Annotated in this window: 55 protein-coding genes, 4 tRNA genes, 1 other RNA gene, 3 pseudogenes, 1 riboswitch and 1 other annotated feature (1 of these 65 running past the window's edge); of the genes and pseudogenes, 10 read left to right on the plus strand and 53 right to left on the minus strand. The window is 35.0% G+C overall.

Annotated elements, in window-relative coordinates:
* From ACYQ3D_RS10645 to ACYQ3D_RS10690, 10 genes are all read right to left on the minus strand, one after another.
* Positions 1 to 284: hypothetical protein (locus tag ACYQ3D_RS10645; RefSeq protein ID WP_459838354.1), on the minus strand; the 284-nt coding region annotated here is incomplete at its 3' end.
* 79 nt (positions 285 to 363) lie between these two features.
* Complete coding sequence (locus tag ACYQ3D_RS10650; RefSeq protein WP_459838355.1) at positions 364 to 630, minus strand: hypothetical protein; 267 nt, start codon at positions 628 to 630, stop codon at positions 364 to 366.
* A 125-nt stretch (positions 631 to 755) separates the two neighbouring features.
* The gene (locus ACYQ3D_RS10655) at positions 756 to 998 is read right to left on the minus strand and encodes a hypothetical protein (RefSeq protein WP_459838357.1); all 243 of its coding nucleotides are present in this window, start codon (positions 996 to 998) and stop codon (positions 756 to 758) included.
* A 67-nt stretch (positions 999 to 1,065) separates the two neighbouring features.
* On the minus strand, positions 1,066 to 1,380 hold the full coding sequence (locus tag ACYQ3D_RS10660) for a hypothetical protein (protein WP_459838358.1): 315 nt from the start codon (positions 1,378 to 1,380) through the stop codon (positions 1,066 to 1,068).
* A 107-nt stretch (positions 1,381 to 1,487) separates the two neighbouring features.
* Positions 1,488 to 2,135 (minus strand): CAP domain-containing protein, encoded by a 648-nt coding sequence (locus tag ACYQ3D_RS10665; protein ID WP_459838359.1) that lies wholly within the window; start codon positions 2,133 to 2,135, stop codon positions 1,488 to 1,490.
* A 93-nt stretch (positions 2,136 to 2,228) separates the two neighbouring features.
* Positions 2,229 to 3,233: a chymotrypsin family serine protease gene (locus tag ACYQ3D_RS10670; RefSeq protein WP_459838360.1), complete on the minus strand. Its 1,005-nt coding sequence runs from the start codon at positions 3,231 to 3,233 to the stop codon at positions 2,229 to 2,231.
* Positions 3,234 to 3,616: 383 nt separating this feature from the next.
* Positions 3,617 to 3,886 (minus strand): Veg family protein, encoded by a 270-nt coding sequence (locus ACYQ3D_RS10675; RefSeq protein WP_459838361.1) that lies wholly within the window; start codon positions 3,884 to 3,886, stop codon positions 3,617 to 3,619.
* A gap of 108 nt (positions 3,887 to 3,994) precedes the next feature.
* Entirely contained in the window at positions 3,995 to 4,852 is an 858-nt protein-coding gene (rsmA, locus tag ACYQ3D_RS10680; RefSeq protein ID WP_459838362.1) for a 16S rRNA (adenine(1518)-N(6)/adenine(1519)-N(6))-dimethyltransferase RsmA, read from the minus strand.
* A complete protein-coding gene (gene rnmV / locus ACYQ3D_RS10685; protein WP_459838363.1) occupies positions 4,839 to 5,396 on the minus strand; it encodes a ribonuclease M5 in 558 nt (185 codons plus the stop codon). The genes rsmA and rnmV overlap by 14 nt, the downstream gene beginning before the upstream one ends.
* On the minus strand, positions 5,389 to 6,408 hold the full coding sequence (locus tag ACYQ3D_RS10690) for a LacI family DNA-binding transcriptional regulator (RefSeq protein WP_459838364.1): 1,020 nt from the start codon (positions 6,406 to 6,408) through the stop codon (positions 5,389 to 5,391). Before ACYQ3D_RS10690 ends, rnmV begins: the two co-directional genes overlap by 8 nt.
* A 324-nt stretch (positions 6,409 to 6,732) precedes the next feature.
* Between ACYQ3D_RS10690 and ACYQ3D_RS10695 the strand changes: the two genes are divergently transcribed.
* From ACYQ3D_RS10695 to lplA, 4 genes are all read left to right on the plus strand, one after another.
* Positions 6,733 to 7,161: a MarR family winged helix-turn-helix transcriptional regulator gene (locus ACYQ3D_RS10695; RefSeq protein ID WP_459838365.1), complete on the plus strand. Its 429-nt coding sequence runs from the start codon at positions 6,733 to 6,735 to the stop codon at positions 7,159 to 7,161.
* Between the two features lie 94 nt (positions 7,162 to 7,255).
* Entirely contained in the window at positions 7,256 to 7,609 is a 354-nt protein-coding gene (locus tag ACYQ3D_RS10700; RefSeq protein ID WP_459838366.1) for a carboxymuconolactone decarboxylase family protein, read from the plus strand.
* Positions 7,610 to 7,671: 62 nt separating this feature from the next.
* A complete protein-coding gene (gene lpdA / locus ACYQ3D_RS10705; RefSeq protein ID WP_459838367.1) occupies positions 7,672 to 9,396 on the plus strand; it encodes a dihydrolipoyl dehydrogenase in 1,725 nt (574 codons plus the stop codon).
* Positions 9,386 to 10,384 carry a lipoate--protein ligase gene (gene lplA / locus ACYQ3D_RS10710; protein WP_459838368.1) on the plus strand — a complete coding sequence of 333 codons (999 nt, stop codon included), beginning with the start codon at positions 9,386 to 9,388 and terminating at the stop codon, positions 10,382 to 10,384. The genes lpdA and lplA overlap by 11 nt, the downstream gene beginning before the upstream one ends.
* A gap of 41 nt (positions 10,385 to 10,425) precedes the next feature.
* Here the strand turns inward: lplA and ACYQ3D_RS10715 are convergent, their stop codons facing one another.
* From ACYQ3D_RS10715 to ACYQ3D_RS10735, 5 genes are all read right to left on the minus strand, one after another.
* Positions 10,426 to 11,004: a TatD family nuclease-associated radical SAM protein gene (locus ACYQ3D_RS10715; RefSeq protein WP_459838369.1), complete on the minus strand. Its 579-nt coding sequence runs from the start codon at positions 11,002 to 11,004 to the stop codon at positions 10,426 to 10,428.
* Positions 11,005 to 11,078: 74 nt separating this feature from the next.
* Positions 11,079 to 11,834, minus strand: a complete 756-nt coding sequence (locus ACYQ3D_RS10720) for a TatD family hydrolase (protein ID WP_459838370.1) — start codon at positions 11,832 to 11,834, stop codon at positions 11,079 to 11,081.
* Position 11,835: 1 nt separating this feature from the next.
* Positions 11,836 to 13,776 (minus strand): methionine--tRNA ligase, encoded by a 1,941-nt coding sequence (gene metG, locus ACYQ3D_RS10725; protein ID WP_459838371.1) that lies wholly within the window; start codon positions 13,774 to 13,776, stop codon positions 11,836 to 11,838.
* 214 nt (positions 13,777 to 13,990) lie between these two features.
* Positions 13,991 to 14,203: a binding site (T-box leader), on the minus strand.
* 318 nt (positions 14,204 to 14,521) lie between these two features.
* The gene (locus ACYQ3D_RS10730) at positions 14,522 to 16,366 is read right to left on the minus strand and encodes an ATP-binding protein (protein WP_459838372.1); all 1,845 of its coding nucleotides are present in this window, start codon (positions 16,364 to 16,366) and stop codon (positions 14,522 to 14,524) included.
* Positions 16,367 to 16,551: 185 nt separating this feature from the next.
* Positions 16,552 to 17,556 carry a DNA double-strand break repair nuclease NurA gene (locus tag ACYQ3D_RS10735; protein ID WP_459838373.1) on the minus strand — a complete coding sequence of 335 codons (1,005 nt, stop codon included), beginning with the start codon at positions 17,554 to 17,556 and terminating at the stop codon, positions 16,552 to 16,554.
* 268 nt (positions 17,557 to 17,824) lie between these two features.
* On the opposite strand from ACYQ3D_RS10735, the gene ACYQ3D_RS10740 reads away from it, so the two are divergent.
* Positions 17,825 to 18,076, plus strand: coding sequence for an AbrB/MazE/SpoVT family DNA-binding domain-containing protein (locus tag ACYQ3D_RS10740; protein ID WP_459838374.1), 252 nt, complete (start codon positions 17,825 to 17,827; stop codon positions 18,074 to 18,076).
* A 41-nt stretch (positions 18,077 to 18,117) separates the two neighbouring features.
* Here ACYQ3D_RS10740 and rsmI read toward each other — a convergent pair whose 3' ends face one another.
* The 9 genes and pseudogenes from rsmI to ACYQ3D_RS10785 all read right to left on the minus strand — a co-directional run bounded on the left by rsmI (position 18,118) and on the right by ACYQ3D_RS10785 (position 24,597).
* Entirely contained in the window at positions 18,118 to 18,963 is an 846-nt protein-coding gene (gene rsmI, locus ACYQ3D_RS10745; RefSeq protein WP_459838375.1) for a 16S rRNA (cytidine(1402)-2'-O)-methyltransferase, read from the minus strand.
* Entirely contained in the window at positions 18,956 to 19,210 is a 255-nt protein-coding gene (locus ACYQ3D_RS10750; protein WP_459838413.1) for a GIY-YIG nuclease family protein, read from the minus strand. The genes rsmI and ACYQ3D_RS10750 overlap by 8 nt, the downstream gene beginning before the upstream one ends.
* Positions 19,211 to 19,282: 72 nt before the next feature.
* Entirely contained in the window at positions 19,283 to 20,047 is a 765-nt protein-coding gene (locus ACYQ3D_RS10755) for a tRNA1(Val) (adenine(37)-N6)-methyltransferase (protein ID WP_459838376.1), read from the minus strand.
* Positions 20,040 to 20,390: an initiation control protein YabA gene (locus ACYQ3D_RS10760; RefSeq protein WP_459838377.1), complete on the minus strand. Its 351-nt coding sequence runs from the start codon at positions 20,388 to 20,390 to the stop codon at positions 20,040 to 20,042. Before ACYQ3D_RS10760 ends, ACYQ3D_RS10755 begins: the two co-directional genes overlap by 8 nt.
* A 21-nt stretch (positions 20,391 to 20,411) precedes the next feature.
* Positions 20,412 to 21,227 (minus strand): PSP1 domain-containing protein, encoded by an 816-nt coding sequence (locus ACYQ3D_RS10765; RefSeq protein WP_459838378.1) that lies wholly within the window; start codon positions 21,225 to 21,227, stop codon positions 20,412 to 20,414.
* A complete protein-coding gene (gene holB, locus ACYQ3D_RS10770) occupies positions 21,218 to 22,210 on the minus strand; it encodes a DNA polymerase III subunit delta' (protein ID WP_459838379.1) in 993 nt (330 codons plus the stop codon). Before holB ends, ACYQ3D_RS10765 begins: the two co-directional genes overlap by 10 nt.
* Positions 22,211 to 22,233: 23 nt before the next feature.
* A complete protein-coding gene (locus tag ACYQ3D_RS10775) occupies positions 22,234 to 22,677 on the minus strand; it encodes a YaaR family protein (RefSeq protein ID WP_459838380.1) in 444 nt (147 codons plus the stop codon).
* Positions 22,678 to 22,872: 195 nt separating this feature from the next.
* On the minus strand, positions 22,873 to 23,550 hold the full coding sequence (locus ACYQ3D_RS10780; RefSeq protein ID WP_459838382.1) for a dTMP kinase: 678 nt from the start codon (positions 23,548 to 23,550) through the stop codon (positions 22,873 to 22,875).
* Between the two features lie 100 nt (positions 23,551 to 23,650).
* Positions 23,651 to 24,597, minus strand: a pseudogene (locus ACYQ3D_RS10785) (transposase).
* Positions 24,598 to 24,919: 322 nt separating this feature from the next.
* On the opposite strand from ACYQ3D_RS10785, the pseudogene ACYQ3D_RS10790 reads away from it, so the two are divergent.
* Positions 24,920 to 25,289, plus strand: a pseudogene (locus ACYQ3D_RS10790) (transposase); the annotation flags it as partial.
* On the opposite strand, the gene ACYQ3D_RS10795 reads toward ACYQ3D_RS10790, so the two are convergent.
* The 7 genes from ACYQ3D_RS10795 to ACYQ3D_RS10825 all read right to left on the minus strand — a co-directional run bounded on the left by ACYQ3D_RS10795 (position 25,262) and on the right by ACYQ3D_RS10825 (position 33,147).
* Entirely contained in the window at positions 25,262 to 25,546 is a 285-nt protein-coding gene (locus tag ACYQ3D_RS10795; RefSeq protein WP_459838383.1) for a PAS domain-containing protein, read from the minus strand. The pseudogene ACYQ3D_RS10790 and the gene ACYQ3D_RS10795 sit on opposite strands and share 28 nt — an antisense overlap.
* Before the next feature lie 496 nt (positions 25,547 to 26,042).
* Positions 26,043 to 27,344: a GntP family permease gene (locus ACYQ3D_RS10800; RefSeq protein WP_459838384.1), complete on the minus strand. Its 1,302-nt coding sequence runs from the start codon at positions 27,342 to 27,344 to the stop codon at positions 26,043 to 26,045.
* Between the two features lie 27 nt (positions 27,345 to 27,371).
* On the minus strand, positions 27,372 to 28,937 hold the full coding sequence (locus ACYQ3D_RS10805) for an acyl CoA:acetate/3-ketoacid CoA transferase (protein WP_459838385.1): 1,566 nt from the start codon (positions 28,935 to 28,937) through the stop codon (positions 27,372 to 27,374).
* A gap of 138 nt (positions 28,938 to 29,075) precedes the next feature.
* Positions 29,076 to 29,849 carry an enoyl-CoA hydratase-related protein gene (locus ACYQ3D_RS10810; RefSeq protein ID WP_459838386.1) on the minus strand — a complete coding sequence of 258 codons (774 nt, stop codon included), beginning with the start codon at positions 29,847 to 29,849 and terminating at the stop codon, positions 29,076 to 29,078.
* A gap of 133 nt (positions 29,850 to 29,982) precedes the next feature.
* Positions 29,983 to 31,170 (minus strand): FAD-binding protein, encoded by a 1,188-nt coding sequence (locus ACYQ3D_RS10815; RefSeq protein ID WP_459838387.1) that lies wholly within the window; start codon positions 31,168 to 31,170, stop codon positions 29,983 to 29,985.
* Between the two features lie 30 nt (positions 31,171 to 31,200).
* A complete protein-coding gene (locus ACYQ3D_RS10820; RefSeq protein WP_459838388.1) occupies positions 31,201 to 31,986 on the minus strand; it encodes an electron transfer flavoprotein subunit beta/FixA family protein in 786 nt (261 codons plus the stop codon).
* A 21-nt stretch (positions 31,987 to 32,007) separates the two neighbouring features.
* A complete protein-coding gene (locus ACYQ3D_RS10825; protein WP_459838389.1) occupies positions 32,008 to 33,147 on the minus strand; it encodes an acyl-CoA dehydrogenase in 1,140 nt (379 codons plus the stop codon).
* A gap of 334 nt (positions 33,148 to 33,481) precedes the next feature.
* Between ACYQ3D_RS10825 and ACYQ3D_RS10830 the strand changes: the two genes are divergently transcribed.
* Both ACYQ3D_RS10830 and ACYQ3D_RS10835 read left to right on the plus strand, forming a co-directional pair.
* On the plus strand, positions 33,482 to 36,694 hold the full coding sequence (locus ACYQ3D_RS10830; protein ID WP_459838390.1) for a BTAD domain-containing putative transcriptional regulator: 3,213 nt from the start codon (positions 33,482 to 33,484) through the stop codon (positions 36,692 to 36,694).
* A 33-nt stretch (positions 36,695 to 36,727) separates the two neighbouring features.
* Positions 36,728 to 36,970 (plus strand): C-GCAxxG-C-C family protein, encoded by a 243-nt coding sequence (locus tag ACYQ3D_RS10835; protein WP_459838391.1) that lies wholly within the window; start codon positions 36,728 to 36,730, stop codon positions 36,968 to 36,970.
* Between the two features lie 438 nt (positions 36,971 to 37,408).
* On the opposite strand, the gene ACYQ3D_RS10840 is transcribed toward ACYQ3D_RS10835, so the two are convergent.
* The 18 genes and pseudogenes from ACYQ3D_RS10840 to ACYQ3D_RS10925 all read right to left on the minus strand — a co-directional run bounded on the left by ACYQ3D_RS10840 (position 37,409) and on the right by ACYQ3D_RS10925 (position 52,102).
* Positions 37,409 to 37,582, minus strand: coding sequence for a zinc ribbon domain-containing protein (locus ACYQ3D_RS10840; protein ID WP_459838414.1), 174 nt, complete (start codon positions 37,580 to 37,582; stop codon positions 37,409 to 37,411).
* 71 nt (positions 37,583 to 37,653) lie between these two features.
* Positions 37,654 to 37,980: pseudogene (locus tag ACYQ3D_RS10845) on the minus strand (transposase); the annotation flags it as partial.
* 101 nt (positions 37,981 to 38,081) lie between these two features.
* Complete coding sequence (gene guaB / locus ACYQ3D_RS10850) at positions 38,082 to 39,545, minus strand: IMP dehydrogenase (protein WP_459838392.1); 1,464 nt, start codon at positions 39,543 to 39,545, stop codon at positions 38,082 to 38,084.
* 134 nt (positions 39,546 to 39,679) lie between these two features.
* Positions 39,680 to 39,781: riboswitch (purine riboswitch) on the minus strand.
* Positions 39,782 to 39,886: 105 nt separating this feature from the next.
* Positions 39,887 to 40,807: a thiamine pyrophosphate-dependent enzyme gene (locus ACYQ3D_RS10855; RefSeq protein ID WP_459838393.1), complete on the minus strand. Its 921-nt coding sequence runs from the start codon at positions 40,805 to 40,807 to the stop codon at positions 39,887 to 39,889.
* 12 nt (positions 40,808 to 40,819) lie between these two features.
* Positions 40,820 to 42,001 carry a transketolase C-terminal domain-containing protein gene (locus tag ACYQ3D_RS10860; protein ID WP_459838394.1) on the minus strand — a complete coding sequence of 394 codons (1,182 nt, stop codon included), beginning with the start codon at positions 41,999 to 42,001 and terminating at the stop codon, positions 40,820 to 40,822.
* A gap of 23 nt (positions 42,002 to 42,024) precedes the next feature.
* Entirely contained in the window at positions 42,025 to 42,306 is a 282-nt protein-coding gene (gene porD, locus ACYQ3D_RS10865; protein ID WP_459838395.1) for a pyruvate synthase subunit PorD, read from the minus strand.
* Positions 42,306 to 42,878, minus strand: coding sequence for a 2-oxoacid:acceptor oxidoreductase family protein (locus tag ACYQ3D_RS10870; protein ID WP_459838396.1), 573 nt, complete (start codon positions 42,876 to 42,878; stop codon positions 42,306 to 42,308). Before ACYQ3D_RS10870 ends, porD begins: the two co-directional genes overlap by 1 nt.
* 397 nt (positions 42,879 to 43,275) lie before the next feature.
* Positions 43,276 to 43,506, minus strand: coding sequence for a DUF2508 family protein (locus ACYQ3D_RS10875; RefSeq protein WP_459838397.1), 231 nt, complete (start codon positions 43,504 to 43,506; stop codon positions 43,276 to 43,278).
* A 524-nt stretch (positions 43,507 to 44,030) separates the two neighbouring features.
* Entirely contained in the window at positions 44,031 to 47,603 is a 3,573-nt protein-coding gene (gene nifJ, locus ACYQ3D_RS10880) for a pyruvate:ferredoxin (flavodoxin) oxidoreductase (RefSeq protein ID WP_459838398.1), read from the minus strand.
* Positions 47,604 to 47,734: 131 nt separating this feature from the next.
* Positions 47,735 to 48,340: a recombination mediator RecR gene (gene recR, locus ACYQ3D_RS10885; protein WP_459838399.1), complete on the minus strand. Its 606-nt coding sequence runs from the start codon at positions 48,338 to 48,340 to the stop codon at positions 47,735 to 47,737.
* 12 nt (positions 48,341 to 48,352) lie between these two features.
* Positions 48,353 to 48,661, minus strand: coding sequence for a YbaB/EbfC family nucleoid-associated protein (locus ACYQ3D_RS10890; RefSeq protein ID WP_459838400.1), 309 nt, complete (start codon positions 48,659 to 48,661; stop codon positions 48,353 to 48,355).
* Between the two features lie 23 nt (positions 48,662 to 48,684).
* Positions 48,685 to 50,400 carry a DNA polymerase III subunit gamma/tau gene (gene dnaX, locus ACYQ3D_RS10895; protein ID WP_459838401.1) on the minus strand — a complete coding sequence of 572 codons (1,716 nt, stop codon included), beginning with the start codon at positions 50,398 to 50,400 and terminating at the stop codon, positions 48,685 to 48,687.
* A 179-nt stretch (positions 50,401 to 50,579) separates the two neighbouring features.
* Positions 50,580 to 50,842, minus strand: an RNA gene (gene ffs, locus ACYQ3D_RS10900) — signal recognition particle sRNA large type.
* 149 nt (positions 50,843 to 50,991) lie between these two features.
* Positions 50,992 to 51,082, minus strand: a tRNA-Ser gene (locus tag ACYQ3D_RS10905).
* 87 nt (positions 51,083 to 51,169) lie between these two features.
* The gene (gene tadA, locus ACYQ3D_RS10910) at positions 51,170 to 51,619 is read right to left on the minus strand and encodes a tRNA adenosine(34) deaminase TadA (RefSeq protein WP_459838402.1); all 450 of its coding nucleotides are present in this window, start codon (positions 51,617 to 51,619) and stop codon (positions 51,170 to 51,172) included.
* A 23-nt stretch (positions 51,620 to 51,642) separates the two neighbouring features.
* Positions 51,643 to 51,719, minus strand: a tRNA-Arg gene (locus tag ACYQ3D_RS10915).
* A gap of 4 nt (positions 51,720 to 51,723) precedes the next feature.
* Positions 51,724 to 51,818: transfer RNA gene (locus ACYQ3D_RS10920), tRNA-Ser, on the minus strand.
* Between the two features lie 193 nt (positions 51,819 to 52,011).
* A tRNA-Ser gene (locus tag ACYQ3D_RS10925) sits at positions 52,012 to 52,102 on the minus strand.
* Positions 52,103 to 52,411: 309 nt separating this feature from the next.
* Here ACYQ3D_RS10925 and ACYQ3D_RS10930 point away from each other — a divergent pair.
* Complete coding sequence (locus ACYQ3D_RS10930; RefSeq protein WP_459838403.1) at positions 52,412 to 53,479, plus strand: ParM/StbA family protein; 1,068 nt, start codon at positions 52,412 to 52,414, stop codon at positions 53,477 to 53,479.
* Positions 53,480 to 53,484: 5 nt separating this feature from the next.
* Positions 53,485 to 53,832 (plus strand): hypothetical protein, encoded by a 348-nt coding sequence (locus tag ACYQ3D_RS10935; RefSeq protein ID WP_459838404.1) that lies wholly within the window; start codon positions 53,485 to 53,487, stop codon positions 53,830 to 53,832.
* Between the two features lie 816 nt (positions 53,833 to 54,648).
* Here the strand turns inward: ACYQ3D_RS10935 and ACYQ3D_RS10940 are convergent.
* The 4 genes from ACYQ3D_RS10940 to ACYQ3D_RS10955 all read right to left on the minus strand — a co-directional run.
* Positions 54,649 to 55,290: a redox-sensing transcriptional repressor Rex gene (locus tag ACYQ3D_RS10940; protein ID WP_459838405.1), complete on the minus strand. Its 642-nt coding sequence runs from the start codon at positions 55,288 to 55,290 to the stop codon at positions 54,649 to 54,651.
* A gap of 18 nt (positions 55,291 to 55,308) precedes the next feature.
* A complete protein-coding gene (locus tag ACYQ3D_RS10945) occupies positions 55,309 to 56,820 on the minus strand; it encodes a 4Fe-4S dicluster domain-containing protein (RefSeq protein ID WP_459838406.1) in 1,512 nt (503 codons plus the stop codon).
* 61 nt (positions 56,821 to 56,881) lie between these two features.
* Positions 56,882 to 57,118 (minus strand): NAD(P)H-dependent oxidoreductase subunit E, encoded by a 237-nt coding sequence (locus tag ACYQ3D_RS10950; RefSeq protein ID WP_459838407.1) that lies wholly within the window; start codon positions 57,116 to 57,118, stop codon positions 56,882 to 56,884.
* A 16-nt stretch (positions 57,119 to 57,134) separates the two neighbouring features.
* Positions 57,135 to 57,671: the 3' end of a SpoIIE family protein phosphatase gene (locus tag ACYQ3D_RS10955; protein ID WP_459838415.1), read on the minus strand. It continues 618 nt past the right edge of the window; only the last 537 of its 1,155 coding nucleotides appear in the window; the start codon falls outside the window, past its right edge; the stop codon is at positions 57,135 to 57,137.

Below are 57,671 nucleotides of genomic sequence, written 5' to 3' on the forward strand. Positions count from 1 at the left end.
CCGCATTCATCTTCTTCACAATCATCTCTTCTACCGCATTCATCTTCTTCACAATCATCTCTATCGCAAATAGTAATAGCACAAATACAATCAAGCGAAATATAATTCCTCTGACAATCACCATCAGAATCCACTAGTATAACAAAAGAATCACTAATATCACAAATACAGCCCGTCTGTTTGCAACATTTTTCTCCTGATTGGATAATAATAGTTATCTCTTCACAATCTGTCTCTAACTTTCTTAATAATTCTTTTAGTTCTTTTTTACATATTTCTCTCAAATCTATCTCCTCCCTCCTTTCTCTTATATAGTAGAAGGGAAGGACTAAACCCTTCCCCCAAAATCAATCTTTAATTTATCTAACAACTACCCCTCTTACCATCAACACAATTCTTGACTGCACAGATACAATCAAGTAAGATAAAGGTTCGTTGGCAAGCATCATCTGTATCAAATATAGTTACAAAGCAATCATCTACATCACAAATACAGCCTGTTCGAGCACAACACTCATCACCTGTTTGAATAAAGATAGTTACCTCTTCACATTCAGTTTCCAATCTTTTTAATAACTTTTTTAACTCATCTCTACAACGATCACTCCGACGTCCTTGCGCTTCAGCCATCTCTAGCCCCCCCTTCCTTAGTTATTCACTATATAATATGACGAATAACTAAGATTCGTTAATAAATATCTACAGTACTAAAAGGACTGTTTAATTACAAGGCTCATTTAATATTAACTAGCCTATCAGCAGCGATTTCTCTGATCAACACAATTCTTAACTGCACAGATAGTATCAAGTAAGATAAAGGTTCGTTGACAAGCATCATCTGTATCGAATAAAGTTACAAAGCAATCATCTACATCACAAATACAGCCTGTTCGGGCACAACACTCACTACCTGTCTGGATGAAAATAGTTACCTCTTCACATTCATCCTTAAAATCTTCTAATAAGTCTCTTAAATCATCTTTACAACAGTCTCTCATCACTACCCCTCCTTTCCTATTACTATATATTATGAAGAAAGATAGGAAACGTGTTATTTTTTACATGTCATGCTTCTTCAACACAATTTTTGACAGCACAAATACAATCAAGTAAAATAAAGATCCGCTGGCAACTATCTTCTCTCTTAGCTAAGGTAACAAAACAATCATCTACTGCACAAATACAACCTGTTCTTTTACAACATTGACTACCAGTCTGAATAAAGATAGTTACTTCTTCACAATTAGTCTTTAATTCCTTTAATAATGCCTTTAATTCTTGGCTACACGAGCAATTACTACTCTCACCTGTTACGCTATCATCAACTTCAACCTCTATAGGTTCAATATCTGTAGTTGCAACTTCTTCATTATCAGCCATTCTATCCCCTCCTTTCGCTATATAATATGTTGTTACCAACATCTTGTTACCTAAAAATAAAAGAGGGATTTGGTTTTCTACCAAATCCCTCTTTATAAATTATTATTTTACTTTTCTAAATCAGCAAACTCCTGACTATACATTTTATCATAGGATCCACCAGAGATAATTCCAATCCCAACGTGAGTGAAATCAGGATGAAGAATATTCTCTCGGTGGTCCTGGCTCTCCATTAAATTCTGATGGGCCAACTCCACATTAGCTGCTCCAGCTAAATTTTCTCCAGCTAAATAATAATTAATAGCCAACTCATCCATCATATCAAAGGGCGAACCATAATTAGGAGATTGGTGAGCAAAATAATCCTCCTCGATAAGATCCCGACTTTTGGCCCGGGCTATCTTAACTAGCCTATAATCAATCTGTAAGGGCTCTAATCCAGCCTCAGCCCTAGCTTGATTAATAAGGTTCAACATTTCTTTTTCAGCAGCTGATAAGGAATTAACTTCCCTTGCTGTCCAATCTTCTTCAATAGTAACTTCTACTTCTTCAGCTTGATTATCTTCTCCACTAGATTGTGATTCATCAAATAATCCAAAGAAGATAACATTCAATAGCTCTTGTAGTATGTTCAAAAAGCCTGAGCCCCAGTCAGCTCCAGTACTTGCAAAAGCTAATTCAGTACTTGTTATAGCTAATACAGGAAAAACTAGTACTAAAATTAATCCTAGACTAACTAGTTTATCTGCTGTCATATCTAACCTCCTCTAAATTACCAGGTTTTAATTTTAATTATACCATAGGTTAGTTAAATTCAGGTAATGTAACTTATGGAAGTTTTGTAAAAACTACAAACTAACTTCTAGAGCAGTTAAGACATTATTAATTCTATTACAGACAGTACTTTTATCCGAACCAGCAAATAAAAGCCCTACAGCTTGACCTTGCTCATTAACTACCAATGCTCCACTATCACCAGGTTTAGAAAAAGGTTCAGTAATAATCTGATCTGTAAAAAGAGCTGACCTAGACGAAGATAATTGAACTTTAATTGTTGCACTAACAGCCTTAATCTTAGACTTAGTCAACCCACTAGTCCGCCCGCTTTTTCTAACTACCATATCCAACTGAGGATCAGCTACCTCTGTAACATCTCCAATTCCTAAAACTTCTGATTCAATTACATCGGTCGATTTAGGTTCAGCAACTGCACAATCGACTTTATTTTCTATAGCCATAGATCCCACTTCAAAAGGCAGATTGAATAATTTTCCAAATCCTCTGAGTAAACGATTAACTCCTAAGGTAATAGGACAATTTGGCCCTTGGTCATCATATAGAGGAACAAATCTAGCTAACTCTCCAATTACATCCTGTTCTTCTTCGCCTCCATCATAACTACCTGGTTGTAAGATATCATCTCCAATCTGGGCTCTGCCATCTTGACCATCAGTAATATTAGCTAGTACATGGTTATTAGATAAAATCAATGGTTCTCCAGTCTCATTATCCTTAACTACTGCTCCAAAAGTTCCCGCAGTGATCTTATAATGCCCAATACTAACCCCTGGTTGAGCCGGTCTTAACTTTGTTGTTCTTACTTGGTCATTAGCTAATAATTCTACTTGCCCGACTTCTATAACATCAGTCTCTTGCTCCCCCAGACTTTGGGGCACTAGATGACCATTATCCAATTCTTCACTAGCCACCTTTTTTTCTACTAAGACTTTAATACACTCCTGATCTGTCTGTTGACCATTAACCTCTTTATAACCACGTCCTACTCCTACTACATTCTCTAAAGAAAATATCTCCTGTTTATATTCATTAATTAATTCTTGAATCTTACTCATCATCGTCCCTCCTTTCAGCTTCAGTTGTTTCTAGTATATTCATCCCGGAACCAGTTTCGTGAAAGAAGGGAGGTAATATTGATATATTGTGGCACTTTCGTGCCACAGCTATCAGCTGTCTGTAAATGGTCTTCATTACGAAAGATCTGCTTTCTAGACCTGTAGGGTGAGTCGTGAGGCAAATCAAATTCAGAACCATAAATCTACTTTAATTCTTTGAAACATAGTAATTTTAAGAGGTTAGATGTTTTGAACTGGCTGATCCTACAAGTTTCACAGAAACTTTTCGTGATAAAAAGCATCCGCACACAACACACAGCACACGACTAACAACTATTTATCCATTTAACAAAAAAATAAAAAAACTCCTCAATTGAGGAGTTTTAAACAGTAATACAACCGATCTTCATTTCATTATCTTTAATTTCTACTTCAACAGTTTCCGTTAGCACATCTGCATAACTATAGGACATACGACGAGGAGTTTGGCTGCCCTCTACTTTAACTACAAAAACTTTAGGGTAGGTATCTTCCAAGACTCCTTCTCGTCTAATTATTTTTCGACGACCTTGATTAGCTTTAAGTGTTACCGGTTCACCAACAAAAGATTCAAGATCAGATTTAATCTGGTTTAAAATGTTAGTATCCGCCATTAGTGTCCCCTTTCGTTACGTCGGAGTTGCCTATCATTATAACATACTTATTATATTTTTGCAAGAACATTAATTATATCAGAGGGGAAGAGATTTGTCAATAAATACTTAATTAAACTTCAACTCATATAGAGCATCACTCAATTGACCAAATTGTTCTACACTTAATTTTTCTCCTCTTCTCATCGAATCAATTCCTACTTTTTCTAAAGCTTGATCGACTAAATCACGACTTAAATCAATATTAGCAGCTTTACTTAATGAATTACGGATTGTTTTTCTCCGTTGTTGAAAACCAGCTTTGACTACTTGAAAGAAAAACTCCTCATCTATTACATCAACTCTAGGCTGATTTAATTTTTCCAAAGAAACTACTGCAGAATGGACTTTAGGTTGGGGTAAAAAAGCAGTAGGGGGCACAGTAAAGGCGATGTTGCCCCTAGTATGATATTGGACACCAATCGATAATGTCCCATAGTCCTTGCCATCTTCTGGAGTAGCCACCATTCTCTCAGCCACTTCTTTCTGAACCATAACCACTAAGTTCTCCACTGCAAAATCTTCTTCTAGTAACCTCATTATAATCGGAGTGGTAATGTAGTAGGGTAAATTAGCTACTACTTTATATCCGGTCCCAGCTAGCTGATCAAAATCAACCTCTAGGGCATCGCCCTGAACAACATCAATATTATTATATCCCGCTAAAGTATCTTCTAATACAGGGATTAATCTCTCATCTAGTTCTACAGCTATTACCTGACCTGCTTGATCAGCTAACTGAGCTGTTAAAGAACCAATCCCCGGGCCAATCTCCACTACAGTATCTTCCTCGTCTATATCAGCTACTCTGACAATTTCATTTAAAATACTACTATTAACTAATAGATTCTGACCTAAACTCTTTTTTAAATTCAAGTTATGTTTATTTAATATTTCTTTAGTCTGACTTGGTTTAGCTATTTTCATTATTATCACCTCTAGTTACTTTTTCTACAGCAGTTACTAATTCTTGCGGACTAATTCCATAATGATTAAGCCGGTTTAAAAACTGCTTTCCATTAGCATATCCAATTCCTAATTCCTTTCCTACTAACCTACGCTTTTCTTTTGCTTGCGGATTCCCTAATAACCCTAATTGAATTAAATCTTGTTTACTAAATTGCTCTATTTGCGACTCATGCTCGGCCTGAGCCTTGCTAAGTGCTTCCTGGATAGCTTCTGGAGGAGCATTCTCAATCCCAATATCATTATCCTTAATAGCTTCAGCCTGAGTTAAATAAGCATCTTTACAACCAGACACCTCAGCTTTAATCCTCTTTCTAATTAACTCTCCAGCATGATCAGGATCAGTAAAGATAATAACCCCTTTCCTCTGCTGGGCCAATCTGATCTGTTCTATCACTTGTTCCCCAAAAGAAAAACCACCAGTAATAATCACTTCTGCTTCTACTGCTCTTTTTATAGCATCCACATCATCTCTACCTTCTACTACAATAACTTCTTTAATCATCTTGGCCACCACAGGACTCTCTAATAATCAGATCAGTAGGTACTAGTTGATGACAATAATCAGTTACTTGGTCATTAACTACTTTAATTAATAACTCAGTTGCCTGATTACCTAGCTGATAAGTATTAATATCCATAGTAGTCAACGGCGGAGTTATCAAATTGGATAACGGATTATTATTAAAGCCTACTACAGCAATATCCTCTGGAATATCTAAGTCTAACTCTCTTACTGCCTGCACTATACCATAAGCCATCTGGTCATCAACACCAAATAAAGCAGTGATTTCGGGATTGGCTTTTAACAATTCTTTTGCCTGTTCGTAAGCTGACTCTTGCTTACCAATAATCTGAGCTACATAATCCTGCTGATAAGTAATTCCTTGCTCTTCTAAAGCTCGCTGATAGCCTGCTAATCTATCCTGATAAACAATATATTCTTTACTACCAGTAATTACCCCAATCTTAGTATGTCCTAGATTTAACAAATAATCTATCAATTGCTTACTAGATTGAATATTATCATTATTAACCCAGTAGTTATTATCTTCATTTTCTGGACGACCAACTACTGTAAAGGGAAACTCCAACTCCTTTAGTTCCTTGATTAATTGATCATTCTTTCTCACTCTTAATAGCAATAAACCATCTACTTGCTTGCCCTTAACAGCTCGCAAGGCAGCATTGACCTCATTTTCTTGACCATCACAAGTAATCAACAACAGACTATAACCTTTACTCTGGGCCATAGCCCCAATTCCGCGTAACACTTCAGCATAAAAAGGATCAGCAAAAGCTTCCTCGGTAGAATAAGGCATCACCAACCCTAGAGTATTCGTCTGTTGATTAACTAAATTACGAGCAATAATATTAGGATGATACCCAATCTCATCCATTGATTCTAGTACCTGCTCTCTAGTATCCTGACTAATTCGAGGATGATTATTAATTACCCGGGAGACAGTCGAAGGGGAAACCCCAGCTTTCTTAGCTACATCTTTAATTGTAGACATATTATCTTCCTTCCTGTGCTAGTTCAACATTTTTTATTATAACTATAATCAATATCTGCTAAAAACCAATTAATTATAAAGTCCTACTATTTAATATAATTCAATTAACCAATTAAATCAATGCATAATAAAAAGTTATAGAAACTTACTAGTAAAAAATATATAAATTCCTAAAATAATAATATCACAAAGCTATTTGAACTACCACACTTAAAAACTTCTAGACACTTAACAGCTAAACAGTTAGAGATTTATTCAAGAGTATGGTATAATTATCTTCAAATTAATTTTAATAATTCATATTATAAAGAAAGGAGCAATATTATGTTTGATATTGAGACTTGTATAGCTTTTTTAACCAACAAAACATCAAAAAAATTAGCTGATGCATTTAACAAAAGACTAGAATGCTGGGATATCACTCGTGTACAATGGATAGCATTATATTATTTAGGTAAGTATAAAGATTTAAGTCAAAAAGAATTAGGTGAACTAATGAATATTAAAGGCTCTAGTGTAGCCGGATTAATTAATAGACTTGAAAAGCAAGGATATGTAGAAAAAAGAAGGAATCCGCAAGATAAAAGAAAATTTAATCTTCATTTAACTAACAAAGGACAAGAAATTAGAGAAAAAACCCTCCCAGAAGGAAATAGAATGAGCCAAATATGTTCTGAAGGTATTTCTGAAAACGAAATTGAAGTTTTCAAAAAGGTTCTAAATAAAATGATTAAAAATATAGATAAAGTTTAAAGAATTATAAGTTGAATCTTTGGAAAATAATTGTTATAATTTAATTAGCATCCTAATGATTAGGATGCTAATTAAATTATAAGGAGGTATTATAATGGCTAAAGATCCAAGAGAAATGTTACAAAGTTTTCAACAAGGTTTAGAAGAAGTTCAAGAAACTAATGAAAGTGAAGTTAGTGCCTTTATGAATCTATTAGGAGAAACATTTAAACCAAACAATTTAGACACTAAAACTAAAGAGCTAATTGGTATTAGTATTGCTGCTTATAATCGGTGCGAATATTGTATTGTTTTTCATGTTTATAAAGCATTAGAAGCAGGTGCAACTAGAGAAGAAATCATGGAAAGTGCTATGGTATCTGTTGCCTTTGGAGCTGGCCCGTCTATGGCTTATTCTGTTACATTATTAAAAGATGCAATTGATGAATTTGAATCTGACTTTGAATAATTTACTTATAAGGCAGTATAATGATTATACTGCCTTAATTTTATATTATAAGGAGGCATACAATGGTTATTAATCTTAAATTAACAGAATTAGAACAAGGAAAAGTCATCAGAAATTATAAAAAGACTGGAGAAAAGATTGAAACTGATGATAAATTATTTGATATTGAAGGAGATAAGAATAATATAACCGTTACTGCAAACAATTGTGGAACTATAAAGAATATAGAAGTTAAAGAAGGCCAAACGGTACAGAAAGGAGATACCTTAGCTAAAATTAAAGGAGAACAAATTAAATCTAATAATACTAATTCTAAATCTAATAATAACGATGATCAGAATAACAATTTTGATTATTTTAATTCTCTTTCAGAAACTAAAGAAAAAGAAATCAAAAGTGATATTACAATCATTGGTGGTGGACCAGGGGGCTATGTAGCTGCTATTAAGGCTGCTAAACTAGGAGCTAACGTAACTTTGATAGAAAAAAATACAGTTGGAGGTACTTGTTTAAATAGAGGATGTATTCCAACAAAATCTTTAGTTAAATCAGCTAAAGTATATAAAAATTTAAAACATGCTGAAAAATTTGGCTGTCAAACACAGGATGTTTCTGTTGATATGAAACAAGTAATCAAACGTAAAGATACAGTTGTTAACCAGTTAGTTTCAGGAATTAAACATCTATTAGATAGCCATGGTGTCAAAGTAATCAATGGTAAAGGAAGACTACTAGATAAAGAAACTATATCTGTACAAGAAGCTAATACAAAATTTACTATTAAATCTGATAATATTATTATAGCTACTGGTTCTAAAGTAGCTACTCCACCAATTAAAGGACTAGATACTTCTGGAGTAATAAATAGTGCTCAAGCTCTTAACTTAGATAACTTACCAGATGAAATTACAATTATTGGTGGCGGAGTTATTGGAATGGAGTTTGCGTTTATTTATAAAAATTTAGGAGTAGAAGTTACTGTAATTGAATATTTAGAAGATGTTTTGTCTACTTTTGATACTGATGTATCCCAAGAAATTAATCGTATTGCCCAAGAAAAAGGAATCAAATTATATACTGAAGCTAAAGTGGAAGAAGTTATTGCAAGTGAAGATAATAAATTTATAGTCTCTTTTACTAAAAATGAAGAGCAAAGATATGTAACTACAAATTCAGTTTTAACAGCTACAGGAAGAAAACCTTATTTTAAAGATTTAGGCGTTGAAAATTTAGATATTAAGCTAAATCAAGATAGACAAGGAATAAAAGTAAACGATAAAATGCAGACTAATATTCCTAATATTTATGCTATTGGAGATGTTACTAATAAAATGTTTTTAGCTCATGTAGCTTCTCATCAAGGAATTATAGCTGTTAAAAATATAATGGGTGAAGAAGTTGAAATGGACTATTCAACTGTGCCTGGAACTGTCTTTACGGATCCAGAAATTGCTATGGTAGGCATAACAGAAAAACAAGCTAAAAATAAAGGATTAAATGTTGAAATTGGCCAGTTTCCCTTTGCTGCTAACGGAAAAGTATTGACTTTAGGTGACAAAGATGGATTTATTAAACTGATTAAAGATAAAGACTCTGATAAGATTATCGGAGGAACAATCATTGGCGCACATGCTACTGATTTAATTGCTGAAGTTACTCTTGCTATTGAAAATGAACTGACGGCTAAAGATGTTATTGAAACAATCCATGCTCATCCAACAACATCTGAAGTAGTTCATGAAGGAGCTTTAGCTGTTGAAGGGGGGGCACTTCATTTTGCAGAATAAAATCAAACCAGCAATTATTCAATCTACTAGCTACAATCCATGGTATAATTTGGCTTTAGAAGAATATTTAATGAATAAAATTAAACAAGGTGAGATTATTTTATATCTATGGCAAAATGATAATACAGTTGTTATTGGGAAAAACCAAAATGCTTGGAAAGAATGTCACTGGAAAAAGTTAGAAAAAGACGGAGGAAAGTTGGCCCGTAGATCATCTGGAGGAGGGGCCGTTTATCACGATTTAGGCAATCTAAATTATACCTTTGTAATGGATAAAGAAATATATGATCTAGAAAAACAAATGCAAGTAATTATAGATGCCCTTAATAAGTTTGGGGTTAAAGCAAAATTTAGTGGTCGTAATGATTTAATTAGTGGAAAAAAAAAGATATCTGGAAATGCCTTTTACCAAAGAAAAAATGTAGCTTTACATCATGGGACACTTCTAATTTCTACTGAGTTAGAAAAATTAAACAAATATTTACAAGTTTCTAAAGAGAAAATATCATCTAAAGGAATTGATTCAATTCAAGCAAGGGTAGCTAACTTATCAGATATAGAAGCTTCTATTACTATAAATAAAATGGCTACCGCTTTAAAAGAAAGTTTTATCAATCACTATGGTGAGATTATAGATGAATTAAAGACTAATAAAGATATACCAAAACTAAATGGCTTATATCAAAAATATTCTTCTTGGGAGTGGAGATTTGGAAATACACCTGATTTTGATATTTTATTTGAAACTAGATTTTCTTGGGGAGAAATTCAGTTAGGATTAAACTTAAAAGAAGGAATTATTAATTCAGTAACTATTTATTCAGATGCTATGAATTGTTCAATTATAGACAGATTAACCTCTGTATTAGAAGATATACCTTTCCAGTTAGATACTATTATAGATCACTTAGAAAAAGTCAAAATAGATAAAAAAGAAGAACAAATTATAAAGGATATTAAAAATTGGCTAGCTGAAAAAGATATTTAAATAGTTGGAGACTGTTTTAAAACAGTCTCTTTTTATTTAAATTACCTCACTTTAAATTCTACTCCTAAGTCTTGAGCTAAATTTTTACAGGCTGTTACATCAACTTTAGAACTAGCAACTACTGAAACAATAACTTTAGGAATCCTTTTCTTAGCTTCCTTAATAAATTCAATTACTGCTTTAAAAGCTTGTGTTCCAAACTGTGATTGACAAATTTCTTGGTACCTATCAACCGTAGAAGCATTTAAACTAATAGAAATTACATCAATCAGATCTTCTAATTTTAATAATACATTCTCATTATGAATCAAATTAGCTTGACCATTAGTATTAACTCTAATTGAAATTTGTGGATGATTTTCTTTTAAATACTGACTTATTTCTTGAACTTCATTAATTCGCATTAAAGGTTCTCCATAACCACAAAAAACTATCTCTTGATATTGATTTACATCATCAATATTCGCAATCACTTCATCAACTGTTGGTTCTTTATCTAACCATAAATCATAGTCTCCTACTCCATCTTTAAACCTTCTTATACAAAATTTACAATCATTACTACAACGATTAGTCAAATTAATATATAATTTATTTCCTAACTGATAAGTAATAGTCATTATTATTCCTCCCTTTATATTTATGATTATAAAAATAAGGTACCAGTTGTTTAAAAACAACTAGCACCTTATGCTTATAAACTAAATAATTCTTGCGCATTATCTGTTGTTTGCTTAGCTACTTTTTCCAAACTAGTATTCTTGACTTCAGCAATCTTGTTAGCTACTTGTTTAACATACTTAGGTTCATTTCTTTGCCCTCTATAAGGTTCCGGAGTTAAATAAGGAGCATCAGTCTCTATTATCATTTTTTCTAAGGGAAGATTAGGAATTACCATTCTTATATCTTTAACAAAAGTAATTAAACCACCTAAGGCTATATAAAAGCCTAACTCAAGTACTTCTCTAGCTACCTCCAAATCATAGGCAAAACAATGGAGTACACCATCTAAATCACTAGCTTCTTCCTGCAAGATAGATAAAGTATCCTCTCTAGCATCACGGCTATGGATAATGACTGGTAAATTTACTTCCCTAGCTAACTGTAATTGTCTCTTAAATACTTCCTGTTGCTTCTGCCGAGGAGAATTACCATAGTGATAATCTAGCCCCATTTCTCCTAGAGCTACTACCTCATCCTTAGCGGCTAAATCTTTTAGTTCCTGATAATCATCCTCAGTAAAGGACTTAGCATCATGAGGATGGACTCCTACACTAGCAGCAATAAAATTATATTTCTTGGCTAACTCAACTGAGTTACGACTGGACTCCATATCAGCACCTACATTAATCATCTGCTTGATTCCCGCTCGATAAGCATCCTGAATTACTTTACTACGATCATTATCAAACCGAGAAAAATCGAGATGAGCATGAGTATCAATTAACATCTTACTTCACCTGAGCTCCACTAGCAATATCCCGATCAACAGTAGTTACTGTCAACTCACCTTCATCATTAGAAGCTGCTAAAATCATACCGTTAGATTCAACTCCAAAGATAGTAGCTGGTTCCATGTTAGCAATCATAACTACCTTTTTTCCCTTTAATTCTTCTGGTTCATAATGCTTAGAAATACCAGCTACTAATTGTCTCTCTTCTTCTCCTAATTTTACTTGCACCTTAAGTAACTTATCACTACCTTCAATCTTTTCCACCTCTAAAACTTCTGCAACCCTTAAATCTAATTGACCAAATTCATCAAAACTAATATAATCTTCTTCTGTCATTTCCTCTTCCTCCTTTTCATTGTCTACTGTTTCAGTATCTGCTTCATCTAAACTAGCATAGTATTCTTCAATATCAATCCGCGGGAAGATCGGATCTCCTGCTTGTACTTCAGTACCCGGCTCTAATTGACCAAAGACCTTAACATCTTCCCAAGTCTGCTCCTCTAACTTAGCTGAAATACCAATCTGTTGCCACATCTTAGCTGGAGCTTCAGGTAAGAAGGGAACTAGACTAATAGCAATTCTTCTTAGATTATCTAATAAAGTATAAAGTATTGTGGCCAACTTATCCTGCTGTGACTCGTCCTTAGCTAATACCCAAGGTTCAGTCTGGTCAATATACTTATTAGTCCTTCTGACCAATCTCCATAATTCTTCTAAGGCAGTACTAAACTGTAACTGATCCATATTCTCTTCTACCTTAGTAAATACTTCTTGGGCCAACTCCTCTAGCTGAGCATCATACTCTGTTTCTTTTTCTGGAGTAGGGATTTGCCCGTCAAAATACTTATCCACCATAGCTATCGTTCGATTTAACAAATTACCTAAATCATTAGCTAAATCAGAGTTAATTCGTTGAATAAAGGACTCAGTAGAATAAGAACCATCAGATCCAAAGGCAATCTCTCTCAATAAATAGTATCTAACAGCATCAACTCCAAAGTCAGCAATCAACTTACTAGGATCAATCACATTCCCTTTAGACTTAGACATCTTACCGCCTTCAACTAATAAAAAGCCATGTCCAAATACTTGCTTAGGTAAGGACATATCAGCCGCCATTAAGATAGCAGGCCAGATAATAGTATGGAACCGGAGAATATCCTTCCCTACAATGTGAACATCAGCCGGCCAATAATCACTAAATTTATCCTCTCTCTGGAACCCAATCCCAGTTAAGTAACTAATTAAAGCATCAAACCAGACATAAATCACATGATCATCATCTATCGGAACGGGAACTCCCCAATCAAAGCTGGCCCGGGAAATACATAAATCCTCCAATCCATCTTCAATAAAGTTAACCATTTCTTTACAACGTCTAGCTGGTTGAATAAAATCTGGATTAGATTCTAAAAAATCTAGTAGTTGATCTTCATACTGAGACATTTTAAAAAAGTAGCTTTCCTCTTCCATCCACTCTACATCTCGATCACAATCAGGACAATTTCCAGTCTCATTCAACTCTCTTTCCTGCCAAAAAGTCTCACAAGGAGTACAATAATACCCCTCATACTTATCCTTGTAGATATCACCTTGCTCATACAACTTCTCAAAAATATGCTGGACATCTGCTTTATGATCTGAACTAGTAGTTCGCACAAATTCAGTGTGATCCACCTGTAACTGGTCCCATAAATCTTTAAAGCTATCCACAATACCATCAATATACTCTAGAGGCTCCATGCCATGTTCCTGAGCAGCCTGCTGTAACTTCTGGCCGTGCTCATCAGAACCAGTAATGAACTCCGTTTCATAGCCTTGTAACTCTTTAAACTTAGTAATTGTATCTGCTGCCGTAGTAGTATACGTATGACCAATATGTAACTCATCATTTGGATAATAAATTGGTGTTGTAACATAAAAAGTATCCTTGCTCATTTTTATCCCTCCCTTTATTAATTAACAATTGCTAATGTAAAATTTACAATGAAATTTAATTGATATATTGTCTCACCTGCGGTGACACAGCCGTGGGTCGCTGGAATGTAGGATTGGGCTATGGTTTTGAATTTGACTTCCTACGAGTCCTTTGGACTCTCCGTGAAGATCTGCTCACGACTCATACTCCAAATAAACTAAAAAACCCCTCACCCTTAGGGGCGAGAGGCCGCGGTACCACCCTAGTTGTCAGTCTATAACTGACTACTTAAGAGCTGTTAACGATAGCCAATCGATAATAGCCTACTTAAATTTCGACTATCTAGCTCCAGGACCATCTTCAATGTCTTGTTTAGCCTAGGCTCTCAACTACCCCTAGTTCTCTGTAGCTAACTTCGACACCTACTCTTCCCTTCCTTGCTGTTATCATCTTAATTTTTAATTTATTATTTATTATGTAAACTACAGTTAAAAATATACATTAGGATATTACCTTTGTCAAGTAGATACCAGAAATTAATCCTGATACAAGTCTATATCCTTAACTACTAATTGATTAACTTTGTCATTAATATCAATAAATATCTCATCGTAGAAATATAAGCAAATAAATTACCTTAAATACTACAAATTTAACTCGCAAACCTAATTTCAAATCAAAAATATTAGTTAGTTTTCAACTAGTCCCTTCTTATTTTACATTATTATTGTATACTATTACTGATAAATATTCAAATTCTAATAATTATTGATTTTCTTGATAAATTTTATCACCTAATGGTGAGTCTGCTACTTCTATCCTTCCTTTGTCAGCTAAATTATCCAATTCTTCTAATAATCTCTCCCGGTCTAAAGTTATAGTTAATCGCTCATTAATTTCCTCTAACTTAGAGAGAATGTTAACGCTATCAATCGGCAAACTAGCAATAATTGCCTGGTATAACTCTTCTTCTTGCTGTTGACTCTTAGCCTCTAATTCAGCAAACGGATTTTCCGTATGGGGACTTGTTGTCTTAGCTACTCTGATCCTAACTGACATAGTCCTACCTAGGATAGCTGAAGAAACAAAAGTATCTCCTGACCGCAGATAAGGTAGTCGTTGAGCTTCCTCAGGGGTTAAATCCGTTTCCTGTTTAATCGTCTCAATATCAGTAGCCCGGACTGTTCTAAAGACAAATTTAGTATTTAACTGAGCAGTTACCGTTTCATTTAATAATGTAGGACGTTGAGTAGCTAAAATTAAAAAGGTACCATACTTTCTTCCTTCCTGAGCCATCTCCTTAATAATCTTATTAGCTGGAGCATCTTGTCCTTTGGGAGCAAAATTATGGGCTTCATCTGTAGCGACTACAAAAGGAGGAAAATAATCTGCCTCTTCTTGGCGATGTTGGGCATCTTTATACTGGCGGCGTTTTCGATATAAACTACCTAACACATAAGTAGCAAAGACCTGTAAGAGCCAGATTGGCCCTTGGATAACTGCTAATTTACGCCCTCTAATTGCTGCTTCAATCTGATTAATACTATGACTGAATAGTCCTTCTCTTTCTAAACGACCTAACCGCCAACCTAAACCATTAACTGAACTAGCAGGTAAATCACCATAAGCATCTAATAATGCTTTATAAGTTTCGTACTCCTCTTTTTGGTTACTACTAACAGCTCCATTCTTTAAATCACGCTCAATTCTTTTCCGACCTAACTCCTGGGCTTGTTGCAAGTCTTGGAGTCGACTTTTAAAACTCAGTAGACTATCTCGTTTCTGGTGTAACTTCTGGACTGCATTAACCATGGAATTAGTTAAGTTATCAGAAGCTGATAATAATTCAGTTAAATCTTTAGTCGATAAATCCGCAAAGTTAACTCCCACATCATAACCTATCTGGTACTGAACAAAATAATCACTAAAATCTTCTTCGTGTTCTGAATCTAGTCCAGGAAAAGAATCACTAAAGTCCATCTCAAAGTGAGGGTCAAAAACAATAGTAGGAATCTCTAACTTCATCAGTTCTTCTAGAATAACTCTCATCCCAAAGGACTTACCAGAACCAGACCCACCAATAATCCCAATATGAGGGTACTGGTGCATAGCCTTTAGTTTAAAGTTAAAGGGCACGCCCTGTTGTTCTACCACCTGTTCATCCTTTAATAAAGGAGCAATCCCTTGTAAATTATCATCCATACCTGTAGCTAACTCTTCAGTCCCTTTAATCACCCCTAATACTAGACCATCAGTTGGATTCTCTTTAACTAGTAAATCTTTAACCTCATTAAATTCAGGAATCTCTACTGTAGACCCCGTTTGAATCGGATAAGGAGCTTCCTCTAATAACCTTACCTTAGCAATATTAATCTCATCTTCTGAAATATTATAGCCTATACTCTCTAAAGATTCAATTACTCCTTGATCAACAAAACTATTATTAATTGATAACGGAATATACCGATTATAGGATTGTGTCTCAACTACTTCTCCTAAGGGCTGATTTAAAGTCTTGTCTTTGATCTTTAACATCTCATTAATCCGGAATTTATGTTCTTGGGAAGCTACATAAACTTCCTGTTGATTAGTCAAACCGACTACTTGCATCTTACCACCTCGCGAAATTTTAGTTGTGTGTCATGTGCTGTGTGTTGTGTGCTATGGGCTAATTCAAGCCCTTTAAATTCAAAAACTGAACCTTATAATCACTATGTTTTTGATTTTAAATTGACTCAAGACTCATAGCTCACAGCTCATAGCAGACAGCAGATAACAGACGACAGACAGCTGTCCTAAAAGATCCTATCCTGCCGTTTAGAATGGAATAATCTTTGCTTAATAGTTTCAGCTAAATAATTATCCAGTAAAACTTCTATCATCTGGTCTGTAAGCCGGACTTCATTATCCACTATATCCAACCAGATAGGAATCCCGCGCCCTGTTTGAGGAGTTAGAGAATAGACTGTTTGGATTGCAAACTCTAACTGATCCTGTTGTTCCTCTAATAGGTCAACTCCAATTACTCCAGGGTCCTGAGAGCTTCTCAAAAATACTGTCTCTAAACCAGGCTTAAACTCAATCTGGGAATCAAAATATAATCCTTCTCCAGGCTTTAGTAAACCAAATAGTAATTCTCTATCATACATATCCTGCATAGGAGATGGTAACTCATCCTCCAATGATTGACTTAACTGATGAGTTGCTATTTCCTCAATCACTCCTACCAGTAAGACTTCCTTCTCTAAAGCCCAATCAACTAACTGTTGCCATAAATCCTCAGCTTGATGATAGTATCTAATCAAGGAACCATCCATCATTACCATTTGGGGATCATACTCTATAATTGCCTGCTGAGCCACTTTAATCTCTAAAGCAGCTAACAAAGAAGTTCTAATCTTACCAGCTACTTCTTGAGCATTTTGATTCCCCTCTTTATTTATTTTCTTAAATATTTTTTCTTTATCCTCAGCTATAAGCGGACTAAAGATCTCATGGTTGATAATATCTTCTTCTCCAGTGGAACTTTTAGCTAAAGCCTGTAATAGAGTAATATAATGGGGATAAACCTTGCCAGTAGTATTCACTGAACCATCCACTCCTATAATTGGCCCTTGGCTTGTCCACTCCTGTAATCTTTCACTATCTAGCTCTTTTATTAGACTAAACTCTCCAACTTGCTTAGTGATTAATTCCTTTAGTTCTACTGCTGTTAAATTAGATTGGTGCTGATACTTATCTTGTAGTTTCTGGTTACAATCCTGTAAGGAATCTTTTAATTCAGGACTTACCTCTAACATAACATCCCCTCTTTCTAAATTGGATAAATAACATCTATATCATAATTTCTAGACCAGTGTATTATTCCCTGGTTCAAGGAAAATAATTCCTGGTTGACTTAATAACCAAAAACTAGTATAATTTTTATGTATTTTGTCGAAAAAAATATCTTTTATAAAATTTATTCTATCTATTGACTTTTGTTGGAATTCATGTTATTATTTAATTGTAATAAATGTCGAATACTGGAATATAACTTTATAATTTAAATTATAAGGAGGAATAAAAATGAAATCAACTGGTATTGTAAGAAAAGTGGACGAGCTAGGTAGAATTGTAATCCCTGTCGAACTACGAAGAACTTTAAATATCGAAACTAAAGATTCTCTAGAAATTTATGTAGATGAGGAGAAGGTCATCCTTAAAAAATATCAACCGGCTTGTATCTTTTGTGGCAATGCAGGAAATATCGAGAACTTTAAAGGAAAAAATATCTGTCCTGATTGCTTAGAGGAAATGGTTGATTCTATTTCAGCTTAACAACTTATATAAGTTATAAAGAGAGTGGCTAGCCACTCTCTTTATCTATTAACTCTAATTTTAGTAGCAATTTGATAGACTTCACTCTTAGGTAAATCTCTTACTTGAGCTACTTCTTTAATTGCTTCTTTTTTCGTCAATCCTTCTTCCATCTCTGTCTTAACATGCTCTAAAATAGATAAATCCTTCCACTCTTCTTGACTAGAGTTGCTAACTCCCCCTTCTAAAACTAAAACAATTTCTCCTTGGGGTTTATTAGTTTGATAATAAGTAACTAACTCACTAACTGGACTAGTAAGTACTTCCTCAAATTTCTTAGTTAATTCTCTACAAACAGCTACTTGTCTATCACCTAGAATCTCCCAGATATCCTGTAGTGTTTTTTGTAACCTATGTGGAGCTTCATAACAGATGATAGTTCTTTCTTCTCCAGTTAACTGTCGCAAATACTGCTGTCGCTTTTGTTTTTTGCGAGGCAAAAACCCTTCAAAAGCAAATCTGTCTGTTGCTAAACCAGAAGTAACTAGACCACTAGTCATAGCAGTTGGCCCGGGAATAACTTTAATAGACATTTCTTCTTCTCTTAATAAGTTAACTAGCTTATAACCTGGATCAGAAACTCCAGGCATACCAGCATCAGAAACTAAAGCTATATCATTCCCGGTTTGTAATTTATTATATAATTTTTGTTTTTTAGTATCAGCATTATGTTCATGATAGCTAGTTAATTGAGTATCTAGATCGTAATAATTAAGTAACTTACTTGTCCGCCTAGTATCTTCCGCTGCAATTAGATCAACCTCTCCTAAAGTATCCAAAGCTCGTAAAGTAATATCAGCTAAATTTCCAATTGGCGTTCCACAGATGTATAAAGTTCCTTCAGTCATTTCCATCCTCCTTTATCAACTCTAACTTAGCTTGGCGTGATAACTGTTTAATAGCATACTCTCGTTGTTGAGCTTGACTTCTGGTAGAGTACTCTTCACTATAACAGAGTTTAACTGGGGTTCTACCTCTAGTATATTTAGCCCCTGTTCCTTGATTATGCTCTCTTACTCTTCGCTGCAGATCAGTAGTATAACCAGTATACAAAGTATTATCAGCACATTGTAGTATATAAGTATAATGAGCCATAATAATAATTGATAGCTGATAAAACAAACTTCTGTAATTAATATTCCTCTATTATCTATCAACTATACACTATCAACTATCAACTTCCTCCTTTCTAGCTGGATAATAAATCTCTTTGATCTCTGGGGTATAATTCCCCTGGTCATCATAAATAACTAAAGGAGGTACTACTTCCAAGCCACTGCCTCCTCCTTTAACTGCTTCTACTAATACTAATTTAGCTGGACTATCCTGAGTAGAATGAATTAATCTCATCTGTTTACAAGCTAAATTATACTCCTCCATTAATGCTAATAACTCAGCTAAGCGCTGAGCTCTATAAACATAGGCCACCTGGCCTCCATATTTAACTAGCTGGTTACTAGTTTTAACTACATCCTCTAAGCTACATTTCAGTTCACAGCGAGCAATAGCTACTTCTTGGTGAGGACTTACCTGACCACTATCCACTTTTAAATAGGGAGGATTGCTGACAATATAATTAAAACTTTCTGAACCAAAATAATCCAAAGCCTCTTTTAAATCAAGTTGCAGGAAGTTCAATCTTGTTTGTAATCCATTATACTTAGCACTACGCTGAGCCATATCAATTACTTCCTGTTGGATATCAATCCCCCAGATATCAGCTAGATCATATTTGGCCTGTAATAGATGGGGCAGCACTCCAGTACCTGTTCCTAAATCTAACACTTGCGACTCGCATTTAGGATTAATAAAATTAGCCAGTAAAACAGCATCTAAAGAGAAACGAAAGTGATCAGGATGCTGAATCAACTTTAAACCATCAAGTAATAGATCATCTAACCTCTCTTTAGGTTGTAACTCAATCTCACTCACTACTAACTTCCTCCTGGTCAACAGGAGTGGCCTCTTCTTCTTCATCTAACAGACCAGCACAGAAGAGACAACTTCCCTCTCGGGCTTCACCAAAATTAAGATGACAAACATGAAATCCTTCTTCGTATAACCGTGATAAATTATGTTCTTCATCATCTGCTTGAGTTGCTGTTTCTTCCTCTTCCTTCTCAAATAACAACTTCTTTAAATCTTCATTTTCCTCTTTTAGATTCTTATTTTCCTTATACATATCATATACTGTATTCTTTACCTTTTGAAAATCATCATTTAAAACCTGTAACTGTTCCTGAAAATGGGCCAACAAACTAATAATCTCTTCCACCCTTTTACCTCCTAACTCAAGTTACTGATCCTCATCTGTTTTAGCCACTACTTCTATATCTGTTGCTTTAACTTCTACTTCCTCTTCTTTACCTAAATCAACTTTTAACGTTTCCTTAACTACATTTCTATCTGTTACCTGGCCAATTCCAAATTCAGTCTCTACTTTAGTACCTAAATCAGGCAATTCTTCTTTAATAGTCTGGTAGTTATTCTCCTCATATTTTAAACAACACATCAAGCGCCCACAAATACCAGAAATCTTATTAGGATTTAAAGCTAAATCCTGTTCCTTAGCCATCTGAATTGAAATCGGCTCAAAATCTCTTAAAAACCTACAACAACACAGTTCTCTTCCACAAGGGCCTAAGCCCCCATTCATTTTAGCTTCATCTCTAACTCCAATCTGTCTTAATTCAATTCTAGTCTTAAAGATAGCAGCTAGATCTTTGACTAATTCCCGAAAATCAACTCGATCATCAGCTGTAAAGTAAAATAAAAGTTTCCCCTGGTCTAGCGTGTACTCAGAATCAACTAACTTCATTGGTAAATCATGTTCAGCAATTTTATCTAAACAAATATCAAAAGCTTCTGCTGCAGCTTCTTCATTCTCTTTAGCTTGTTGTAAATCTTTTAATGTAGCCTTCCGCTTAATAGAGTCAATAGAATGATCAAACTCATCAGGATCAACTTCTTGCCCAGGATTAACAACTTCTCCAATCTCTAAACCCCGAATAGTCTCTGCTACGACCTTATCTTCTAGACTCAATTCAGTATCTTGAACTTGATAATAAGATATTTTACCTGCTTCTTTGAATTTAACTCCTACTACTTGCAAACCTGGCACCTCCTTAATTTAAGCAATAAAACTTCTAAAGATAATTGTAAATTAACATTAGCTTGTCTAATTTTATTCTTTGTTGTTTCCACTAATTCTATTATTTCTTCTACTTGATCTAAAGTTAATTCAATAGCTTCTGCTTGTAATTGAGGTAGATAATCAACATTAATCACCTTAGCTGTCTCTTCTAATTTACATAATAATATATCTCGATACCAAGTTAAAATAGAATTCAATACTTCTGCAATTGAATCCTGATAAGTTAACATTTTTTCTACTAACTTAAAAATCTCTAATCTATCTATATCAGTCAGAGAGGTTACTAACTCCATAATCTCTTCTCGCTTTGCTAAACCAGCTTCATCCTCTACTAAGTTAATTGCTTTCTTCATTCGTCCGGCAGCTAGAGAAGTAACCAGTTCACGTTTTTGCTCAGGTAACTGATAATCCTGTTCTAATTTATTAGCTACTAATCTATTAGCTACTCTATTAAACCGGACTAACTGACACCGAGAAATAACTGTAGGTAATAAATGGTCCACATTATTAGTTAATAAAATAATAATCCCATGTTCAGGCGGCTCCTCTAAAGTCTTTAGTAGACTGCTAGCAGCCTCAGCTGTCATCTGTTCTGCTTGATGAATAATATAAACTTTTTTCTTACTTTCGTAAGGTTTATAAACAATTTCTTGTTGAAAAGATCTGATTTGAGCAATCTTAATTGATTTACCATCAGGGTGTAACTCTTTAATATCAGGATGATTACCACTATCCACTTTACGACAGGAAATACATTCTCCACAGGCATCTTGTTTTTGTTCCTTACAATTAATTGCCTTAGCAAATGCAACAGCTACTCTATTCTTACCAACTCCTGTAACCCCTGAAAATAAATAAGCATGACTTAATCTATCCTGTTGGAGAGAATTCTGTAAAATGGAAACTGCTAACTCCTGACCTACTACTTGATTAAATGACATCCGCAACTCTCCTTTCCGGAGAATTATCTATACAAATCAATTAATAATCCTCGCACTTCATCTAACTGATCTAAAATATCCAACTGAGCTGATTGGTTATCTACAATTAAATTTGTTAACTCTTCTAAAGAACCATCCACTGATTTGACTATAGTCTGTACTTTTCCTTGGGTAGGACTATAATCTTCCTTCACTTGATACATCTTCTCTACAGCCTCATTAACAAAATTTTGCACCATCTTTTTATATTTAACTAACTCTTTAAAAGTCCGATGTTCAGCTAATTTTTCCCCTTGCTTATCAATCAATCCTAATAACTCATCCAACTTAGCTTTAGCTTCTGTCCCATGTACTTGCTTAAGTTCCTCTAAAAAAGTAATATTCTTACCTTTAACTTGGTTAATCTGCTGATTAGAACCAATTGATTTGTTAAATTGACTCTTAGCTTTGCTATTTTGAATCTTCATCTTATCCCCTTTCTATAAGATAGAAATATAATTTATCACAACCCTTAACCACTAAATATAGGGGATATTCTTCCAACCTTCTACTATATATACACTATAATTGGTAAGCATCAGTTATAATTATATCATCTAAACAAAAAAAAGAAAACTCCTTTTTGTAAACTAATGCTAACTACCAGATTTAATACCAAAAAATTATATTTTTTTCTGGACTAGGTCATAAACTTCGTTATGGATTTGCTTAATAGACTTTAACTGACCCTCTTCAACACACTCAACTAGTTCCCAATCATATTTTTCCGCTATCCAACAAGCAGTGCTATATGATTTTTCTAAATATTCATAATCACGTTCATGAATATCTTTTTCTTCACCATCAGTAAATTTATTTTTTCTATCTTTCATTAATTTCATACTTTGTTCTGGTGGTACATCTAAAAATATTACACAATCTGGAATAGGAAGTTCATACTTATTAAACTCTAAATCCCATAGCCAATCAAGATATTCCTCCTTTTCTTCTATACCATCATATTTAGCCGCCTGATGAACCATATTAGACGTTGTATACCTATCAGCTATAATAACCCCTCCCTCTTCATAAAAGTCTCGCCACTCTTTCTGAAAAGAGACATATCGATCTATAGCAAAAAAAGTAGACGAAGCATAAGGGTTTATACTATCTGCTTTATCACCAAACTCTCCATTTAAATACATCTTTACTAAAGCAGAGGATTTACTTTTATAATTAGGATACTCAACCTTACGAACCTCTCTATTTTCCTCAAGTAATCTCTTATATAATTTATCCGACTGAGTCTTTTTACCGCTTGCATCTGTACCCGATTCCAATACGATCAATTTACCTTTCATAAAAAACTCCTTTCTTATATATCTTACCTTGTTGAATAATTAATTTAGCAAACTCCAAAAGTGAATAATCAAGATTTTAATTTCTAATTATTCACTTGATTTATCTATTCCAAGGGAATTTATTATTGGTTATCCCTTGTTCTTTATCAATTAACTTTTCAACTAGATAAAGTAAAATCGTCCAAGTAACATGCTTTTATATTTCCTGAAACCATATAATCTTGGGCTTTCTAAATTATATCTTTCTTTCAATATAGAAAATAATCTTTCAATAGTTGTTCTATTACTATATATCTTTTCTCCCATTGGAGAATTAAAATGATTAGCATTTTCTATTCTACATTGATCAGTAAAATTCTCTATAGAATCAGCATTTTTAAGGTTTATATCAGTTAACAGATTAAATTTAAGTTTTTCTGATAATCTAAATAATTTAGCACTATCATAACCTGCATCTCCTAGTAGTATAAATGGATTATATTCTTTCAATTCTTTTAATAGATTTTCACAAATTTCATAAGTATTATCATAAACATTGGCAGTGGTTATCTTAAAAGTTAAAGGAATATAGTCATTTGAGCATATAAGATGTAGTTTATATCCTTTATACCATTTTAATCTAGTTGAATAACCTTTTTTAGCTTCAGAATCAAATTTAGAACTTCTTAAAGCAGTAGAATCAATGGAATTTATTCTGGTATCAGGATTTAATTTTGAAATAGTTAGCTTGAAAATCATATCAAGTTTTTTATCTTCAAGCTCCCCAAGTCGAAGACATAATGTAGAATGATCTGGTACTTCATTAAGTCCAATAATTCCAAGGATTAATGGATTTTCTTTAAGTTTAGTTTCTAATTCTCTTAAGCAATAAATTCTATTCTTAATTTTATATAGAAAGCACTTTATAAGTTGTAAATCTGAATATTTTTTAGGTCTACCTCGTTTTGTATTCTCTTGGGAGCTAAACTTTTTATAATAAATTTTATCTATTTTAGAACAAATTTGATAGAAGGTGTTTTCTTTTAGTACTTCAGGTGATATAATCATTTCTAGTCGCTCCTTTCTTTCTAGAGTTGGGTTTGGTCACCTGATGTACTACTAGAAAGGGAGCGACTTTTCCTTTTTTTGAATTGGAAAAATCTTTTATTCAACAACCTATATATATCTAAATAAATTTATAAAATATGGTTCTTTAATTTCTTGGATTGACATTTTTTAAGAAATATAATTTAGAATTTTATTATTCTAAACCAGTTTTAAAGCACATAAGAGAATTTATGCTAGCTTCAATTACAAATGACCCTCCCCAATTTGTTAGACACCCAGTTAAGCGATATAATAGAAGCAACAGAGGTGCTACAATTGGGAAAAAAGAAGATCATATACAGAAGAGTTCAAGAAAGATGCTGTTGGATTATCTAATGGATCAGATAAAACAGTTAAAGATGTATCTGAAAATTTAGATATACCTTATGGTACTTTAGTTAGATAGAGTCAAGAATACAAAGAAAAAGGTGATCTTACCTTTCCAGGCAATGGTAAACAAAAATTAACTCCTGAACAAAAAGAAATTAAAAAAAGAGTTAAAAGATGCTAAACTAAAACAGAGCATGATATTTTAAAAAGGCCATAAGCATCTTTTCGAACGAAGCGAAGTAATTTGCAGTTTTATCAGGGATCACAGTGATCAATTTACTGTGGTGAAGATGTGTCAGGTTTTAGAGGTGTCCCGCTCTGGATGTACAAAAGTTTTAAATGATTTACCAACTACATTCGCAGGATCATCTCCTATTAAATCAGCCTTAATTGGAGATGCATAGATGAAAATTCCATCAGATGATAAAGTATAGATAATATCATTTGCATTTTCAACAGATTTGCGAAATTTCTCTTCGCTTTTTTTCAAAGTTTGTTCAGCTAGTTTCCTAGTGGTTATATTTTCATGACTCATTACTACACTATGAGACCCTTTTCCAGCAAAAGAAGTTACTCTCATGATAAATCATCTTTTTTCATCAGATGAATGACCGGGATACTCTAATGAAAACTTAAGAACAAACTCGACCATATCCTTCAGCATAAATAAAAATATTACATATCTTTTAAAACTTAACTCCTCTACATTCAATTAAAGCATTCTCAATTTGATTTAAACTAATTACTATTTTATAAACTTTATAGCTCTACCAGCCTAATAAATTAGTAACATATTATTTAATCTTCATTTGTATTTTTCTACATTAATTATCTTTTCCCTGCAAAATGATAATCCAATCTAAAGTAAAAGATACATTCTAAAACTTACTCTGGATGAAAAATTTAACTTTTCTAGTCGTTAACCATAAATAATTCTATAATTATTGCTCTTATATTCCTAACGAGATCCTAACATTTTATATTAACAGTTATCATGAATTAAACAAAAAAGCTCCCCAAAATTGGGGAGCATAATCCTTACTGAATTGTAATCTAGCTCTATCTTCTCTACTCAATTATAGTCCCATAGCACATAATGGAATAGCAGCAGTTGCTACAGCAATAAAAGGGATTAAGATTTGTGTTATAGCAACATCAAAATAGGCTTCTTTATGAGTTAATTTACAGATTGCTAATAGTGTAATTAAAGCACCTTGGTGCGGTAAGGTATCCATAATTCCGGCGGAAATAGCCGATATTCTGTGCACATACTCCATTCGAATTCCTAGCGACCTATAAGTATCTCCTAAGGCAGAGTAGGCTGCTGCTAGTCCTCCCGAAGCAGACCCAGCTACACCAGCGGCAACCGCAGCAGTAACTGCTACAAACCACAGCGGACTCATATTTAAGTCCCTTAGCCAGTCAATAATCTTCTCAAAGCCAGTTGTAGTCTTAACTACTCCGGCAAAACCGACTACTGCTGCTGTATTTAAGATAGCAATTGCCGAGTTGTGCGTTCCTTTATTTAAGGTATCGATCCAGTCTCCAATACCATTTACGTAATCTTTCAAGAGAATCATGGCTACAATTACACCAATAGCTACTGAACCTTCAACAGGAACTCGGAACAAATTAAATAAGACTAGAATCAAGATACAGGGAATAGCCCCTAAAGCCGGATGCGGTAAATCATGGTCTTCAGCTTCAGACTTAGTCTCAACTAACTCCAGTGACGTTGGATCAGAATCAAAGGTAAGTCCCTTTGACTTATAATACCTACCCCGCCATTCTAGAAAAGCAAAGATAAGTATAAACTGTAATAGCCCGGAAGCAATCCCTGGAATCAAGGCAGCAGTAGGTCCAGTCCCTAGATACTTCATCGGAATAATATTCTGAATCGCCGGCGTTCCTGGTGAATTCATCGACCAGGTCCAAGTTCCAGACGAAATAGCTGCTGGAATCAATCTCCGCGGAATATTAGTCGCCTTAAATAACTGTATTGCAAGAGGGAACATAGCAAAGAAGACAACAAAACCGCTGATTCCTCCATAAGTCAAGATTCCAGTAATAATCATAATCATCGGTGCTGCCCAGCGATTGCCGGTTTTATCAATAATAAAATGGGCTATCGACTTAGCAGCTCCTGTATCCTCCATCACCGCTCCAAATAAGGCACCAGTTAAGAAGATCAGGAAGAACTTCTTAAAGTAACCCGCTGCTTCTGCCATGTAAGGCCCTAACATAGTATCATACATCGGTAATCCAAGTACTAAAATAAGAGTTATAGTCACAATTGGTCCTAATAGTGGTGCACTAACTCTTTTGAAGGCTAAAATGGCAAACATTACTAATAGAATTGGTAAGATTAATACATCCATTTTTTAATTCCCTCCTAAATTTGAATATTAACCGTTGGCCTTAATATCTGGTGCAATATTCATTAATTCATCGCTGAAGATTCTAGCATCCATCTCCTCTAGATTATCAGCTATAATCGGTTCAAAGCCCATTTGATCAATAATATCCTCTTGTAAGTCAACTCCTGGAGCAACCTCAGTTAATACTACTCCTTCTTCCGATAGTTCAAAGACAGCTCGTTCAGTAATATATAGAATCTCTTGGCCGATTTCTGATGCGTATTCACCGCTGAAAGAAATCTGCTCTACTTCATTTACGAACTTACTAATATCACCTTCATTTATAATCTCTAATTGACCACTAGCTACCTCAACTTCTAGACCACAAGCTGTAAAGGTACCACAGTAGACTACTTTCTGAGCATTCTGCGTAATATTTACAAACCCACCTACACCGGCAATCTTAGGACCAAACTTACTAACATTAACATTCCCCTCTTCATCAGCCTGAGCCAGTCCTAAAAAGGCAACATCCAAACCTCCGCCATCATAAAAGTCAAACTGATAAGGTTGGTCTAGTATCGCTTCCGGATTAGTTGAAGCTCCAAAGTCTAAACCGCCGGCTGGAATTCCACCAATTGGTCCTGCCTCTACAGTTAGATGCATTTCATCACTAACGCCTTCTTCAGAAGCTACGGCTGCAATACCTTCCGGCATCCCGATACCTAAATTAACAATAGAATCCGGAATTAACTCCATAGCAGCTCTTCTAGCAATAATCTTCCGCTCATTCAAAGCCAAAGGATCTAATGAATCCAATGGTACTGATATTTCACCATTGTAAGCTGCATTACACACCTCATCATATTGATCTTTGGAATTCTTATTAAGAACTACTGCATCAACCATAATGCCGGGAATTACAACATCATTAGGATCTAAACTTCCTGTTCGGGCTATTCTATCCACTTGAACTATGACTTTACCGCCTGAATTTTTCGCAGCTTGGGCCATAGAAAGCAGTTCTAAAGGCAGTACTTCATTTTCAATCGTAATATTACCCTTTTCATCAGCAGTTGTCCCTTTCAAAAATACTATATCAAGAGAGAAAGGCTTATATCTAAGATATTCTTCGCCTCCCACCTCCATTAATTCTACTAAGTCTTCAGTAGTAACATCATTTAGCTTACCACCTTCAACTCGCGGATCAGCTAGGGTCTTCAGACCAACATGAGTAATTGTCCCGGGTTTACCGGCAGCAATATCTCTAAAAAGATGGCTCATTACTCCCTGCGGAAAGTTATAAGCCTCAATCTTATTATTATTAATTAACTTACCAATCTTCGGCGCTAAAGCCATGTGGCCGGCAATCACTCGCTTAATCAAACCTTCATAAGCATAGTGATTAATTGCTTGGTCCTCTCCATCTCCCTGTCCAGCAGCATAGACTAAAGTTAAATCCTGCGGTGACTTAGTTTCTTGATACTTCTCTTCTAAGCCGGCACTGATCTCTTCGGGATGTCCAAAGGATACAAATCCGCTAGTTCCTACTGTCGCCCCATCTTCAATCATATTTATCGCTTCTTCAAGCTCAACAACTTTGTTGTTAGCCATAATAACCCTCCTATTTATTTTTACTGCCCTAGTCGGATGACTCTGCCGATAACAAAGCCGCCCGACTAACTAGTCAGGCAGTAAGCTTATAACTAAATTTTAATAATAGTTCTGTTATTCACAAGATCCTAATAAAAATTACTTGTCTTTAAACTCGGGATCTCTCTTATTTAAGAAAGCATCCATACCTTCAGTCTGATCTCCAGTATCAAAACAGATACCGAATAGATCACGTTCAATTACACTACCATCAGCAATTGTCATTTCTAAGCCAGTATTAATTGCTTCCTTAGCAAGTTTAAGAGTAACTGCTGACTTATCTACTATCTTAGCAACTAATTCTTCTACTGTATCCATTAATTCATCACCAGCTACAACATCATTGACTAAACCAATTTCTAATGCTTTATTAGCACTGATATGTTCACCAGTAAAGATCATCTCTTTAGCCTGTGCTTCGCCTACTAATTTAGGTAAGCGCTGTGTACCACAGAAGCCAGGGATAATACCTAACGTAATCTCTGGCTGACCAAACTGGGCATCTTCTGAAGCAATTCTTATATCACAAGCCATAGCTAACTCACATCCGCCGCCTAAAGCAAAACCGTTGATTGCGGCAATAACTGGCTTAGCACAGTCTTCAATATCAGCAAATATCTCCTGAGCCAGTTTAGAATACTCCTTAGACTCAATACAGTTCATCGGCTTCATAGCAGCAATATCAGCTCCAGCAACAAAAGCCCTACCTTCTCCAGTAATGACAATAGCCTTAACTTCATCATCTTCTTTCAGTTCATCCATAGTCGCACTTAACTCTTTTAACACATCTTCACTCAATGCATTCAATGCTTTAGGACGATTAATTCTAACAACTGCCCATTCTTTTTTAGATTCTACTTTTACTAATGACATTTTAATATCATCCTTTCTTTAATATTAAGATAAATAATTAAAAAATCAATAAATAAAAGGATAGTCCTTAATTTAAGATACATTAAATTTTAAGGACTATCCTTTCTATACATAATTATATTATTGATTTTTGCTAATTATTACTTTTAATTTCTTCAATTAATTCAGGAACAATTTCATGTAAGTCTCCTACAATACCATAATCACAAACATCGAAGATTTCAGCCTCTTCATCAGTATTGATCGCAACAATATACTCAGAATTATGCATTCCAGCTCTATGCTGAATAGCACCGGAGATTCCACAGGCAATATATAGCTTAGGCTTGACTGTCTTACCAGTCTGCCCTACCTGGTGTTCCTTATGAATCCAGTCTTCATCTACTACTGCTCGGGAAGCACCTACTTCAGCACCTAATACATCTGCTAATTCCTCAATCACATCGAATCCTTCCGGACTACCGACACCTCGACCACCAGCAACTATAATTTCAGCATCCTCTAGTTGAATTCCTTCACCAGCATCCTTGATTATCTCTTCAATCTCAGTCCAGATATCTTGAGAATCGATAGTATAATCAAACTCTATTATTTCTCCTTGCTGATTATAATCTGGCTCGACTTGTTCCATAACTCCTGGTCTTACTGTTGACATTTGGGGCCTATTATTAGGACAAACAATTGTTGCCATTAAATTGCCACCAAAAGCTGGACGCGTTTGTAATAAAAGATCATCTTCTTCATTAATATCTAACTCTGTGCAATCAGCTGTTAAACCAGCTTTTACTCTATTGGATACACGAGGAGCTAGATCACGCCCATTATTAGTAGCTCCTATTAAAACAATCTCAGGTTTTTTAGCTTCAATTAAATCACTAATTACTCGTGTATAAACCCCTGTTTGATAATTCTTTAATTTTTCATCTTCAGCAAGATATACTTTATCTGCACCATAAGCAATTAATTCCTGAGCTTGATCCTTAACATCAGAACCTAATAGTACAGTAGCTAACTCTGTATCTAACTTATCAGCTAGTTTTCTCCCTTCACTAACTAATTCTGAGGATACTTTTAGCAATTCATTATCACGTTGCTCAGCTAAAACCCAAACTTCCTCATAAGCAGATAAGTCAACATCCGTTGTTTCCTTTTCTTCCATTTTAATAGCATCAAATTCACAACTATCAACACAAGCTCCACAAAGTGTACATGTGTTTTCATCAACTACTGCAGTATTTTCTTCCATACTTAAAGCATTGAATGGGCATTCGTCTACACAAACACCACATCCTGTACATTTTTCTGCTATGATTTCTAGCATGTTTTTACTTTCACCCCCAAATTCCCAAAGTTAAATTGCTTTGTCTTCTTTTAGTTTGGCAACTAAAGTTTTAGCCTGTTCTTCCTTATCTCCTTCTAACATTTCTCCTTTAGCTTCATGAGTTGGAACAAAAGTATCATGAACCCAAGTTGGAGAACCATCTAATCCTAACTTATCCTCATTAGCATCTATATCATCTGCATTCCAAACTTTTATCTTATCAGAGTTATTAGCTTTAACAATTCGCATTGCTGATGGATACCGTGGTTCATTAATTGTACCTAATACTGTAACTAAGACAGGTAGGTTAGTTTTAATAATACTGTGACCATCTTCTAATACTCTTTTTATTCTTACTTGTTCATCATCTAACTCAAGACTATCAGCATAGGTCACTTGAGGAATATTTAAATTTTCAGCAATCTGTGGACCTACCTGAGCTGTATCTCCATCAATAGCTTGTCGACCACAGAAAATAATATCATAATCGCCTATTTTTTTAATTGCTTGAGATAAGGTATAAGATGTAGCTAATGTATCAGCTCCAGCAAAAGCACGATCACTAACTAAAATAGCCTCATCTGCTCCCATAGCCCATGCTTCTTTTAATGATTCTTTTGCTTGTGGAGGGCCCATACTTATAACAGTAACTTTCCCGCCATATTCTTCTTTTAATCTAACTGCCTCTTCAATTCCATTTTTATCTTCCGGATTGATTATACTAGGAACTCCCTCTCTAATTAAAGTTCCAGTTTCAGGGTCTATTTTAACTTCATTTGTATCTGGCACTTGTTTGACACAAACAACAATATTCATTAATTTATTTCCCTCCTTAACTTACTTCATTAAGTCACCAGAAACAACCATTTTCATTACTTCTGTTGTTCCCTCATAAATTTCTGTGATTTTAGCGTCTCTATATAATCTTGCTACAACATATTCTTCCATATATCCATAACCACCATGTAACTGAATAGCTTCTCTAGTTATATCCATAACTATATCTGAAGCAAAAGCTTTAGCTTCAGCAGCTTCTACAGAATACCGTTTTTCATTATCTTTAGTATAAGCTGCTTCATAAACTAAGTTTCTTGCTGCTCTTATCTTCATTTTCATTTCTGCTAATTTAAATTGATTTTCTTGGAATTTACCAATTGGTCTACCAAATTGTTCTCTTTCTTTAACATACTGAACTGATTCATCTAAAGCTCTTTGTGCAATTCCTAAAGCCTGAGCAGCAACTCCAATTCTACCGCCATCAAGAGCTTGCATAGCAATTTTAAATCCATCGCCTTCTTCTCCTAATAGATTTTCTTTGGGCACACGACAATCTTCAAAAATAAGTTCTCTAGTATCAGAAGCATTAATACCTACTTTATCTAATTTTTTACCTACTTTAAATCCATCCATATCAGCTTCAACAATAAAAGCACTCATACCTTTAGCACCTTTATCTGGATCTGTCAAAGCTAAAATTACAAGTGTATCTGCTACACCACCATTAGTAATAAACATTTTACTACCATTAAGTACATACTCATCTCCATCTAATTCTGCAGTAGTTTTAACACCACCTGCATCTGTTCCAGCACTTGGTTCTGTTAAAGCAAAAGCGCCTATATTATCACCACTAGCTAATGGAGTAAGATATTCTTCTTTTTGTTCTTCATTTCCGTGTTTATAAATTGTATCAGCACATAGAGAAGTATGAACCGAAACAGATATTCCATGCGAAGCACAAGCATAGGAAAGTTCTTCAACAGCTATAATATAACTTAAATTATCTGCACCTGCTCCTCCATATTTCTCTGGAAAAGGAATACCTAACATACCCGCTTGCCCTAACTTCTTCATATTTTCTGTAGGATATTCTTCTGTTTTATCAATTTCTTCTGCAATTGGTTCTACCTCATTCTCTGCAAAATCCACTATTGCCTTCTTAATCATCTTCTGTGTTTCAGTTAATTCAAAATCCATTTTTTATCCTCCTTTATATTTTAAATCAATTTAAGAAAACTTCCTAAATTATCTTCACATAAATTATAGTATTAATGCTTTAAATTAAGTTTAATTTTAATTTAATTCTCACTTAAATTTAATTTAAATTTCACTTAAATAAAAACTATCCTGCTCTCCAGCAGCCAGCACCATCTCGTTCCTGTTTTTTTATCATTAAAAAAATTAATTTTAAAAATAGTTTTATGGAACATTGTATAATTAAATGCACAAAAATGGTTTTATTTTATATAAAATTGAATTATATCATATATAATGATATAATGATTTGATATAATGGAAGGAGAGGGTGAATATGAAAAATACTATTGCAATGACAAAGTTTAATCCGTCTCTAGCTAATAAAAATTCCTGGAAGCAGAAACGACTCTGGAGTAAATATGCTCAGATTAAAGATTATCCGTTAACAGTTATTAAAGCCGGTCCCGGCCACGGCAAAAGCAATTCCATAGCCTTTTTCTTAACTAAGAATTATCCCAATAACTTCTTTTGGTACAGCATCGATAACAACGATACAGATACAAGTCACTTTCTGCTTAATCTCTTCTACGCTTTTAAGGCTCAAAATGAGAATATTGGTGCAGAAGAAATCAAATTATTAACCAAAAGTGATTCACAACAGCTTAATCTAGAGCAGTTAATTACTCAATTCACCAACAATTTAATGACTGAATTGAGTCAAGAATCATTTCTAGTCCTCGATGATTTTCATTTAGTAATTGAAAATCAAGATATTTCTAATCTATTAGCCTACTTTATTAAGTCATTACCACCTAATCTACATTTAATTATCAATAGTAGAAAAGAGATGCAGTTTGCCGAATGGAACCACTGGAGAGTAAAACAGCAGGTTCTAACGATTGATGAAAATCTTTTAACTCTCAACCCCAGCGAAATCAAGTACTTCTTTAGCGACCAATATAGTCGCCAATTTAGTAAAACAGAAATTGATGAGATCTATAATAAGACTCAGGGCTGGATATTAGCTTTAGACTTATTAGGCAGTTCTTTAGATACAGAGCTTAAAGAATTATTCTCCGAGGAAAGTGAATATCTAAATTTATTATTCCAATACTTAACAGCCGAAATTCTACTTCCCCAGTCCGAAGAAATTCAGAATTTCCTTTTCCAAACTGCAATTCTAAAGCAGCCGCGTATTGATATCTGTAACCAATTATTAGGAATTGATCATTCGCAGAAGATCTTCAATGAACTTTCTGACTATGAATTCTTTATTTCTAATCTAGAAGATGGCAGTTACAGCTACCACTATCTGTTACATAGACTTTTACAAAACAAGGGAGCAGCAAAATTTGATTACCAGAAGCTGCATCAGTCGGCTGCCGACCTCTTTTTAGAGCTAGAAGAAGAAGCCAATGCCCTCTATCATAGTCTACATGCTAATAATTATGAACAGACAGCTAAATTAGTTATTCAAACTGCCGATAAACTCTTAAAATCAATGAACTATAACGAACTACTGACAATTCTAAATCAACTCCCAGAAGAGATTTTTTCCGATTATCCATTATTATATCTCTATTTAGGAGATATATATCGTTTTACCAGCAGATTTGATCAAGCCGTTACAGCTTACAAACAGGCACAAAATTTCTTCGAAACAGATAATAACCAAACAAACCTAAATAAAATTTTAACTAGATTAAGCAGACTCTATTTAAATACTATTCAACCAAATTTAGCGGCTCAATATCTCAATCAGTTTCAGCAATTAATTACTGAAACTGATGCAGAAGATAACATAACTCTCTTAAAAATGAAAACCGAAAACCAAGCTAATTCCGGCCAACTCAATAAAATAGCAGAATTACAGGATAGAATCCAGCAAACTAATAGTAATAAGTTACAGAATAGTAATCTTCTCAGTTGGATTAAATTAAGAACTGGACAGTTAGATGAAGCCCAATCTATTCTAAAAGATAATCTAGACGCGACAAAAAAGCAGAATCGAACCCATAATTCTTATAAAGAAGCTCCACTGCTGCTCTCTTTAATCTATAGTTTACAAGGTAAGACTAAAAAGGCTAAGTTATATGCTAAGCAAGGTATAGAACTAGGAAATCAGTTTAATTCTCCTCTCATTAAAGCCGTTAGTCAAGCCCGATTGGGTCATGCTTATCAACTATACTTTCAATATACTAGAAATAAAGAATACTCTACTAAACTACGTGAATGCTATCACAAATCAATTGAATTAGCAGAAGAAATTGATCTACCCCGATCTAAAGCAGAAGCCTTATTAGGTTTATCCTTCTTTGAAGGCTTTTATGGCAGCACTAATTCAAGTCTTGATTATGCTCAAGAAGGGATTAAAATCTGTCGTCAAGCTGGAGATGAATGGATGGCCCATATGTTCAAGATTACTTTAGGCATTAATTCCTACTTTAGCGAAAATTTAGGAAAAGCAAAAAAATTATTTAAACAGGTTAACAACTTCTTTACCACAAATGAAAATCACTTAGGCAAGGCAATCAGTAAACTATGGTTATCGCTTATCGCTTATCAACAGAAAGACTGGAATAACTTTACTCAGCTAACTAAAAGCTTATTTAATATTACTGCCGAGTATAATTATAACTTCTTATTCTTTAATGCTAGCTTTTTAGCCAGTCTCGATCCAGCACAATTTATGCCGGTATTATTAGAAGCTGCTAAACGTGGCATAAAATCTGATTATATTTCAGCTTTAATGCCTAATAAATTCGATATTAATAAACTACCGCGGCATCCCGGCTATACCCTCGGCCTTAAGACCTTCGGCAATCTGCAGGTTTGGCGCGGTAGCTTAAAAATTAAGGATAAAACCTGGAATCGCAAAAAGGCGAAGGAGTTATTACAGCTCTTCATTGTCAACCGCAGTCAATTAATTCCTAAAGAAAAGATCTATTCTGCCATTTGGCCCGAATCAACGGAAGAAAAGGCCTATAGTAATTTCTATGTTACTCTAAACCATCTAAACAAGATTTTAGAACCAAACCGCAAATCCCAAGAAGATCCCTTCTTTATTATCCGCCGCGATTCTTCTTACGGCTTAAATAAAAAGGCCTGTTACTGTATAGACTGCGATAAGTTCGAAAAGTTAATTGAACGCGGTAATAATGCATTTAAACCAGAAGAGAAAGTCCATTACTATGAATCAGCTCTCAATGTCTATCAAGATGACTTTTTTGCCGACACTCTCTATCTAGACGGTATGAGAGAAGAAAGACAGCGGCTTAAGAATATCTTCTTAAATACAGCAGATGAATTGATGGACCACTACTATACTCAACAAGAGTTTCAAAATGCCCTTCGAATTGCTAACAGAATCTTAGAAGTCGATGACTGTTGGGAGAATGCTTATGTAATTAAGATGAAAATTTACCGTCAATTAAATCAACGACCTATGTTCGTCCATACTTATAATAAATATGAGCAGGTATTAAAGAATAAATTAGATGTCTTACCTGCTCCCGAAATAAAGCGGTTATATAAACAGATTAAATAGAGCTTGATGAATAAAATAAGGAGAAGATTAAAAATGAAGACAGCAAAACAAAAAAGAGGCAGAGGAGTTATGGCCCCTGGATTTAAGTACGGTAGAACCAAACCAGGCACTTCCATCGGCCCAGCTTTTTCTGTTAGCTCTGATTTACATGACTATATTAAGGAAAAATACGGCTCTACTTGCTGTCGAGTATTGACTAGTGATTTTGATGAATTTAAAAGCAGAGAACGCTTTCAACACTGCGTGACAATGATTGAAGATTTACCGCCTGGGTGATGGAGAGATTTCTTACAGATGAATTAATTAGAAGATCTAACTAAAGAGCAATGAATTGAGTAGGAGGCGGAGTTTCTCCGCCGTCCTCTCACACCACCACTCGTACCATTCGGTAAATGGCGGTTGGTTCAAACTATTGACGGTGTTCTGAATATATAACTATCAGATTAACAAGACCCAGTTTAGCCCAAAATTGATTATTAAGGATTTTGTGTAACTGTTGGCTTTTCAATAAGTGCCAGTATCCTTTCCGTGAGTTGCCAATCTTTGTAGCTTCCTCATCAGAAATCCCTAGACTTCTTGACATCCTCCCCGCCCGTTCCCTACGGTCACAAACGAGGATTCTTGATAGTTCAAGACTATCTTCCAAACTGACTTTACACTGCAACTCCCCGACTGAAAGGTCTAGAGTTCCATTCAATTTGGCAACTAATTGAATTAGAGGTATATCTGATTCAATACGCCTTCTAACCAATCGGATTTACCCTCTAAAGTACCGATTGTATACTTTTTAAAGATATTAATAGATCCAACTCCGTCCCTGTGGTATTTAAAATTACATTTAGGACAGTTATAGTTTCTATTTTGTGGTTTATGTTTTTTACCGTATATAGGACATGTTTGAGTAGTAGCAGTTTTTGGTTACCCTTTGCACTAAAGATATTTTCTCTAATTCCTTGAATATCCCCAATCACGATAGTAGAAACATTTTGCTTAATTGAGTAGCTAACAAGGTGGCTTGTGTATTTTTTCAACACATCCATAATCTTGTTTTTGCTTTTAAGCAGAAGTTTCTGCTTACCACGATTGAGTTTATTCCAGTGTTTAGAGTACTTTTGGCACTTAGATATCTTTTGCTGCAATTTATCTAACTCTTTATTACGAAATCGAATAAATGATTTTAATTTACCACCATTATAGATAATAGATTGCTGAGCATCAAAAATTACCATGGGATGTACTTGACCTAAATCTATAGTTAAAACTTTATCATTATTGTAAGTATCTATTTTCCTTCAATTACCACTAACTTTCACAACATAAAATTCCTCCTGGTTATAATTTATCCTAACAATTAAAATTGGCCCTCATAATGAGGGCCAATAATTAACTACTCTTGATCAAAACTATAGTTTGGTGCTTCTTTAGTTACTTTTATATCATGAGGATGACTTTCTTTTAATCCTGCACCTGTAATTTTAACAAATTTTCCTTCTTTCCGCAATTGGGTAATAGTTGCAGTACCACAATAACCCATTCCTGAGCGCAAACCACCTACTAATTGATAAATCGAGTCAGTTACTTCTCCTTTATAAGGCACACGTCCTTCTATACCTTCGGGCACTAACTTCTGCTTCTCTTCCTGGAAGTAACGGTCTTTACTACCTTCTTTCATTGCTTCTACAGACCCCATACCGCGATAAACCTTAAAGCTTCTACCGTTATAAATTACTTTCTCCCCAGGCGCCTCTTCTGTACCAGCTAATAAACTACCTAACATAACTGTAGATGCACCTGCTGCTAAAGCTTTAACAACATCTCCCGAATATTTAATTCCTCCATCAGCAATAACAGGAGTATCATATTCAGCTGCTGCCTGAGCACAATCATAAACGGCGCTAACCTGAGGCACTCCCACTCCAGCTACAACTCTAGTAGTACAAATAGAACCAGGGCCAACTCCTACCTTAACTGCATTAGCACCAGCCTCAATTAGAGCCTTAGTTGCTTCAGCAGTAGCTACATTACCAGCTATAACTTCTAAGTCAGGATATTTATTTGTAATCTCTTCCACCATAGCAATTACCTTTTGGGAATGACCATGAGCCGTATCAATAATTAATATATCAACCTCAGCTTCTACTAAAGCAGCAATTCTCTCTCGAGCATCATCACCTGTTCCTACAGCAGCCCCTGCTAATAATCTACCTTGTTCATCCTTAGCAGCATTAGGATACTTTCTTGCTTTTTCAATATCCTTAATTGTAATTAATCCTTTCAATATATTATCCTCATCAACTAATGGTAACTTTTCAATCTTATGCTCTTGTAATATTTCCTTAGCCCCTTCTAAATCTGTACCAACAGGTGCTGTAACTAGATCCTCTTTAGTCATTACATTCTTAATTGGTTGTTCATAATCCTTCTCAAAGCGTAAATCTCGATTAGTGATAATCCCTAATAACTCATTATCCTCAGCAACAATTGGCACTCCCGAAATATGAAACTTAGACATTAACTGCTCTGCCTTATGAACTTCATCTTCAGGATATAAGGAAAAAGGATTTACAATCACTCCACTCTCAGATCGTTTGACTTTATCCACTTCAGCCGCTTGTTCTTGAACAGTCATATTTTTATGAATAATTCCTAAACCACCTTGGCGAGCCATAGCAATCCCCATCTCAGCTTCTGTTACAGTATCCATAGCAGCACTTAAGACAGGAATATTTAGTTTAATATTCTTAGTTAAATAAGTGCTAGTATCAACTTCTTTAGGTAATACCTCGGAATGATCAGGTAGCAATAACACATCATCAAAAGTTAAACCTTCTTTTACTAGTTTATTCTCCATTTTTAATTCCTCCTTATTATCTTATTATTTACTGGCTATTAATTACTAATTCCCTCTACTAAACAAAACAGTCCTAAACATAACCAGGACATCTACCTCATACCAATTAAGGATTAATTCCCTAGTTATACTTAGGACCATAGTTCTTAACTGGTAGTCAGAAAGTTTAAGGCTTCCTGGTAGAGACTCCTAAGCCATATTCTTAGGATTATACTATTTAATTTTTCTTCAGTTTATCAAGTTTATTACTGAATGTCAAAGTGAAATATTTTTTTAAGTGATTAATCTACTATTAATAGCAAAAGAGCCAACTATTGATAGTTGGCTCTTTTAGAGAAAAATTATTTTTCACCACATCGTTGTAAAAGATTTTCCCATCGTTGGTCAACATGGGCTTGAATATCTTCAACTAGTTCCTGATTATCTTGTTCAAATAAATGTTTAAAGCGACCTTGTGGTTTTAACCAAGCTTCAATATCCTTCTTTTCACTTGGCTTATAATTTAAATTCCACTCACCTTCTTCAACTTCAAACAATGGCCAGAAACAAGTTTCCGTAGCTATCTTAGTTAACTCAACACCTTGTTCTGCTCTACTTCTCCAACCACGGGGACAAGGAGCCAAGATATTGATAAAGGCTGGCCCATCAACTTCAAAAGCCTTCTCAGCTTTCTGAATTATATCCTGTGGTCGCCAAGGAGAAGTCTGTGCTACATAAGGAATACCATGAGCAGCCATAATATCAGTAATTTCTTTTCGATACTGCTCTTTACCAGGAATCACTTCCCCAGCAGGAGAAGTAGTTGTATTTGCGCCCTTGGGTGTAGCACTAGAACGCTGAATTCCTGTATTCATATAAGCACCATTATCGTAACAAACATAAACCATATCATGACCACGTTCCATAGCTCCAGATAAAGATTGCAGACCAATATCATATGTTCCACCATCTCCACCAAAAGCAATGAAATCATAGTCTTCATCCATCTTGCCTTGTTTCTTAAGAGAACGATAAGCAGCTTCAGCTCCACTTACAGTAGCTGCAACATTCTCAAAAGCATTATGGATAAAGGAATCTTCCCAAGCAGTATAAGGATAAATAGTAGTCGAAACTTCTAAACAACCAGTTGCACATCCTACAACAGCTGGGTTATCACTAGCATTCATAATCATTCTTGTAATTGTTCCTGCTCCACAACCAGAGCATAGTCTATGTCCACCAGTTAATCTATTACCTTTATTTGCAACTTCTTTTAAATCCATTCATCACACCTCCTATTCTCTGACACCAAGATGATTGATTCTATTCTTAACTTCACCAGTCTCAACAATTTCTTGTAGATCTTTATAAACTGACTCAATCTGCTCCACCTTAGTATCTCGTCCACCTAAGCCATAGACATAATTAACTGCTTCTACATCAGACTCAGCATCATAAAGAGCAGCTCTAATGTCAGCAAATACTGGACCACCAGTTGTAGAGAAAGTTTCAGCACGATCCATAACAGCTACTGCTTCTAGGTCTTCTAGAGCTTCTGCAATTTCCTCAGCAGGAAATGGACGGTATAATCTTATCTTTAATAAACCTGCCTTGATACCTTGGTCTCTTAAATTCTTGATAGCAGCTTTAGCAGTTCCAGTAGTAGAACCTAAAGCAACAATAGCTATCTCAGCATCATCTAGCTTATATTCTTCAAATAAACCATAATCTCTACCTGTTAGTTCTTCGTATTCGTCAGCAACTTCTAAAACAACATCTTTAACATTCTTACTTGCTTCTACTTGTTGCATCTTATGTTCATAATAGAAGTCCTGTAAATCCAAAGGACCTACAGCAATTGGATTTTCTGGATCTAGTAGAGTCTCATCAGGATTATAATCGCCAATGAAGTTCTGAACATCCTCATCAGCTAATAATTCTACATCTTCAACAGCATGACTGATAATGAACCCATCCATATTAACCATGCTTGGCAACATAACATCTTCATGCTCAGATACTCTAATAGCTTGAATAGCATTGTCATAAGCTTCCTGAGCATTTTCAGCATAAAATTGAATCCAACCAGAATCACGAGCTCCCATAGCATCACTGTGATCACAGTGAATATTAATTGGTCCACTTAAAGCTCGATTAACAACCGGCATTACAATTGGTAACCGAGTACTAGCAGCAATATAAACAATCTCCCACATTAAAGCTAATCCATTAGCAGCAGTTGCTGTCATTGCTCTAGCTCCAGCAGCAGAAGCACCTACTGTCGCACTCATAGCACTATGTTCACTTTCTACAGTAACAAATTCACTATCTACTTTTCCATCAGCTACAAATTGAGAAAACATCTGCACAATTGCAGTCTGAGGAGTAATAGGGTATGCACAAACAGCATCTGGTTCAATCTGACGCATTGCTTGAGCCATAACCTCATTACCAGTTAAGGCAACTTGTTTAGACATATTTAGTCCTCCTTCCAAATTCTTTATTCATCATCCATCTCAATAGCATTGACTGGACATTCATAAGCACAAATCCCACAACCTTTACAATGGTCATAATCAAATCCTGTAACTTCCTCATCCTCTGATACAACTGCAGAATCAGGGCAGAAAATCCAACACAAATGACAATTAATACATTTGTCATTATTTAAAAGAGGTCGCTTAGTTCTCCAACCGCCAGTTTTATACTTTTTAGCGTTACCAGCTTCTAAGATTAAACCACCTTTAGGTATATCTTTATAACCATCTCCTGCTTCAACCATTACTTAGCCACCTCCTTATAAGCCCGTTCAATTGCTGCAAGATTTTTATCAACCACTTCAGGCTTATGAGCAAACTTCTTCTCTAACTCAACCTTAATTTGGTTTAAGAAGTCTTCAAAAGATAATAAATCAGTAGCTTTCATCAAACCACCTAACATAGGTGTATTAGGATATGGTCTACCAATTTCTTTATTGGCTACACCATAAGCATCTACTGTCCAGACCTCACCTGCAAAATCGAATTTGTCTTTGATAGTACCTGCCTCTTTTTCAGTATTAACTACAATTACCCCGTCCTCAGGAACACCCGCAGTTACATCTACTACATCCAATAATGTCGGATCTAAGATAGCTACAATACTAGGTTCCGTAACTTGACAATGAACTGTAATTTCATCCCCACTAATTCTGTTATATGCTAATACTGGAGCACCCATTCGCTCTGGGCCGTATTCAGGAAAAGCCTGAATATGCTTACCAGTCTTAGCAGCAACTTTACCTAATAAAATAGAAGCAGTCTTAGCCCCTTGTCCACCTCTTCCATGCCAACGAATTTCAGTTAAACTTGCCATCTATGCTCCTCCTTTCATAAAAGCTAAGATAATCTTTTATTATTACTTTCACCTTATTGAATAATTAATTTGTAATTGCTATAAACAATATATTTCAGAAAATGACTCTTACATGATACTCCCATCAACATCCTGGTGATAATACTCAGTATTAGGATATAGTATCAGTTATAAAATTAGCCCGGATTAGGATAATATAAGGGGGAGTTTCGAGAGTGAAGATCCTTCATTCAAACCAACACACCATGTGTCTGTCAGGACACTAGGGTATCTATGCCCTTTGAAAGCAGGATATTGACTGAATGGTAAAGGACTGAAATATATTATGAAAATAAAACAATTTATTATTGGTAAAAATCCTTTATTCAACAATCTATATTACTTTATCTAATATAAGTTAATTTTGCTTATCTTTTTTCTTTTTTAGTAAATATGCATGTTTACTTTCTGCTGCCTTGAGTATATAAGTTGCATAATCCACTAATTCAGGATCAGATACAGAATTAAAATACTTCCGAGCATTATTAAGCTCTTCTTGAGTTTCCATTATCTCTTCTTCTAAACTATCATCTGTTCCTGGAGGTAAATTAGAAGTGTTTAATACTCTATCTATAATTTCAAAAGTCATAATATCCTCCCCATTTTCATTAATTATAAGAATAACCTATATATAGCATATCCTTATCAAATAAAAAATATTAGTTTATATTTATTAGCTAAATGGAGTAGGACCAGCCTCACAACTGGGATCCCTCTACAAACATCGCAGACGGTTCTCTCGTAAACTGCTTTCCGTTCCATTGCCCCATTACAGGAAGTAGGTCATAGTAACCTACCAATCTTCCACACAATAATTTGGATTTATCCTGACTCGGACCAACTATCATCACTACTATGATACTATCTGACTTCTGATATGGTGGATCGTCATGATTATTATGCTCCTCTGGTTTATCTTTTATTCAGGACTGCTACACGCCTCAAACTATTCAGATTCCACCTCACAGTAGACACCCTGTTACTGTGAGTACCGACACAACTAAAACAGCATAGACAGAATTTTCACCTGCTATTCTCATAATTTACAGAGCACACCATAAAAAAAAGCAGTGGGGATATCCCCACTGCTTTACTAAATCTAATTTGAAATTATTATTCTTCGTCAGAGTAATCCATTGCAGCATAACGTTGATACATTTTCCAACGTTCTTTTGCTTGTTCTATATTAGCTTCAAGTAACTCATCAGCTTCTTCTGAATTAATTTTATTCAATTGAGAATAACGTCTTTCATTCTGTAAGAAATCATGATACTTATCCCAATTAGGTTCATCACAATCAATTTGGAACGGATTCTTACCTTCTTCTGCTAAGGAAGGATCAAATCTGAATGTTGGCCAATATCCACATTCAGTAGCTAACTCAGCTTGTTTATGACCTTTATTTAATCCACCTTTAATTCTATGATTAATACATGGTGAATAAGCAATAATAATTGATGGACCATCATGTGCTTCAGCTTCTACCATGGCTTTTAATACTTGAGATTGACTTGCACCATGAGAAACTTGAGCTACATATACATCACCATAAGTCATAGCCATAGCAGCTAAGTCTTTCTTCTTACCATCTTTACCAGAAGCAGTAAAGGCAGCAATAGAACCGGCTTGAGAAGCTTTAGAAGATTGACCTCCTGTATTAGAATAAACTTGTGTATCTACTACTAAGATATTAACATCTTCACCGCTAGCAATTACATGGTCTAAGCCACCATAACCGATGTCATAAGCCCATCCATCGCCACCGATCATCCAGTTAGATTGTTTTACTATATAATCTTGAAGATCTAATAACTTCTTAGCTTCTTCACAAGAAGTATCTTCTAATGCAGAAACCAATTTAGGCTTCAATTCCTTAATCTTCTCTCCATTATTACGATTTTCAATCCATTCATTAAATAAATCTTGTAATTCAGAATCTACTTCATCCTTCGTGTTAACCATAATATCTTCTATTCTATCACGAATAGTTTCAGAAGCAATTCTCATACCAAATCCAAATTCAGCATTATCCTCAAATAATGAATTTGCCCATGCAGGCCCTCTACCATCTTCGTCTTTAGTAAATGGTGTTGCTGGATAAGAGCCTCCATAAATTGAAGAACATCCAGTTGCATTAGCAATTGTCATTCTATCTCCAAATAATTGAGTAATTAATTTAACATATGGAGTTTCTCCACAACCAGCACAAGCTCCAGAGAATTCAAATAATGGTTTAGCAAATTGTGAAGCTTTAACATTATTTGATGATAATTTATCATCTTTATATGATACTTCATTATATATATACTCTGCTTTATCTGCTTCACCAGCATCAATAGCTTCTTTGATTGGTACCATTTCTAATGCTTTTTCTGGAGCAGGACATCTTTCAACACAAACCCCACAACCAGTACAATCTAATGGTGAAACTTGTAGACGATATTCTACTTCATCTCCATCTACGTCAATACCAATCGGCTTAATAGTTTCAATCTCTTCAGAAACGTCAGCTATCTCCTCTTCATCCATTAGGAATGGTCTGATTGATGCATGAGAGCAGGCAAAAGAACATTGATTACATTGAATACAATTATCTGCATTCCATTGTGGAACAAAGTTAGCAACACCACGCTTTTCACAAGCAGCAGTACCATTTTCCATTGTACCATCTTCATAACCTTCAAATGCAGATACTGGTAAATCATAACCTTCAATTGCATTAATTGGTTCAGCAATCTCTTCAACAAATTCTTTACAATTTTCATCTGTACAATTTTTCTCTATAACTTCTTTATCTTCATTACTTTCTTCTACTTCTAAATCAGCCCAAGCTGGATCAACTGCAATCTCTACTAATTCTTCAGCACCTTTATCAATAGCTTCCCAGTTCATATCCACAATTTCTTGACCTTTACGTCCGTATGCTTTCTTAGCATATTCTTTCATTAGCTTTTGAGCTTTATCATAAGGCAAAATCTGCTCATTTAATTTAAAGAATGCAGATTGTATAATAGTATTTATTCTATGACCTAATCCAATATCTTGAGCTAAACTAAGTGCATCAATAATATAGAAATTAGCATCTTTTTCAGCTAATTTTTTCTTAACACTATTAGGCATATTTTCTACAATTTCTTCAGCATCACTAACTGTATTTAATAAGAATGTTCCACCGTCTCTTAAACCACTTAACATATCATACTTACCTAAATATGAATCAGCAGAACAAGCTACAAAGTCTGGATTGGATACTAAATAAGTAGAACGAATTGGTTCTGGACCAAATCTTAAGTTAGAACGAGTTACACCACCAGACTTCTTAGAGTCATAAGCAAAGTAACCTTGTGCATATAAATCAGTATTATCTCCAATAATCTTAATTGTATTTTTATTAGCACCTACAGTACCATCTGATCCTAAACCAAAGAATAATAATTCTGTAACTTCATCAGATAATACATTAACCTCTTCCTCAACAGGTAAAGATAAATTAGTTACATCATCTTCAATACCTATTGTAAAGTTATCTTTAGCTTCTCCTGCTAAGTTATCATATACAGCAATGATTTGAGCAGGGTTAGTATCTTTAGAAGATAATCCATAACGTCCACCAACAACTACTGGAGTATCTTCTTGGTCATAAAAGACTGATTTAACATCTAAGTATAATGGTTCTCCTTCAGAACCAGGTTCTTTTGTTCTATCTAAAACAGCAATTCTTTCTACAGATTCTGGTAACTGATCAAGAAAATATTTAGTACTAAATGGACGATATAAGTGAACAGTCATTAATCCTACTTTACGTCCCTGATCTAATAAATAATCAACTGTTTCTTCAATAGTTTCAGTTACTGATCCCATTGCAACAATAATATCAGTTGCATCTTCTGCCCCATAATATGTAAATGGAGCATAATCACGGCCAGTCTCTTCAGAAATTTCCTCCATATAATCTGCAACAATGTCAGGTAATTTTTCATAATATTTATTTTGAGCTTCTCGAGATTGGAAATATACATCATCATTTTGAGCTGATCCACGAGTCACTGGATGTTCAGGATTTAAAGCATCATCTCTAAACTCTTGAACAGCTTCTCTATCTAATAATCGATCGTATACATCATAATCCATTACTTCAACCTTTTGAATTTCATGAGAAGTTCTGAAACCATCAAAGTAATGAATGAACGGAATACTTCCTTCAATTGCAGCTAGATGTGCAACTCCACCTAAATCCATAACTTCTTGTACTGACCCACTTGCTAACATAGCACAACCAGTCTGACGAGCAGCCATTACATCTTGGTGATCACCAAAGATTGATAATGCCTGTGAAGCTATTGATCTAGAAGCTACATGAGCAACTCCTGGTAATAATTCTCCAGCTATCTTATATAAGTTAGGAACTTTTAATAATAAACCTTGAGAAGCAGTATAAGTAGTAGTTAAAGCACCAGCTTGCAAAGAACCATGTACCGTACCAGCAGCACCTGCTTCTGATTGCATTTCTACAACATTAACTGGTCGTCCAAATAAATTTTCTTTACCTTCTGAAGCCCATAAGTCAACATACTCTGCCATCGGAGATGATGGTGTAATAGGATAAATACCAGCTACTTCAGTAAATGGATAAGACGTATATGCAGCAGCTTGGTTTCCATCCATAGTTTTCATTTCTTTACTCATTTTTTCCCTCCTATTTATTTACTATATTTTAAATCTATGCATTTTTAGTATACTACAACTAATATAAGTAGTCAAGATTTTGAAACAGTTATTTATAAATTTAAAAAACAAAAAAAGCCACAACAATGTGGCTAAATTTCTTGTCTTCCCTCTAAAGCTTTAGATAAAGTAACTTCATCAGCATATTCTAAATCCCCACCAACTGGTAGACCATGAGCAATCCTTGTTACTTTCACTTCAAAAGGCTTTAGAAGTTTAGAAATATACATTGCTGTAGCTTCTCCTTCAACATTAGGATCAGAAGCTAAAATGATTTCTGTTACCTCCTGGTCTTCCTCTTGCAGTCTAGTTAATAACCCCTTAATTTTAATATCGTCAGGGCCAACTCCATCCATAGGAGATATAGAGCCATGGAGTACATGATACAACCCCTTATACTCCCCAGTTTTCTCCATAGCTACAATATCTTCTACCTTTTCTACCACACAAATGGTTTCTCGATTACGTTGGGAATCACTACAAATAGGACACGGATCATCTTGAGTTAAATTATGACAGATTGAACAATAAGTTAGATTCTCTTGGACTTCTAAAATTGAATCAGCTAGATCATTAGCTGCCTCAGGTTCCATCTTAAGAATATAAAATGCTAATCTTTGAGCGGTTTTAGTACCAATCCCTGGTAATTTAGTCAATTGACCAATTAGTTGAGATAATGGTTGAGCGTAATAGTCCATTACTTAAGCCCCTTAAAACATACCAGGCAGATCCATACCACCAGTTAATTGTCCCATTTTTTGGTCTACCATCTCTTGCATTTCTCTCATTGCTTCATTAGTAGCTGCTAAAATCAAGTCTTCTAACATCTCAGCATCATCTGGGTCTACAGCATCAGGGTCGATATCAATATCGACAACTTCCTGGTTCCCATTAACTGTTACTGTTACTACTCCGCCTCCAGCAGAAGCATCTAACGTCTCATCAGCTAACTCCTCTTGCATATCACTCATTTTACTCTGCATCTTTTGTGCTTGCTTCATCATCTTTTGCATATCCATAAGTTACGCCTCCTTATATAAATTTAATTCACAGACTCGACCTGAACAACTTCACCAGCAAACTTCTCTACTGCTTCTTTAACCACAGGATGATCTAATACTTCTTCTTTTGACTTAGACTCCTGTTTCTCTTCCTGATTATTATTTCTAGAAAAATCATACTTAACCTGCAAATTAACCCCTAAAAATTTATTTAAAATCTTTCGGAGAGTACTTTTTCCCTTTTTTAACGTTTCTTTATAAAAATCACTCTTTTTTTCTAACCCAATAACTAACTGTTTATGCTCTAGACTAACTAAAATAGTGTTATGTTTGAGTACTGAATGTAAGGTCATAATCTGTTGTTCCTTTAAGTAATCCAGTACTTGGTCCCAGTGCTGTTGGACTTGCTCTAAAGTTAATTCTGCCTCTGGAGCAGTTGATGATTCAGAGCTTTCAGAGCTATCCTGCTGCTTCTCTTGTACCTTCTCCTGAGTAGTATCTTCTGGGGTAGATTTCTCTGTTGCAGAATCTAGTTTCTGCTCTGTTAGTTCTGTACCTTGGTTACTTGTATCTTGGTTACCCGTCTGTTGGTTAGTAACTAACTTTTCTTGCTCTACTATATCCTCTAAGTGAGTTAACCTATCTAAAACTGTATCCCAGGACTTATCTGTATTACGCTTGATCAACTTAACTAGTCCCATCTCTAAAACAACTCTAGGTTGAGTGGTATCTTTTAATTTATAATCCAGTTCATTTAAAATCTCAATCCACCGCAATAATTGCCGAATCCGCAATTTAGTAGCTTGTTGTTGTAAGTGCTCTTTAGTATCAGCAGTAAAATCAACTAATTTATCAGCCCCACTACATTCTTTAATCAGTAATAAATTTCGGAGATGATAAATTAAATCATTGATAAACTGGCGGATATCCTTACCTTGATCAATAACCTCAGTTACTAATTCTAGCCCTTCTTCTACTTGTTGGTGGTGCATAATGGCTGTTAAATCAAATAAAATATCTTTATCCACCATCCCTAACACAGAAGCTACATCATCACCAGTAACTTTGGCTCCACTAAAGGAAATCGTCTGGTCTAGAATACTGATTGCATCTCTCATACCACCTTCAGCATTCCGAGCAATAGCTGTTAAAGCAGCTAGAGAAAATTCAATTTCTTCTTGCTTACAGATATAAGCTAATCTTTGTTTAATATCGGGAATTGATAATCTACTAAAATCAAAACGTTGACAGCGAGATAAAATAGTAGGTAATAGCTTATGTGGTTCAGTAGTAGCCAAAATAAAGATCACATAATCTGGTGGCTCTTCTAGAGTCTTTAGGAGAGCATTAAAAGCCTCAGTAGTTAACATATGTACTTCATCTATAATATATACTTTATAATTGCCTTCAGTAGGAGAAAACTTTACTTTTTCTCGTAACTCACGAATCTCATCAATTCCGCGATTAGAAGCTGCATCAATCTCAATAACATCAATTGAGTTATTATTGGTGATTTTATTACACACTTCACACTTGTTACAAGGACTTACAGTTGGCCCTTCAACACAGTTTAAAGCTTTAGATAATATTTTAGCTGTGCTTGTTTTCCCGGTTCCTCTGGGCCCGCAAAATAAATAAGCATGAGCAATTCGATTCATTTGAATTGCATTTTGTAACGTCCGAACTACATTTTGCTGTCCAGCAATATCAGAGAAATCCTGTGGTCTCCATTTACGATAAAGTGAAACATAGGACATTTATATATTACCTCCAGCTAATTAATTAGTCAAGAATGAGGGTAAGATCAAGGTCAAGTTTGAGATTGAGTATAAGGTTAAGATCAAGTAAATAATTACCCAATCTCAAACTTAAACTTAGACTTAAACTTAATCTCAAACCCAAGCTGAACTCTAAACCAACCCTAAAATACTAATGGCCGTGCATCTACCTGCACCTATTTCCTCTAAGCGTTACTTAAACAGTTAACTCGGATCAGGTACCCCTACGGCACACGAAGACATTTGCTTACCGCTGCTTCCTTCCGGATCTGACGGGATTAGCAACGCTTCGTTGCGTAGGACCCAATCGTCAACGCCACTTGCTTAAGCCAGACCTTACAAGTAATAGGCTAAGGCAAACTTCAACCCCGCTAAGCGGATTGCGGGTTACAGGGCACCGCTACCACCCCGTTTAGCACGACCAGATCTATATAAAGGCAACTAGCCTTTATTACTATTTCATTTTTTCATCATCTCTACTTTTAAATAATAACATATCTATCATCAAAAGTCAACAACCAAATTATGGCAAATGCAGTTAAAATAAAAAGATAATCTTTGATTTAAGGGCGGAGAGGGAGGGATTCGAACCCTCGAAGGGCGTTAAAACCCTTACTCGCTTTCCAGGCGGGCTCCTTAAGCCAGACTCGGACACCTCTCCTCAATTCTTCAATTAGTTTAAGCTTAAGGTTAAGTTCCAGCTTATTAGGCCCTTAAACTCAATCTTAAACTTAAACTACATCAAAAATCATCTAAGTTGTTTAAAAAAATCCTTCATCAATTGACTACATTCTTCCTTTAAAACTCCAGATTTAACACTTAATTTATGATTTAATTTATCATTATCTACAATATTAAAAATGCTACCTGCTGCTCCACCTTTAGGGTCCCTAGCACCATAAACCAGTTGCTCAACTCGAGACTGGACTAGAGTTCCAGCACACATAGAACATGGCTCAATAGTAACATATAAGCTACAATTTATTAAACGCCAACTAGCAAGTGCTTGAGCTGCTTTTTTAACAACTAATACCTCAGCATGAGCTGTAGGATCCTGTAATCTTTCCTTCAAATTATGGGCTTTAGCTACAACTTCTTTGTCCTTGACTATTACAGCACCAATTGGAACTTCTTCTTTAGCAAAAGCCTTTTTCGCTTCCTCTAAAGCTAATCGCATATAATCTTGATCAGTATTCATAACTTATCTCCTATTAATTAAAATGGCGTGCTCGGGAGGAGTCGAACCCCCAACCTTCTGATCCGTAGTCAGACGCTCTATCCAATTGAGCTACGAGCACAGATTGGCGGAGAGGGGGAGATTCGAACCCCCGCTAGGGCGTTGAAGCCCTACTACAGGTTTAGCAAACCCGCCCCTTCAGCCACTTGGGTACCTCTCCGCGGTATTTAGTTGACAGTGTATAGTTTACAATTTACAGTTGAATTCAAAACTAAATCAAATAATAAAAAGACTTTAAAGCTTGAGTAACTGCTAAATCAGGTTTTATGGTTGACTTAATCTTAAACTCAATCTCAAACTATTTATTAATTATTTTAACTGTCAATTATCAATTATTAACTGTAAATTGTTATTGGCGGAGGGGGTGGGATTTGAACCCACGGTACGCAGAACGTACAGCAGATTTCAAGTCTGCCACCATAAGCCGGACTCGGACACCCCTCCACAATGACGCTTAATAATTATATGATATTTTAAGATTTTTGTCAAGAAAAATCCTCAAGTTCTTTTTTCTCTTATCAAGCGACAGTTAACATTCTAGCATAATATTATCAGTAAGTCAAATTCCTAATTATGTAAATTTAAATACTAAACCCGGCTTATAACCGAAATGATCGGTGATTCTTCTTTATTTTTCCATAAAAATCATTCTTGCTTCCGAATTAATCGGAAAAATTCGAAAATATTATTGACTACCCTCGGCTCAGTAATTATAATTTAATTAGATGTAAAAATATTGAAAGGGTGGTAAGAATGGGGATAGGAGTTAACGTCTCTTACTGTGGCTGGGATTCAGGATATGACACCTGTAAAATAATCACCAACCAAATGAAAGACTCAAACCAAGCACCTTTAACCTTTCCTAGTTTGGCTAAAAAAAGAAGTGCTAACATTATTGATAAGAAAGAATTAGGAATCAACCATGGTTTTTCTAAAGAACGAATGTTAATAGAAGTCGAAGACGGAGATAACAACTGGTATGACTTCATGGTTGGGGATTACATAATTAACCAGTTAGAAAAAGGAGGTTATAATTATGAAGCAAACAAATATCAATCACAAGAAGAACTAGCTAAATTATTAGCTGGTTTATCCACTTTATATCCTAATGCTAATAGAATTCATATTGACCAATTGGTAACTGGATTACCGATTCAACACCACAGAGATCATAAACAAAAAATGAAAGAAAGATTTGAGGGAGAATTTAAAGCTAGAATAACTAATCAAAAGGGAAAGAAAGTTACTATCTACTATACAATTGATGATATTGTAGTAATTCCCCAAGCTGCTGGGGCATTACTATATTATCTCAACCAGAATGATAGCTCAGATATAATGCAGAACAAAATTGCTATTATTGACGTTGGCGGTAGAACAACAGATGGACTAGCCTATAATTGTGGCGAGATAATTGATGAATCCCCTTTTAGTTCAGATATTGGGATATCCAATGTCTTTAGATCAATTAGTACAAGCCTCAATATAGATGAAAACTTGATTCGAAATGCAGTAATCAATAACCAAGATACTATAACTTATAACCAAGAAGAAAAGTCAATTAGAGATATAGTAGATAACTGCTATCAAAATCTAGCTAGAGAAATATTTAAAACTACTAGAAATGAATGGCGCGATTTTATCAGCTTAATCAACCAAATATTAATTGTAGGAGGAGGCGGAAGTTTTTTAAAATCATATCTTAAAGAAGAATTTGGTAAAATAGGAATTGAAATTATTCCTAATCCGCAACTAGCAAATGTTCTAGGTTATTTATTGCGAGCGGAAACCATTTATAATAAGAAGCAAAACGAGGGGTAGATACTATGACTAAGGAATTCAAACTGCGGATAGATGTTACTTTTTCCAGTAAAAATATGCCTGATGAAACATTAAACTGGCTAAAAAATGAGTATTATAACCACGCAGGCAATAAAGCAGATTTCATCAGAAAATTAGTTACCTCTTTATATAGATACGAAACAGGTACTATTGCAAAAGAAAATAAAGAGGAATTAAAAGAGGAAGTATTATGTTATGTAATCCAAAAACTCAAGTTAGAAGAAGTAACAACTAATAATCAACAAGATACCGAAGAACAATTAGTTAATGAAGTTTCTGAAGAACAAGCTAAAACTCAAGATATGATAATTGAACAACTAGACCACATTTAATATCAACTGGGCCAACATTAATGTTGGCCCAGTAATCTATTATATAAACTTATATCATTATCTGCTCTTCTGTTCTATCATAAGCTCTTTCATAAATCTCTTCTACTATCTGGTCAATCTCTTCTTGGTTCATTGTAGCTAATTCTTCTTGGTCTCTTGAGCCTGACTAATCAATTGATCAACTATCTTTTGCGCAGCAGATCTTTCCTCGACTTGTTCTTCTTTAAGTTTATATTTTTATTATTTATTTAACAATTAGATTCACCTTGTTGAATAATTAAATTATTAAGTAATCTTATTTTTTTATAATGAGAATTATTGATATAAAGTGGCACTTTCGTGCCACTTTATATCAGCTATCAGCTGTCTGCAAATGGTTTTTATTACGGAAGGTCTGTTTTCTAGACCTGTAGGGTGTGTCGTGAGCAGATCTTCACGAAGAGTCCAAAGGACTCGTAGGAAGTCAAATTCTTCAATTCAAAACCATAGATATAGTTCAGCCCTTTAGAATATAGGAATTATAAGGGTTAGGTTTTGAATTTGAATGTTTTGAATTGGCTGACAGCACACAGCACACGACTGACGACTGTGTCACCTGCGGTGACACAATATATCAATTATGTTCCATTTTTTAATTAAAATCAGTAGCAAAGTTACTTTTTCAACAACCTAAATTAGATTAAAAAAGAGAGCTAAATCCTACTTCTTAACAATTGTTCTTTTTTTCACATTTCTTATAAAAAGTATTATTTATTATCTTCAATTAAATAATAGCGAAGATTTAGTTTGTCAATAACAATTTTGAAAGAATATCAATTATTCATCTTCTATCTGATAAGAGAGTCGCAATAATCCTTCAGTTAAATGCTCATTTTCTATATTTACATGTTGAGGAGCTTTAAGATCAACTGGAGCAAAGTTCCAGATTCCTGTTATGCCCCCTCTAATCATCATATTAGCTACCTCTTGAGCTGCTTTTTCTGGGACAGCTATAATACCTAATTTAATCTCCTGCCCTCTAATATAATCCTCTAAGTGTTGAACATCTTTAACCTCTAAACCATCGATTTTCAAACCTATTAAGTGGGGATTAATATCAAAAATAGCTGATAAATAAAACCCTCTTCGGTCAAAATCAGTCGAATTAACTAAAGCTTGACCTAAATTACCAACTCCTACTAATACCATATCACTCTTTTGGTCAATCCCCATAATCTTAGCTAAAGCCTGATGTAGATTAGCTATATTATAACCATAACCTTGTTGACCAAAATTGCCAAAATAATTTAAATCCTGACGTAGCTGCGGTGCAGAAACGCCTACAATCTCGCCTAATTCTTGCGATGATATGCGTTCTACACCATCATTTACTAATTTCTCTAAAGCCCGATAATACTTAGGTAACCGCTTGATTACAGCAGTAGGAACAACAATGGACTCTCCTTCTTCAGCAACCATTTATCACTTGCCTCCTTATTAATCATGACGATGAAATTCTTCTGCCCCTAATTCATCTATTATTTGTTGAGCCGTCTTATTCTCTACAGATTCCTTGGTTGTAGCCTGAGCACCAAAATCATTAACTTCTTTAGTCGTTACTTTACTATCCATCAAAGCACCAGGACCACCTACACAACCACCTGTACAACCCATACCTTCAATAAAGCAATTTTCATACTGACCAGCTTGGGCCAACCTTAAAGTCTGTAGACATTCCGCAAGACCTTCTGTTTTAATCGTAGCAAACTCTCGGTTAGGATCTATTTTGTCTGCCGTACTAGTAACGGCCTTAACTAAACCACCTGTGCGAGCAAAAGTCCTTCCGTCAGCAGAAGCTTCTCTAAACTCAACAGCTGGCTCAACATCAACTAAATTAATTCCGGCCCCTACAAATATAGAACCTAACTCTTCAAAAGTCAATACATTATCAATTGTATCATAAGCTATAGCTTCATTTTTTTTAGCAATACAAGGGCCAATAAAGACTATATTAGCTTCAGGTTTTTGGGCCTGTAATGCTTTAGCTGTAGCTATCATAGGAGATACTGTACTGGATGCTTTCTCAATAAGTCCTGGAAACTCCTGCTTGAGCAAAGTTAAAAAGGAAGGACAACAGGAAGTAGTTAAGTAATCCTGCTTAGCAGGCAACTTATCCAATAACTCCTTTGTCTCTTCAATAGTTACAATATCCGCTCCCAGAGCTACTTCATGCACTCCAGTAAATCCTAACTCAGTCAATCCAGTTTTTATCTGAGCTGGACTTACCTCAGCACCAAACTGCCCCACAAAAGAAGGAGCTAAAATAGCAATTGTCTCTGTCTCTTGTAGCGCTTTAATAGTCTGGACAACCTGTGATTTATAAGTAATAGCTCCAAAAGGGCAACCTTGAATACAAGAACCACAAGCGACACAATTATCTTGATCAATATTAGCACGACGCTGATTATTAGCTGTAATAGCATCAACACCACAAGCAGATTCACAAGGACGAGTCATCTCTAAAATAGCATTATAAGAACAAGACTGTTTACATAAACCACATTCTACACATTTATCCTGATCAATATAAGCTCGATTCTGGACAATCACAATAGCATCTTGGGGACAAGTATTCATACAACTATGATCAACACAGTTACGACAAGCGTCACTGACTCTATACTTATCCAAAGGACAGCGATTACAAGCAATATCTAAAACATTAACTATAGGTTCAGTTACTTCTTCTTGAGTTAGTGCCTCTCTTGCTATCTCAGTCAGATCATCTACTTTCTGATTAGGTGCTACACCTAAAGCTGATTTAATTCTATCTTTAACAATTGCTCGTTCTTTATGCACACAACACCGATAACCCAAACCCTCTTCGGGAATAATATCCTTAGGTAATTGATTGATATCTTCTTCTAATCTATTATCTAAAGCTAACTTAGCTATTCTCTTTAATACCTTACGTCTTAATTTAGTAATTTCTGATATGTCTTGAGCCATTATCCACCCTCCTTATAAATTTATTAGATCTTATTATTTAAGCTCAATATTAATCTCCAATTTAATCTGAATAATTCAATTCTGCTTTAATCAAATCAATTAAATCCTGGGGAATAGAAGGAGCTTGAATCCGACCTGCTAACTCAACTGCTGGAGCCTCTTCACATTCTTCCAGACAACTAACTGCTTCAATATCTAAATCAACTCCTTCTTTGACCTTAAATTCTTGGGCAATAGAAATCAATTTCTGGGCTCCCATCAAATGACAAGGCGTCCCTACACAAATCTTTAGTTTCATAATTCAGCCCTCCTTTTTAGTACCATTCTACTTCAACTGTCTTATTTCGTTTCTCTAGTAGCTTAACTAATTTATTCACAATCTGCTTTCTAATTGCCATCTCTTCAGGTAACTTAAGACTCTGGTGAGCTGGATTAACTGATTGCCCTACTAACAACCGCACATAATCACTCTTTAATAATAACCTTGCTAATCTAGTGGCTCCATCCTGTTGCTCTGGTAAATCTTCCTGACAGTGAGCATCATTCAATCGGTCTAAAGTTTTATTTAAAGTCAGTAATCCTTCAGTAACTAAATCAATTCCCTCTATCTTAGAAACAGGTGGAATCTCTTTCTCTTGATCATGATAAGTTAACTCAACCTCTAACTCAGCCCCAAGCTCTCTAGAAACAATCTGAGCTGTTGTCCCCCCACAAACTATTTTATTACTATCATCAGTAATCAATTCTTCGACTACTACTGGGTCATCTGTTTCGTCTTTAGGAGGCCCAGTAAATAAGGTAACCTGTCTTTGTGATCTATACTTAACTACAACAGCTGTAGTATCATCTCC

The sequence above is a fragment of the Halanaerobaculum tunisiense genome, assembly GCF_054657635.1.

What these genes read in the sequence shown, in the direction of transcription:
- ACYQ3D_RS10650 (WP_459838355.1), bottom strand. Translation starts at nt 630, where the DNA reads ATGGCTGAAGCGCAAGGACGTCGGAGTGATCGTTGTAGAGATGAGTTA.
- ACYQ3D_RS10655 (WP_459838357.1), bottom strand. Translation starts at nt 998, where the DNA reads ATGAGAGACTGTTGTAAAGATGATTTAAGAGACTTATTAGAAGATTTT.
- ACYQ3D_RS10660 (WP_459838358.1), bottom strand. Translation starts at nt 1,380, where the DNA reads ATGGCTGATAATGAAGAAGTTGCAACTACAGATATTGAACCTATAGAG.
- ACYQ3D_RS10665 (WP_459838359.1), bottom strand. Translation starts at nt 2,135, where the DNA reads ATGACAGCAGATAAACTAGTTAGTCTAGGATTAATTTTAGTACTAGTT.
- ACYQ3D_RS10670 (WP_459838360.1), bottom strand. Translation starts at nt 3,233, where the DNA reads ATGAGTAAGATTCAAGAATTAATTAATGAATATAAACAGGAGATATTT.
- ACYQ3D_RS10675 (WP_459838361.1), bottom strand. Translation starts at nt 3,886, where the DNA reads ATGGCGGATACTAACATTTTAAACCAGATTAAATCTGATCTTGAATCT.
- rsmA (WP_459838362.1), bottom strand. Translation starts at nt 4,852, where the DNA reads ATGAAAATAGCTAAACCAAGTCAGACTAAAGAAATATTAAATAAACAT.
- rnmV (WP_459838363.1), bottom strand. Translation starts at nt 5,396, where the DNA reads ATGATTAAAGAAGTTATTGTAGTAGAAGGTAGAGATGATGTGGATGCT.
- ACYQ3D_RS10690 (WP_459838364.1), bottom strand. Translation starts at nt 6,408, where the DNA reads ATGTCTACAATTAAAGATGTAGCTAAGAAAGCTGGGGTTTCCCCTTCG.
- ACYQ3D_RS10695 (WP_459838365.1), top strand. Translation starts at nt 6,733, where the DNA reads ATGTTTGATATTGAGACTTGTATAGCTTTTTTAACCAACAAAACATCA.
- ACYQ3D_RS10700 (WP_459838366.1), top strand. Translation starts at nt 7,256, where the DNA reads ATGGCTAAAGATCCAAGAGAAATGTTACAAAGTTTTCAACAAGGTTTA.
- lpdA (WP_459838367.1), top strand. Translation starts at nt 7,672, where the DNA reads ATGGTTATTAATCTTAAATTAACAGAATTAGAACAAGGAAAAGTCATC.
- ACYQ3D_RS10715 (WP_459838369.1), bottom strand. Translation starts at nt 11,004, where the DNA reads ATGACTATTACTTATCAGTTAGGAAATAAATTATATATTAATTTGACT.
- ACYQ3D_RS10720 (WP_459838370.1), bottom strand. Translation starts at nt 11,834, where the DNA reads ATGTTAATTGATACTCATGCTCATCTCGATTTTTCTCGGTTTGATAAT.
- metG (WP_459838371.1), bottom strand. Translation starts at nt 13,776, where the DNA reads ATGAGCAAGGATACTTTTTATGTTACAACACCAATTTATTATCCAAAT.
- ACYQ3D_RS10730 (WP_459838372.1), bottom strand. Translation starts at nt 16,366, where the DNA reads ATGCAAGTAGTCGGTTTGACTAATCAACAGGAAGTTTATGTAGCTTCC.
- ACYQ3D_RS10735 (WP_459838373.1), bottom strand. Translation starts at nt 17,556, where the DNA reads ATGTTAGAGGTAAGTCCTGAATTAAAAGATTCCTTACAGGATTGTAAC.
- ACYQ3D_RS10740 (WP_459838374.1), top strand. Translation starts at nt 17,825, where the DNA reads ATGAAATCAACTGGTATTGTAAGAAAAGTGGACGAGCTAGGTAGAATT.
- rsmI (WP_459838375.1), bottom strand. Translation starts at nt 18,963, where the DNA reads ATGACTGAAGGAACTTTATACATCTGTGGAACGCCAATTGGAAATTTA.
- ACYQ3D_RS10750 (WP_459838413.1), bottom strand. Translation starts at nt 19,210, where the DNA reads ATGGCTCATTATACTTATATACTACAATGTGCTGATAATACTTTGTAT.
- holB (WP_459838379.1), bottom strand. Translation starts at nt 22,210, where the DNA reads ATGTCATTTAATCAAGTAGTAGGTCAGGAGTTAGCAGTTTCCATTTTA.
- ACYQ3D_RS10775 (WP_459838380.1), bottom strand. Translation starts at nt 22,677, where the DNA reads ATGAAGATTCAAAATAGCAAAGCTAAGAGTCAATTTAACAAATCAATT.
- ACYQ3D_RS10780 (WP_459838382.1), bottom strand. Translation starts at nt 23,550, where the DNA reads ATGAAAGGTAAATTGATCGTATTGGAATCGGGTACAGATGCAAGCGGT.
- ACYQ3D_RS10795 (WP_459838383.1), bottom strand. Translation starts at nt 25,546, where the DNA reads ATGAGAGTAACTTCTTTTGCTGGAAAAGGGTCTCATAGTGTAGTAATG.
- ACYQ3D_RS10800 (WP_459838384.1), bottom strand. Translation starts at nt 27,344, where the DNA reads ATGGATGTATTAATCTTACCAATTCTATTAGTAATGTTTGCCATTTTA.
- ACYQ3D_RS10805 (WP_459838385.1), bottom strand. Translation starts at nt 28,937, where the DNA reads ATGGCTAACAACAAAGTTGTTGAGCTTGAAGAAGCGATAAATATGATT.
- ACYQ3D_RS10810 (WP_459838386.1), bottom strand. Translation starts at nt 29,849, where the DNA reads ATGTCATTAGTAAAAGTAGAATCTAAAAAAGAATGGGCAGTTGTTAGA.
- ACYQ3D_RS10815 (WP_459838387.1), bottom strand. Translation starts at nt 31,170, where the DNA reads ATGCTAGAAATCATAGCAGAAAAATGTACAGGATGTGGTGTTTGTGTA.
- ACYQ3D_RS10820 (WP_459838388.1), bottom strand. Translation starts at nt 31,986, where the DNA reads ATGAATATTGTTGTTTGTGTCAAACAAGTGCCAGATACAAATGAAGTT.
- ACYQ3D_RS10825 (WP_459838389.1), bottom strand. Translation starts at nt 33,147, where the DNA reads ATGGATTTTGAATTAACTGAAACACAGAAGATGATTAAGAAGGCAATA.
- ACYQ3D_RS10830 (WP_459838390.1), top strand. Translation starts at nt 33,482, where the DNA reads ATGAAAAATACTATTGCAATGACAAAGTTTAATCCGTCTCTAGCTAAT.
- ACYQ3D_RS10835 (WP_459838391.1), top strand. Translation starts at nt 36,728, where the DNA reads ATGAAGACAGCAAAACAAAAAAGAGGCAGAGGAGTTATGGCCCCTGGA.
- guaB (WP_459838392.1), bottom strand. Translation starts at nt 39,545, where the DNA reads ATGGAGAATAAACTAGTAAAAGAAGGTTTAACTTTTGATGATGTGTTA.
- ACYQ3D_RS10855 (WP_459838393.1), bottom strand. Translation starts at nt 40,807, where the DNA reads ATGGATTTAAAAGAAGTTGCAAATAAAGGTAATAGATTAACTGGTGGA.
- ACYQ3D_RS10860 (WP_459838394.1), bottom strand. Translation starts at nt 42,001, where the DNA reads ATGTCTAAACAAGTTGCCTTAACTGGTAATGAGGTTATGGCTCAAGCA.
- porD (WP_459838395.1), bottom strand. Translation starts at nt 42,306, where the DNA reads ATGGTTGAAGCAGGAGATGGTTATAAAGATATACCTAAAGGTGGTTTA.
- ACYQ3D_RS10870 (WP_459838396.1), bottom strand. Translation starts at nt 42,878, where the DNA reads ATGGCAAGTTTAACTGAAATTCGTTGGCATGGAAGAGGTGGACAAGGG.
- ACYQ3D_RS10875 (WP_459838397.1), bottom strand. Translation starts at nt 43,506, where the DNA reads ATGACTTTTGAAATTATAGATAGAGTATTAAACACTTCTAATTTACCT.
- nifJ (WP_459838398.1), bottom strand. Translation starts at nt 47,603, where the DNA reads ATGAGTAAAGAAATGAAAACTATGGATGGAAACCAAGCTGCTGCATAT.
- recR (WP_459838399.1), bottom strand. Translation starts at nt 48,340, where the DNA reads ATGGACTATTACGCTCAACCATTATCTCAACTAATTGGTCAATTGACT.
- ACYQ3D_RS10890 (WP_459838400.1), bottom strand. Translation starts at nt 48,661, where the DNA reads ATGGATATGCAAAAGATGATGAAGCAAGCACAAAAGATGCAGAGTAAA.
- dnaX (WP_459838401.1), bottom strand. Translation starts at nt 50,400, where the DNA reads ATGTCCTATGTTTCACTTTATCGTAAATGGAGACCACAGGATTTCTCT.
- tadA (WP_459838402.1), bottom strand. Translation starts at nt 51,619, where the DNA reads ATGAATACTGATCAAGATTATATGCGATTAGCTTTAGAGGAAGCGAAA.
- ACYQ3D_RS10930 (WP_459838403.1), top strand. Translation starts at nt 52,412, where the DNA reads ATGGGGATAGGAGTTAACGTCTCTTACTGTGGCTGGGATTCAGGATAT.
- ACYQ3D_RS10935 (WP_459838404.1), top strand. Translation starts at nt 53,485, where the DNA reads ATGACTAAGGAATTCAAACTGCGGATAGATGTTACTTTTTCCAGTAAA.
- ACYQ3D_RS10940 (WP_459838405.1), bottom strand. Translation starts at nt 55,290, where the DNA reads ATGGTTGCTGAAGAAGGAGAGTCCATTGTTGTTCCTACTGCTGTAATC.
- ACYQ3D_RS10945 (WP_459838406.1), bottom strand. Translation starts at nt 56,820, where the DNA reads ATGGCTCAAGACATATCAGAAATTACTAAATTAAGACGTAAGGTATTA.
- ACYQ3D_RS10950 (WP_459838407.1), bottom strand. Translation starts at nt 57,118, where the DNA reads ATGAAACTAAAGATTTGTGTAGGGACGCCTTGTCATTTGATGGGAGCC.